This is a genomic window from Pseudomonas sp. S9, from assembly GCF_000222125.1.
GTDB classification, from domain to species: domain Bacteria; phylum Pseudomonadota; class Gammaproteobacteria; order Pseudomonadales; family Pseudomonadaceae; genus Aquipseudomonas; species Aquipseudomonas segetis.
On the sequence record NZ_AFFX01000009.1, the window covers coordinates 172,414 to 229,394 of the forward strand.

General features: G+C 57.0%; 56 protein-coding genes and 3 pseudogenes (2 of these 59 only partly in view). 26 read left to right on the forward strand and 33 right to left on the reverse strand.

Annotated elements, in window-relative coordinates; translation table 11 throughout:
* The 8 genes and pseudogenes from PSES9_RS0117060 to hpaC form a co-directional block, all read right to left on the reverse strand.
* Positions 1-270, reverse strand: the start of a protein-coding gene (locus tag PSES9_RS0117060) for an AraC family transcriptional regulator (protein ID WP_010488988.1). Its footprint begins 567 nt before the window's first position; the window shows 270 of its 837 coding nt (coding positions 1-270); the start codon lies at positions 268-270; the stop codon falls past the left edge of the window.
* A gap of 147 nt (positions 271-417) precedes the next feature.
* A complete protein-coding gene (locus PSES9_RS0117065) occupies positions 418-597 on the reverse strand; it encodes a hypothetical protein (RefSeq protein WP_029529619.1) in 180 nt (59 codons plus the stop codon).
* Positions 594-1,782: pseudogene (locus PSES9_RS23830) on the reverse strand (PepSY-associated TM helix domain-containing protein). Before PSES9_RS23830 ends, PSES9_RS0117065 begins: the two are co-directional and overlap by 4 nt.
* A gap of 674 nt (positions 1,783-2,456) precedes the next feature.
* The gene (locus PSES9_RS0117080) at positions 2,457-3,167 is read right to left on the reverse strand and encodes a ferric reductase-like transmembrane domain-containing protein (protein WP_010488991.1); all 711 of its coding nucleotides are present in this window, start codon (positions 3,165-3,167) and stop codon (positions 2,457-2,459) included.
* A 184-nt stretch (positions 3,168-3,351) separates the two neighbouring features.
* Positions 3,352-4,284: a catechol 1,2-dioxygenase gene (gene catA / locus PSES9_RS0117085; protein ID WP_010488992.1), complete on the reverse strand. Its 933-nt coding sequence runs from the start codon at positions 4,282-4,284 to the stop codon at positions 3,352-3,354.
* 40 nt (positions 4,285-4,324) lie between these two features.
* Positions 4,325-4,615: a muconolactone Delta-isomerase gene (catC, locus tag PSES9_RS0117090; protein WP_010488993.1), complete on the reverse strand. Its 291-nt coding sequence runs from the start codon at positions 4,613-4,615 to the stop codon at positions 4,325-4,327.
* 17 nt (positions 4,616-4,632) lie between these two features.
* Positions 4,633-5,754 (reverse strand): muconate cycloisomerase family protein, encoded by a 1,122-nt coding sequence (locus PSES9_RS0117095; protein ID WP_010488994.1) that lies wholly within the window; start codon positions 5,752-5,754, stop codon positions 4,633-4,635.
* Between the two features lie 20 nt (positions 5,755-5,774).
* On the reverse strand, positions 5,775-6,296 hold the full coding sequence (gene hpaC, locus PSES9_RS0117100; RefSeq protein ID WP_010488995.1) for a 4-hydroxyphenylacetate 3-monooxygenase, reductase component: 522 nt from the start codon (positions 6,294-6,296) through the stop codon (positions 5,775-5,777).
* Between the two features lie 282 nt (positions 6,297-6,578).
* On the opposite strand from hpaC, the gene PSES9_RS0117105 reads away from it, so the two are divergent.
* Complete coding sequence (locus PSES9_RS0117105; RefSeq protein WP_010488996.1) at positions 6,579-7,223, forward strand: response regulator transcription factor; 645 nt, start codon at positions 6,579-6,581, stop codon at positions 7,221-7,223.
* 64 nt (positions 7,224-7,287) lie between these two features.
* On the opposite strand, the gene PSES9_RS0117110 is transcribed toward PSES9_RS0117105, so the two are convergent.
* The 8 genes and pseudogenes from PSES9_RS0117110 to PSES9_RS23835 form a co-directional block, all read right to left on the reverse strand.
* Entirely contained in the window at positions 7,288-8,241 is a 954-nt protein-coding gene (locus tag PSES9_RS0117110) for a PDR/VanB family oxidoreductase (RefSeq protein ID WP_029529620.1), read from the reverse strand.
* A 70-nt stretch (positions 8,242-8,311) separates the two neighbouring features.
* Complete coding sequence (locus PSES9_RS0117115; RefSeq protein WP_010488998.1) at positions 8,312-9,052, reverse strand: SDR family NAD(P)-dependent oxidoreductase; 741 nt, start codon at positions 9,050-9,052, stop codon at positions 8,312-8,314.
* 10 nt (positions 9,053-9,062) lie between these two features.
* On the reverse strand, positions 9,063-9,563 hold the full coding sequence (locus PSES9_RS0117120) for an aromatic-ring-hydroxylating dioxygenase subunit beta (protein WP_010488999.1): 501 nt from the start codon (positions 9,561-9,563) through the stop codon (positions 9,063-9,065).
* A complete protein-coding gene (locus PSES9_RS0117125) occupies positions 9,556-10,842 on the reverse strand; it encodes an aromatic ring-hydroxylating oxygenase subunit alpha (RefSeq protein ID WP_010489000.1) in 1,287 nt (428 codons plus the stop codon). The genes PSES9_RS0117120 and PSES9_RS0117125 overlap by 8 nt, the downstream gene beginning before the upstream one ends.
* A gap of 10 nt (positions 10,843-10,852) precedes the next feature.
* Positions 10,853-11,995: an amidase gene (locus tag PSES9_RS0117130; RefSeq protein WP_010489001.1), complete on the reverse strand. Its 1,143-nt coding sequence runs from the start codon at positions 11,993-11,995 to the stop codon at positions 10,853-10,855.
* Positions 11,992-12,486 carry a nuclear transport factor 2 family protein gene (locus PSES9_RS0117135; RefSeq protein WP_010489002.1) on the reverse strand — a complete coding sequence of 165 codons (495 nt, stop codon included), beginning with the start codon at positions 12,484-12,486 and terminating at the stop codon, positions 11,992-11,994. The genes PSES9_RS0117130 and PSES9_RS0117135 overlap by 4 nt, the downstream gene beginning before the upstream one ends.
* A 3-nt stretch (positions 12,487-12,489) precedes the next feature.
* Entirely contained in the window at positions 12,490-12,858 is a 369-nt protein-coding gene (locus PSES9_RS0117140; protein ID WP_010489003.1) for a hypothetical protein, read from the reverse strand.
* A gap of 44 nt (positions 12,859-12,902) precedes the next feature.
* Positions 12,903-14,121, reverse strand: a pseudogene (locus PSES9_RS23835) (acyl-CoA dehydrogenase family protein).
* Positions 14,122-14,361: 240 nt separating this feature from the next.
* Between PSES9_RS23835 and PSES9_RS0117150 the strand changes: the two are divergent.
* The 7 genes from PSES9_RS0117150 to PSES9_RS0117180 all read left to right on the forward strand — a co-directional run bounded on the left by PSES9_RS0117150 (position 14,362) and on the right by PSES9_RS0117180 (position 20,937).
* Complete coding sequence (locus tag PSES9_RS0117150) at positions 14,362-15,840, forward strand: ATP-binding protein (protein ID WP_010489007.1); 1,479 nt, start codon at positions 14,362-14,364, stop codon at positions 15,838-15,840.
* Positions 15,841-16,031: 191 nt separating this feature from the next.
* Positions 16,032-17,357, forward strand: coding sequence for a hypothetical protein (locus PSES9_RS0117155; protein ID WP_010489009.1), 1,326 nt, complete (start codon positions 16,032-16,034; stop codon positions 17,355-17,357).
* Between the two features lie 190 nt (positions 17,358-17,547).
* Complete coding sequence (locus PSES9_RS0117160) at positions 17,548-18,699, forward strand: amine dehydrogenase large subunit (RefSeq protein ID WP_010489011.1); 1,152 nt, start codon at positions 17,548-17,550, stop codon at positions 18,697-18,699.
* A gap of 11 nt (positions 18,700-18,710) precedes the next feature.
* Entirely contained in the window at positions 18,711-19,250 is a 540-nt protein-coding gene (locus tag PSES9_RS0117165; protein ID WP_010489013.1) for a MauE/DoxX family redox-associated membrane protein, read from the forward strand.
* A 3-nt stretch (positions 19,251-19,253) separates the two neighbouring features.
* Entirely contained in the window at positions 19,254-19,868 is a 615-nt protein-coding gene (mauD, locus tag PSES9_RS0117170; RefSeq protein ID WP_010489015.1) for a methylamine dehydrogenase accessory protein MauD, read from the forward strand.
* A gap of 18 nt (positions 19,869-19,886) precedes the next feature.
* The gene (locus PSES9_RS0117175; RefSeq protein WP_010489016.1) at positions 19,887-20,408 is read left to right on the forward strand and encodes a methylamine dehydrogenase light chain; all 522 of its coding nucleotides are present in this window, start codon (positions 19,887-19,889) and stop codon (positions 20,406-20,408) included.
* 7 nt (positions 20,409-20,415) lie between these two features.
* Positions 20,416-20,937: a c-type cytochrome gene (locus PSES9_RS0117180; protein WP_010489017.1), complete on the forward strand. Its 522-nt coding sequence runs from the start codon at positions 20,416-20,418 to the stop codon at positions 20,935-20,937.
* Positions 20,938-21,151: 214 nt separating this feature from the next.
* Here the strand turns inward: PSES9_RS0117180 and PSES9_RS25400 are convergent.
* The 6 genes and pseudogenes from PSES9_RS25400 to paaY form a co-directional block, all read right to left on the reverse strand.
* Positions 21,152-21,268: pseudogene (locus PSES9_RS25400) on the reverse strand (IS110 family transposase); the annotation flags it as partial.
* A 165-nt stretch (positions 21,269-21,433) separates the two neighbouring features.
* The gene (locus tag PSES9_RS0117190) at positions 21,434-22,921 is read right to left on the reverse strand and encodes an aldehyde dehydrogenase family protein (RefSeq protein ID WP_010489018.1); all 1,488 of its coding nucleotides are present in this window, start codon (positions 22,919-22,921) and stop codon (positions 21,434-21,436) included.
* Between the two features lie 103 nt (positions 22,922-23,024).
* Entirely contained in the window at positions 23,025-23,423 is a 399-nt protein-coding gene (locus tag PSES9_RS0117195; protein WP_036988315.1) for a c-type cytochrome, read from the reverse strand.
* A 305-nt stretch (positions 23,424-23,728) separates the two neighbouring features.
* Positions 23,729-24,646 (reverse strand): transcriptional regulator FeaR, encoded by a 918-nt coding sequence (gene feaR / locus PSES9_RS0117200; RefSeq protein WP_010489020.1) that lies wholly within the window; start codon positions 24,644-24,646, stop codon positions 23,729-23,731.
* 107 nt (positions 24,647-24,753) lie between these two features.
* Complete coding sequence (gene paaX / locus PSES9_RS0117205) at positions 24,754-25,677, reverse strand: phenylacetic acid degradation operon negative regulatory protein PaaX (protein ID WP_010489021.1); 924 nt, start codon at positions 25,675-25,677, stop codon at positions 24,754-24,756.
* Between the two features lie 79 nt (positions 25,678-25,756).
* The gene (paaY, locus tag PSES9_RS0117210) at positions 25,757-26,353 is read right to left on the reverse strand and encodes a phenylacetic acid degradation protein PaaY (protein WP_010489022.1); all 597 of its coding nucleotides are present in this window, start codon (positions 26,351-26,353) and stop codon (positions 25,757-25,759) included.
* 591 nt (positions 26,354-26,944) lie between these two features.
* Between paaY and paaF the strand changes: the two genes are divergently transcribed.
* The 12 genes from paaF to paaZ all read left to right on the forward strand — a co-directional run bounded on the left by paaF (position 26,945) and on the right by paaZ (position 39,226).
* Positions 26,945-27,718, forward strand: a complete 774-nt coding sequence (paaF, locus tag PSES9_RS0117220; RefSeq protein ID WP_010489025.1) for a 2,3-dehydroadipyl-CoA hydratase PaaF — start codon at positions 26,945-26,947, stop codon at positions 27,716-27,718.
* Between the two features lie 40 nt (positions 27,719-27,758).
* Positions 27,759-28,550 carry a 2-(1,2-epoxy-1,2-dihydrophenyl)acetyl-CoA isomerase PaaG gene (gene paaG, locus PSES9_RS0117225; RefSeq protein ID WP_010489027.1) on the forward strand — a complete coding sequence of 264 codons (792 nt, stop codon included), beginning with the start codon at positions 27,759-27,761 and terminating at the stop codon, positions 28,548-28,550.
* A 2-nt stretch (positions 28,551-28,552) separates the two neighbouring features.
* Positions 28,553-30,073 (forward strand): 3-hydroxyacyl-CoA dehydrogenase PaaH, encoded by a 1,521-nt coding sequence (paaH, locus tag PSES9_RS0117230; protein WP_010489029.1) that lies wholly within the window; start codon positions 28,553-28,555, stop codon positions 30,071-30,073.
* On the forward strand, positions 30,066-30,515 hold the full coding sequence (gene paaI / locus PSES9_RS0117235; protein WP_010489031.1) for a hydroxyphenylacetyl-CoA thioesterase PaaI: 450 nt from the start codon (positions 30,066-30,068) through the stop codon (positions 30,513-30,515). The genes paaH and paaI overlap by 8 nt, the downstream gene beginning before the upstream one ends.
* Positions 30,508-31,713, forward strand: a complete 1,206-nt coding sequence (gene pcaF / locus PSES9_RS0117240) for a 3-oxoadipyl-CoA thiolase (RefSeq protein WP_010489032.1) — start codon at positions 30,508-30,510, stop codon at positions 31,711-31,713. Before paaI ends, pcaF begins: the two co-directional genes overlap by 8 nt.
* Before the next feature lie 96 nt (positions 31,714-31,809).
* The gene (gene paaK / locus PSES9_RS0117245; protein ID WP_010489033.1) at positions 31,810-33,120 is read left to right on the forward strand and encodes a phenylacetate--CoA ligase PaaK; all 1,311 of its coding nucleotides are present in this window, start codon (positions 31,810-31,812) and stop codon (positions 33,118-33,120) included.
* Between the two features lie 212 nt (positions 33,121-33,332).
* Positions 33,333-34,325, forward strand: a complete 993-nt coding sequence (gene paaA / locus PSES9_RS0117250) for a 1,2-phenylacetyl-CoA epoxidase subunit PaaA (RefSeq protein WP_010489034.1) — start codon at positions 33,333-33,335, stop codon at positions 34,323-34,325.
* Between the two features lie 21 nt (positions 34,326-34,346).
* A complete protein-coding gene (paaB, locus tag PSES9_RS0117255) occupies positions 34,347-34,628 on the forward strand; it encodes a 1,2-phenylacetyl-CoA epoxidase subunit PaaB (RefSeq protein WP_010489035.1) in 282 nt (93 codons plus the stop codon).
* Between the two features lie 8 nt (positions 34,629-34,636).
* Complete coding sequence (gene paaC, locus PSES9_RS0117260; RefSeq protein ID WP_010489036.1) at positions 34,637-35,392, forward strand: 1,2-phenylacetyl-CoA epoxidase subunit PaaC; 756 nt, start codon at positions 34,637-34,639, stop codon at positions 35,390-35,392.
* Positions 35,379-35,912, forward strand: coding sequence for a 1,2-phenylacetyl-CoA epoxidase subunit PaaD (paaD, locus tag PSES9_RS0117265; protein WP_010489037.1), 534 nt, complete (start codon positions 35,379-35,381; stop codon positions 35,910-35,912). The genes paaC and paaD overlap by 14 nt, the downstream gene beginning before the upstream one ends.
* Positions 35,913-35,937: 25 nt before the next feature.
* On the forward strand, positions 35,938-37,014 hold the full coding sequence (paaE, locus tag PSES9_RS0117270; protein ID WP_010489038.1) for a 1,2-phenylacetyl-CoA epoxidase subunit PaaE: 1,077 nt from the start codon (positions 35,938-35,940) through the stop codon (positions 37,012-37,014).
* A 139-nt stretch (positions 37,015-37,153) separates the two neighbouring features.
* Complete coding sequence (paaZ, locus tag PSES9_RS0117275; RefSeq protein ID WP_010489039.1) at positions 37,154-39,226, forward strand: phenylacetic acid degradation bifunctional protein PaaZ; 2,073 nt, start codon at positions 37,154-37,156, stop codon at positions 39,224-39,226.
* Between the two features lie 134 nt (positions 39,227-39,360).
* Here paaZ and PSES9_RS23845 read toward each other — a convergent pair whose 3' ends face one another.
* The 5 genes from PSES9_RS23845 to PSES9_RS0117300 form a co-directional block, all read right to left on the reverse strand.
* Complete coding sequence (locus PSES9_RS23845; protein ID WP_010489040.1) at positions 39,361-39,942, reverse strand: hypothetical protein; 582 nt, start codon at positions 39,940-39,942, stop codon at positions 39,361-39,363.
* A 362-nt stretch (positions 39,943-40,304) separates the two neighbouring features.
* Positions 40,305-40,970, reverse strand: coding sequence for an N-acetyltransferase (locus PSES9_RS0117285; protein ID WP_010489041.1), 666 nt, complete (start codon positions 40,968-40,970; stop codon positions 40,305-40,307).
* 194 nt (positions 40,971-41,164) lie between these two features.
* Positions 41,165-42,583, reverse strand: a complete 1,419-nt coding sequence (locus tag PSES9_RS0117290; protein ID WP_010489042.1) for an aldehyde dehydrogenase family protein — start codon at positions 42,581-42,583, stop codon at positions 41,165-41,167.
* A 254-nt stretch (positions 42,584-42,837) separates the two neighbouring features.
* Positions 42,838-44,148 (reverse strand): ATP-binding protein, encoded by a 1,311-nt coding sequence (locus tag PSES9_RS0117295; protein ID WP_010489044.1) that lies wholly within the window; start codon positions 44,146-44,148, stop codon positions 42,838-42,840.
* Positions 44,145-44,885, reverse strand: coding sequence for a response regulator (locus tag PSES9_RS0117300; protein ID WP_010489045.1), 741 nt, complete (start codon positions 44,883-44,885; stop codon positions 44,145-44,147). The genes PSES9_RS0117295 and PSES9_RS0117300 overlap by 4 nt, the downstream gene beginning before the upstream one ends.
* 294 nt (positions 44,886-45,179) lie before the next feature.
* Between PSES9_RS0117300 and PSES9_RS0117305 the strand changes: the two genes are divergently transcribed.
* From PSES9_RS0117305 to PSES9_RS0117315, 3 genes are all read left to right on the forward strand, one after another.
* Positions 45,180-45,443 (forward strand): DUF2790 domain-containing protein, encoded by a 264-nt coding sequence (locus tag PSES9_RS0117305; protein ID WP_010489048.1) that lies wholly within the window; start codon positions 45,180-45,182, stop codon positions 45,441-45,443.
* A 38-nt stretch (positions 45,444-45,481) separates the two neighbouring features.
* Positions 45,482-45,736 carry a hypothetical protein gene (locus tag PSES9_RS0117310; RefSeq protein ID WP_010489050.1) on the forward strand — a complete coding sequence of 85 codons (255 nt, stop codon included), beginning with the start codon at positions 45,482-45,484 and terminating at the stop codon, positions 45,734-45,736.
* Between the two features lie 69 nt (positions 45,737-45,805).
* Entirely contained in the window at positions 45,806-47,020 is a 1,215-nt protein-coding gene (locus PSES9_RS0117315) for a cytochrome c biogenesis protein DipZ (protein WP_010489052.1), read from the forward strand.
* 143 nt (positions 47,021-47,163) lie between these two features.
* Here the strand turns inward: PSES9_RS0117315 and PSES9_RS0117320 are convergent, their stop codons facing one another.
* The 6 genes from PSES9_RS0117320 to PSES9_RS0117345 form a co-directional block, all read right to left on the reverse strand.
* On the reverse strand, positions 47,164-47,916 hold the full coding sequence (locus tag PSES9_RS0117320; RefSeq protein WP_010489055.1) for a creatininase family protein: 753 nt from the start codon (positions 47,914-47,916) through the stop codon (positions 47,164-47,166).
* A gap of 279 nt (positions 47,917-48,195) precedes the next feature.
* A complete protein-coding gene (locus PSES9_RS0117325; protein WP_010489057.1) occupies positions 48,196-48,948 on the reverse strand; it encodes a 3-oxoacyl-ACP reductase family protein in 753 nt (250 codons plus the stop codon).
* A 57-nt stretch (positions 48,949-49,005) separates the two neighbouring features.
* On the reverse strand, positions 49,006-49,782 hold the full coding sequence (locus tag PSES9_RS0117330) for an alpha/beta fold hydrolase (RefSeq protein ID WP_010489059.1): 777 nt from the start codon (positions 49,780-49,782) through the stop codon (positions 49,006-49,008).
* Positions 49,783-49,805: 23 nt separating this feature from the next.
* On the reverse strand, positions 49,806-50,315 hold the full coding sequence (locus PSES9_RS0117335) for a cytochrome P460 family protein (RefSeq protein ID WP_029529623.1): 510 nt from the start codon (positions 50,313-50,315) through the stop codon (positions 49,806-49,808).
* A 27-nt stretch (positions 50,316-50,342) separates the two neighbouring features.
* A complete protein-coding gene (locus PSES9_RS0117340) occupies positions 50,343-51,410 on the reverse strand; it encodes an alpha/beta fold hydrolase (RefSeq protein ID WP_010489060.1) in 1,068 nt (355 codons plus the stop codon).
* A gap of 56 nt (positions 51,411-51,466) precedes the next feature.
* Entirely contained in the window at positions 51,467-52,840 is a 1,374-nt protein-coding gene (locus PSES9_RS0117345; protein ID WP_010489062.1) for an epoxide hydrolase family protein, read from the reverse strand.
* A 477-nt stretch (positions 52,841-53,317) separates the two neighbouring features.
* Between PSES9_RS0117345 and PSES9_RS0117355 the strand changes: the two genes are divergently transcribed.
* The 3 genes from PSES9_RS0117355 to PSES9_RS0117365 form a co-directional block, all read left to right on the forward strand.
* Positions 53,318-56,128: a PAS domain-containing protein gene (locus tag PSES9_RS0117355; protein WP_010489067.1), complete on the forward strand. Its 2,811-nt coding sequence runs from the start codon at positions 53,318-53,320 to the stop codon at positions 56,126-56,128.
* Complete coding sequence (locus PSES9_RS0117360) at positions 56,128-56,499, forward strand: response regulator (RefSeq protein WP_010489069.1); 372 nt, start codon at positions 56,128-56,130, stop codon at positions 56,497-56,499. The genes PSES9_RS0117355 and PSES9_RS0117360 overlap by 1 nt, the downstream gene beginning before the upstream one ends.
* A 74-nt stretch (positions 56,500-56,573) precedes the next feature.
* Positions 56,574-56,981 carry the 5' portion of a response regulator gene (locus PSES9_RS0117365; protein ID WP_010489071.1) on the forward strand. 213 nt of this gene lie beyond the right edge of the window, so 408 of the gene's 621 nt are visible here — the first part of the coding sequence; it begins with the start codon at positions 56,574-56,576; its stop codon lies off the right edge, out of view.

A 56,981-nucleotide genomic window follows, 5' to 3' on the forward strand; every position in this document is an offset into this window, starting at 1 on the left:
CTCGAGGTAGAGCATGGAATAGGTAAACCCCTCCTCGGTCGGCGCATAGCCATCGTGGATGTCACCCGGTTCCAGCATGAATATCTTGCCAGGCGTGCTGAGATGACGAACCCGCCGGCAATTGAACTGCTGTACCCCCTGGCCCGTCACGCCGACCAGGAAGCTGTCATGCCAGTGCGGATCGTAGGCATGGCCCTGAAAATGAGCACGAATCGACTCGATCCCGGTATCGGCATCCTGGGACAGCTCGATCCAGTTGCGTTTATCCACCAAAGACTCCAGTGCCGGTCGTTGAGCATTAATCTGTGCGAAAGCCTAAATTACCTCGCCAGGGAAAACCCTGTTTAGAATATTTGTGCAGTTGGAAAGTCTGGAACAAGCTATGCGGCAGCGCCAGGCACAGGCGCCGCTGCATATTCATGCGCGCCGTGGCAGGCGCCAGCAGACCCAGGCAGTCACCACCAGTGGCACTCCCAGGCTAAGCCAGGAAAACAGATCGTACCCTTCATCACCGATCAATGCCGAGACCAGACCGAACAGGCTCAGTACAGCAAGCAGCAACGGCCAACGGAAGATCATCCACAATCCACGCCTCATGCCCTGCCCTCCGCGACCAATCCACCGGCATCCAACTCAGCCAAGCGTTTTTCCAGCGATGACTTGCGTCGGCCCAGCCAGAGATAGAGGCCACTGCCGAGAATCACAATGGAAATCACATCCAGCAATGCCCAGATAATCTTCAGCGGCATACCGCCGTAGTCACCGAAATGCAGCGGCTGCGAGAGCAACAGGGTTTTTACGTACCACGGCATTTCGCGCATGTCGGTCAACTCGCCGGTCTGGGCATCCACCAATGCGGGTTTGAGCAGGCGCTCGGTCACCGGCGTGGCGCCACGCATGAATACCGCGTAATGATGCTGGCTACTGAACTGGGTCCCGGGGAAAGCCACGATGCTGACCTCCATGTCCGGTGCAGCCTTGCGCGCGGTATCCAGCGCCGCTTGCAGCGAGCCCGGCGACTTGAGCGGCGGCTGGTCCTTGTAGGGTGCAGTCATTTCAGCCAGTTGCCCGGCCTGCCACAAGCCCAGAATAGGAATCGACAAGGTGTTGATCACTCCGGTCAAGCCGACCACCAGCACCCAGGCCAGCGTGACTATGCCCAGCACGTTGTGCAGGTCGAGCCACTTCAGCCGGTTACTGCGCTGGGTACGGGTGGAGCCACTTCAGCCGGTTACTGCGCTGGGTACGCACAGTGGCAAAGTCCAGTTTACGCATAAAGGGTGTGTAGACCACCGCCCCCGACACCAACGAAGCCACCAGGAGCAAACCCATGAACCCGAGGAACAGGTAGCCCGGCAAGCCCATGAACATGTCGGTGTGCAACTTGAGCATGATGTACATGAAGCCACCGGGCGGCGGCAGCGGATCAAAGAACTCGCCGGTACGCGCATCAAACGGCTGGATATGGCCATTATCTGGCGGTGGTATCAACGTCTGCGCGGTCTGCACAGCACCTATGGGCTCATCCTTTTCGAAGAATACGAAGCGCGCGACCTCGCCGGGCCGAGCTGCCAGGGCACGGGCCATCACGTCGTCATAATTGATAGCCGGTGTTTGCGCGGTGATTGGCTTGAGCTCTGGATGCGGCTCGAAGTAGTGCTCGATTTCCTCGTGGAAGATCAATGGCAATCCAGTCAGGCACAGCATCAACAGAAAGATCGTCGAGATCAGACTGGTCCACTTGTGCACCAGATACCAATTACGCAAGGTTCGGGGGGTCATGTTTTTCTTCTCGTCAGTCACGGCTTTCGGTGGTTCAGCAAAGGGCCCCCGCAAAATCAGCAACCCTCTCCGCACACCCGGGCTGCTCGCTGCCGCCAATGATTGCGCCGCTACAAAGAGCGGCGCAGGCTGACCAGTGATGACATCAAGCACCTGTGCCGGCTGACAACACCGAAACAATGATGCACATGAGAAGTATTCGCATAGTACCTATTCCCCACAGCTCTTCACAAGCGCAGGTTGGTTGCCGGGAAAACCGATTGCTCGCCTCCATACAGCGCCAACGAAGCTCAGTCGACGCGGTTCACCGCTGCGGCAAGGCTGTGGCAGGCTTTGCAAGATCGTATGGGGCCACTTTCATGAAAGCCTTGCAGCCGCTCAAGATGGCAGCTTACGCATAGCCTGTGGAAATCACGTTCGATATTGAGCGCAAGCGCTGGCGTCTCTTTGTGGCACAGCACGCAGGTGCGGCTGGCGGGCGCCGAGGCGGGTGGAGGCTTATTAACGGAATAATTCATGATGGCAAACAACACAGTTAACCGAGCCATGGTTACTGTGTTCGAAGTTTATCGGCAGCACGGGATGCTTGAGCGCCAGCTGATTGTGCCCGGCGCGAATTGCAAAACCAAACGCAAATAACAACAGCGCCAGCAGTAACAGCCCCGGACGCCAACTCATAACGGCAAATCCACGCTGCCGAGCAGTGAATAAATACCTGCCAGTAACAGGCCTGAACACAAGACGCCAATACTCAGGTAACTCGCCAGCCGTGCCGTCTTGCGCCGTCTGCCGCCCGCCCCCAGGTTGGGCCTGGCAGGTTGGAACATACGCGCTGACAAGGCCAGGACAGTGAGCGCGACCCAGAAAACCGTTTTACTGATGGCACCGGTGTAATAACCAATGCCAATCATATGCACGGCGGTAAGCAACAGGATGACGACACTGGCAGCGTAGTGCCAGCGCCTGAAATGCCGATGCGTCGACCACAGGCGACGGCGCACGGACGCCAGGCTGAGCGGCACAACCAACAACAGAATCAGGGTTGCGACATTGCCCGCCACCATGGGCCAAGGCGCACCGAGCGATAACTGGTCGGCAACCAGGGGCTCATCGACCAGCATCACCGCAACATGCACGACCAGCATTGCCAAGGCAACCAAGCCCAAATCCCGGTGCAGCACCATGAAAAATTTACCATCGTGGCGAGGCTGGGCCAGGGGCTGACCGGTGTAGGCAAACAATAAAAAAAACAGCACCCCGGCAATAAAACCGCTGGCATTGGAGAAATCCCAGGCGAGATTGACACCGGGCATTGCGCCCAACAGAAATATTGCGCCAAACGGGACGATCAGACACAGCGCAATGCGCAAGGTCAGTACAAACATAGGGCAGTACCCAAAGACTATTACCTGACCAAGCGCTTAACGATAGGCATGGCAGGTCAGCGCTCGCAAAAGGCAAGCCTCAACCTACCTCATCCGGCCTGGATCAGGTCTTGGCCTGCCTGCCAACTCTATTGCTGTGCTTGCCATTGCCCATCACACAAGCCCGCGGATGGGCAATACTGGGTCAGGCCGACAGCTGCGCACGAGGACGCTGGCTTGGCTGCTCGGCCTGCGGCGCATGGGCATGCTGCAACTGAAAGTCGAATTCGATTTCAGCGAAACCAGGCTCGACCTGCAGGCGCTTTGCCACTTCCAGGTCATTGTTGAAACGCACTTCGGCGACCAGGCCGTCGCGGGTCGCAAAGGCAAAGTCATCCCACAGGTATTTATCGCCTGCCAGGTTGATCTGGGTGGTCAAATGCCGATAGCCGGGCGCGCTGATAAAGAAGTGGATATGCGCCGGTCGATTACCATGGCGACCCAACTGGTCGAGCACTTCCTGGGTCGTACCCGTTGGCGGGCAGCCATAACCGCTCGGTACGATACTGCGCGCACGGTAGCGGCCTTCGCTGTCGGTAACAATGCGCCGCCGCAGGTTGAACGCCGACTGACTGCTGTCGAAATAAGAATAGGTGCCCATGGTGTTTGCATGCCACAGATCGACGATTGCACCTGCTACGGGCTGGCCTTGAGCATCAAGTACGCGCCCCTGCAAGAACATTGCAGCGCCCGGGTCACTGCCATCATCCATTCGCGCCTCGCCATGACTCAGCGGCGCACCGGCTACATACAAGGGGCCTTCAATGGTCCGAGGCGTACCGCCGGTGAGGCCGGCCTGCTGGTCACGGGCGTCTTGCAGCAAGTCGAGGAAATGCTCAAGCCCCAAACCTGCAATCAACAACCCCGCTTCCTGGTTGCTGCCCATGCGATTGAGGTAGTCGACAGCCTTCCAGAACTCGTCATCGGTGATATTGAGGTCTTCAATGACCTTGGCGCTGTCCTGCAGGATACGCAGGATAATGGACTTGAGACGCGAACTGCCGGCATCGTTGCCAAAGCCACTGGCCTGCTTGAAGGACGCCTGAAGCTCGGCAGTTTGGGGAATGCTTGTGTTCATGCTCAGCTACCTCTACTTATTATTGTTACAGGAAGGTCTATCAACGGTCGTCGTCATGGATCGATGAAGGATGACGGCACAGGCCGTTCACCTCGATATCCATGTAGGGAAACAGAGGCAATTGCATCAGCGTGTCATGCAGGGCCTCGATACTCGGCAGATCAAATACGCTGTAGTTGGCATAGTGACCGGCGATACGCCATAAATGCCGCCAAACACCACTGTGTTGCAGGCGCTGGGCCAGGGCCTTTTCATCTGCCTTGAGCTGGCTTGCTTGTTCCGGGTCCATGTCCCGGGGCAGCTTCACGGTCATTTTTACGTGGAACAACATAGGCATATCTCCTTCGATCAATGGCGACTGAAGAACGCCAGGCGATCTTCATCAAGGGTTAATCCAAGGCCAGGACTGCGCGGTACGTGCAGCGCGAAATCACGGTATTGCGGCGCCTCGGTGACGATTTCCTCGGTGAGCAGTAACGGGCCAAACAGTTCGGTGTGCCAGGTCAACTCTTTCAAGGTGACGAAAGCATGTGCCGAGGCCAGCGTGCCAATGGCGCCTTCAAGCATGGTGCCGCCATACAGCGAGATACCTGCGGCCTGAGCAATCTGAGCGGTGCGCAATACCGCACGAGGGCCACCGTTCTTGGCAATTTTCAAGGCAAAAACGCTGGCGGCACCGTCAGCGGCAAGGCTGAAGGCATCCTCGACACTTTCAATTGATTCATCGGCCATGATCGCCGCCGGGCTGCGTTGGTTGAGGCGGATCTGACCACTGCGATTGATCCGTGAAATAGGCTGCTCGATCAGGTCGACGCCGTTTTCTCCCAGTACCTGGCATGCATGCAGCGCAACAGATTCGGGCCAGTATTGGTTAACATCGACGCGCACGCTGGCGCGCTCGCCCAAAGCCTTTTTGATAGCAACCACATGGGCCAGGTCCTGCGCCACGGGGTTGGCCCCGATCTTCAACTTGAACAACCGATGGCGACGCTGATCGAGCATTTGCTCGGCTTCGGCGATATCCCGCGCTGTATCGCCGCTGGCCAGCGTCCATGCAACCTCGAGGCTGTCGCGCACCCGACCACCAAGCAGCTCGCTGACAGGAAGGCCAAGACGCTTGCCCTGGGCGTCGAGCAACGCTGACTCGATACCGGACTTGGCAAAGGTATTGCCAGTGATGTGCTTGTCCAGGCGCAACATGGCCGCATTGATATTGCCTGCGTCCTGTCCCAGCAGTAACGCGCTGAAATGCGCATCGATGTTGCACTTGATGCTTTCCGGGCTTTCATTGCCATAGGCAAGGCCACCAATGGTGGTGGATTCGCCGATCCCTTCGATACCGTCGCTGCAACGAATGCGGATGATCACCAGCGTTTGCTTGCGCATGGTATGCATGGCCAGTTGATGCGGGCGAATGGTTGGCAGATCGACGATAGTGGCGCTGACACGCTCGATTACAGGCTGATTCATGGGCAATCCCTAAACAAGATTTAACCGGCGCACGCCGCGGCAGCGTTACGTTCAACGCGGTGGAACAAACGGTTGAAATAGACCAGGCTAGCGCCTTCATCGCGGGTCGAGACTTTATCCAGCTCGACAAACAGCACCGAATGCGAGCCCACCGATTTACAGTCGCTGATGCGCCCTTCCAGGCTGACCAGCGCACTGCGCAATACCGGCAGGTCGTGGTGCCCGGCATTCCAGATATCCCAGCTGAAACGCTCTTCCATCGACACCTGGGTCATGCCGGCAAAGTGCTTGGCAAGGTCTTCCTGGTCACTGCACAGAACGTTGATACACAGCTTGCCGTTGCCCTGGAATACGTCATGCATGGCGCTATTGCGATTAATGCAGACCAATACGGTGGGAGGTGAATCGGTGACCGAGCAAACCGCGCTGGCCGTTATCCCGCAGCGGCCAGCAGGCCCGTTACTGGTGATGATGTTGACTGCCGCCGGCAGTTGCGCCATGGCATTGCGAAAGTCGATCTGGGTCTGCTCGAGAGTGCTCATGCTGTCGCCCTTTTATTAGAGTGGGCTGCCCGCCTGTATCGCCAGCGCTAACGCCGGCTCACCAGGAGCAACAGCCGGTGACTTGATGAACACAGATTAGGGGGCGGCAAACGCCGGGTATATCCAGACGGTCCCCATCCCGTGAAGGGCTTTCCGCTAGTCGACTACGTAGTTTCTTTATCGTCACGGCGGCCAGCAGTGAGTATGCTGCAGGGAACGCCGCATGCACATGATGCTCAGCAATCAAGACCTGATAGACGGCCGCCGTACGAGAACAACAATATGCAAGCCTTGCAAACAGACAAAACCAAACCCATTGTGTACATCGTTGACGATGACCAGGCCCTGCGTACGTCGCTGGCCTGGTTGCTGGAGTCGGTGAGCATCGCCTCGCAATGCTATGCCGGGGCCGATGAGTTCCTGCGGCACTACGATGCCTCGTTACCCGCCTGCCTGGTACTGGATGTACGAATGCCCGAGACGAGTGGCTTCCAGCTGCAAGAAATGCTCAACGCGCGCAACATTCAGATGCCGACTTTTTTTGTCTCCGCCCATGGCGACATTCCAATGACGGTCAAGGCCATGCAGAACGGAGCCATCGACTTTGTCGAGAAGCCCTACAACCCGCAGCAGATGCTCGACCGCATCCAGAACGCCCTGAAATCGGCAGTGCACAGCCACGCTCAGCAACAGCAACGCCAGCAGCTCAAAGACAAACTGGCACTATTGACTGACCGCGAACGGGAAGTGCTGATGATGGTGATCGACGGCAAGGCCAGCAAAGTGATCGCCCGCGAACTTAATATCAGCGTCAAGACGGTGGATGTTCACCGCACCAAGATCAAGGACAAGATGGAAGTCGGCAGCATTGCGATGCTGGTCAGAGAAGTATTGAGCCTCAATAGCGAGCAGGTGCTGGCCGACTGACGTGCAGGGCGGGATGAGCATGCGCCCACCCCGCCCGAGTCACTGACGCCAGAACGACCGAAGTCTAGAGATCAAGTACCAGCCGCGAACTTTTGGCCCGCGAGACGCAGGCGCAAATCTGCTTGTTGGAAGCCTTCTCCTTGCTCGACAAGCAATTGTCCCTGTGCTCGGGCTCTCCTTCCAGTACGTCGATAATGCAGGTACCGCAGATCCCCTCGCGGCATTCGGTGTCGATATCACATCCGTGAGCCTGCAACACATCAACCAGTGAGCTGTCCTGCGGCACCTGCAACACCACGCCGGAGCTTGCAAGTTCGACCTCGAAGCCCCCAGAGGCAGCGCCAAGGACCGCCGGATCAGCCTGGAAGTGCTCGAGATGAATGGCCTCCTCACTGCGCGTGCGCAAGGCAACCTCGACCACTTTGCTCATAAAGGGTGCCGGGCCGCAGGTGTACACATGGGCCTGGTCATCTGCCTGTTGCAGGCAGGCGCTGAGCGAAGCTTCCAGGGCTTGCGGCTCCACACCAAAATGAAACTCGACATGATCGGCAAAGGGTGGTTTCTGCAACAAGCTGGCAAATGCCGCGAACTCCGGGCCACGGGCAAAGTAATGCAGGCGGTAGGGCTGGCCAGTGGCTTGCAGTCGATAAGCCATGCTCAGCATGGGCGTAACGCCGATACCAGCCGCCACCAATACATGCGAAGGGGCACCAGCGTCGAGCCGGAACAAACAACGTGGCATCCCGATTTCCAGCTCGGCGCCCTCTTCCACCAAATCATGCAGTGCCTGAGAACCGCCGCGCGATTGCACCTCGCGCTTGACCGCAACCAGGTAGGCCGAACCGTCATCGGGAGGGCTGCACAGCGAGTATTGGCGGGTCACGCCAGTGGGCCCGGTAATGTCGACATGCGCACCCGGCTCGTAGGCGTCAAAGGGTTGCCCGTCGACTCGCACCAGCCGCAATGAACGTATATCCCGTGCTTCCTCGGCAATCTTTTCTATTCTGACTTTCATCATCGCATCACCCACCGAAAAACTGCGCGCAGGGCGCGACCCGCCCTGCGCAAGTGGCGACTGTCCAGGCGCCCTAGCGCATGAACAAGCCGCCGTTGATGTCCCAACAAGCCCCGGTCACCGAGCTGGCATTGTCCGCCGCCAGAAGCAACACGGTATCGGCGATATAATCGGCCGAACCCAGGGCGCCCACGGGGATCATCTGCTTCATTTGCTCGATGCGTTCCGGCGCCACGATTTCATACACCACCGGCAAGTCCAGCGGCCCCGGGGAGATGCTGTTAACCGTCACGCCCTTGCTTGCTAACTCTCGGGCAAACACCTTGGTCAGCGTCGCCACACCGCCCTTGGCCGCGGCGTAGTGAGCCCCGGTGGAGGCACCGCCGTTTTGTCCGGCCAGGGAGGCAATGTTGATGATGCGACCGAACCCACGATCGGCAAAATGCTGGCCAAAGACCTGGCAACCGACAAAGGTGCCGCGCAGATTGATGGCCATCGACTCATCAAACTCCTGCACGGTAATATCCATCAGCGCGGCAACCTTGGACTTGCCAGCATTGTTGACCAATACATCGGTACCGCCCCAGCGTTCGGCCAGTAAAACGCAGGCTTTCTGAAAGTCGCCTTTCTGGCGCACATCCAACTGCACGGCAAGCGCACGCTCACCGGATGGATCAAGCTGGTCAGCCAGGGCCTGTACCGCTTCGAGCTGCACATCTGCCAATGCCACCCGATACCCTGCCCCATGCATACGCTGGGCGATGCTTGCTCCCAAGCCGCGAGCCGCACCGGTAATCAACGCTACTCGGTTCATTCGATTGTCCTCAGAGCAAAAAGCCCAGTGCACTCAAGCTGTCAGTGGAGTTGATCAGGCGTACCACTTTCTGCTCAAGCCTGGGCCCGCCCTGGCCGAAGCGGATACGGTGGGTCAGTTCGGCCGCCATTGGCGTATGCACGCCGCGCTTGTAGGCAAAGAGCAACTGCGCCGAGGTCACCTCAACCACATCACCACTGCTCTCGAGCAGGTTGAAACGCGACACCGTGCGCAAGGTGCGGGCCGCGTCTACCGCCGAAGGCGAATGCCCAGCGCTCAGGCGTTCTATACGCAAGGCCCGCATGCGCGCATCGTCGTATACGTAATTGAGGCTGCTGGCAAAGTCGCGGGTGTCCGGGTCGATCGGAATGACATAAACCCCGTCCTCGCTCCACAGTTGGGCCCAGGCGGCATAGTCTTTATTGTCGAGCAGCGCAGCTTCGTGCCAGATAAATTCAATGGCCTTGGCCAGCGGCGCATTCAGAGCTGCAAGGGTGTTGTGTTCAGTCATTGCTCATCATCCTTTTCCACATGGCATAGGCTTCGCGCATACCGGTCTCATCGGTGGCATGCGAAACCTTGTCGCCGTTGTCTGCCAGTACTTCGCGATTAAGGCCACGGTTGACCAGAATCGGCACCTGAGGGCCAGCTTCAGCGCCCCGCTGGACGCGCTCCCAGGCTTCGGCATCATCGGGGCTGCCGAAACCGAATGGCCCCTGGAAGTGTTCGTGAATACGAAGGCGCTCACGGTTGGCAATTTCCGGGCCGCCATCCATGCCCAGTGCCACGTGACGAATTTCGGTTTGCTTGACCGACAGCGGGTTGAGCACCCGAAAGAACGACATCGACATGGCCACGTTGGGGAACAGGTTCAGGTTGAAACCTGCGCCGTGCAGCGATCGCACGATGCGGCGCACCTGGGCTGGCTCCATGGTTTTCGACAGCTCCTCGGTAACGTGGGCAAAACGTTCCTGCAATTGCTCGCTGCCGTCATCAAACTCCAGGTCGACATGCTCAGGCACCATCACCATTACACTGTGGCCATTGCCCAGCGCGTGGGTCACGGCCTGCGGGTCGGTCATGAACGAGAGCATTTCCGAGGTTTCTTCATCCACCGACGACATGAACGATTTATGCACGATCGGGAAGTGATAGCCGTCGGTGGTGTTTTCCAGCTGGATTTTCCAGTTACCGTTGAAGGTGAACTTGTGCTCGCCTTGGGTCTTGATCGGATAACCAGCGCCCTGCTTCATAAACAGGTCCATCCAGTGCTTGGCGCCACCGAGGAAGTCCGTCAGTGGCTCGACCTCATCATTGAAGCTCGCAAAAATCATTCCGGCGTAGCTGTCGACACGCAAGCTGTTGAGCGGCAATTCGCTCTTGTCGAGAATGTCTTCATAACCATCCGGATAAGGCAGTGCGCGCAGCTTGCCATCCAGTGCGTACGACCAACTGTGGTAAGGGCATGTGAAACCTGTGGCATTGCCTTTGTGCTTTTCACAGACGGTTGCGCCACGGTGTCGGCAGCGGTTTTCCAGGACATTGATGGCGCCCTTCTTGTCGCGCACCACAATGACCGGGCGACGGCCGATGGTGGTCGTACGGAAATCACCGGGATTACGCACTTCGCTTTCATGGCCGACCCAAACCCAGGTGCGGTAAAAAATCTTCTCCAGCTCCTGCTCATACAATTGCGGGTCGTGATACAGCGAAACATCAACGCGATCATCCTGTACCAGCTGGTCCAGGCTTGGGCTCTTGGCAATCAGCCCGAGTTCGTGGCTACTCATGGGGTTGTCCTCATACAAGGTTTTTATTGTCAGGCTGGGTATTCAAGGCGCGCTCAAGCTGCGCACCAAAGGCACAGACCTGGGCGTCGGCACCTTTGCGACCGACGATCTGCAGGCCAACGCTAAGGCTGCCATCGGCCAGTTTCACCGGAACCGATAGCGCCGGATGGCCGCTCAAGTTGAATGGCCTGGCCAGTGCAGTCATGCTGGCCACCGTCTCGCTGCTGCCCGCCTCGCTCAGCAATGGCGGCAGGCATGGCATGCTTGGCAGCACCAGCACATCTACCGAGTGCAAGGCCGAATCGATGGCCCGGCTGAATTTTTCACGCACTGCTTCGGCCTCAGCGACCTCGGCCTCAGTGGTCTTGCTGGCATTGAGCAGGCGCGCTTCAACGTCGGCGCCAAGTAGGCCGTTACCCGTCAAGTGACCGAAAGCGGCCCAGGTTTCCTGATTGATGACCGCAAGACCGGCCTTGAACGCATCGTTGAAATGCTCGACTGCCAAGGTCCTGCGCTGCCAGCCAACGGTGTCCAGCGCAGCTTCAAGCGTGGTTTTGATCAGCGCATCGCAAGCGACATCAAGCCACCCCACACGTATGCCCTGGGTGGTCACTTGCTCGGCAACAAAACCGGGACAAATGATCTCCATGGTGGCGATGATATTCGCCATGTTGGCGGCAAACGGCCCCACGCAATCGAGTGTGGTCAGTGCCGGATAGACCCCTTCACGGCTGACCATGGCAAATTTCGGCTTGAGGCCAAAGACTCCGCAACAAGCTGCCGGCACGCGTACCGAGCCGCCGGTATCCGTGCCCAGGGCAACATCGACCAAGCCAGCGCCAACAGCTGCTGCAGAGCCACTGGACGAGCCACCAGGCACTCTCGAAGGCGCCTGCGGGTTAAGCGCTGTGCCTGTCCAGCTATTGATTCCGGTTACGCCAAAAGCCAGCTCGTGCATATTGGTTTTACCGACGATATGCCAGCCGGCTGCCAGGATTGCCTCAACCACCGCTGCATGCCTGGTCGCCGGCGTGACATTTTCCAGCGCGCGGCTACCGGCCCGGGTAGGTTGACCTGCGATATCGATGGAATCCTTGATCGCAACCCGCAGCCCGCCTTGGCCAACCTTTATGGTATTGACGAATGCATTCATCGGCGGCTCTCCCCAAGAGGCGAATGGAACAGTCGACAGGTTCGGAAATGCGCGATCTGCCATTGCCCCTCGACGCGGCTGAACTCGATATTCAAACGTGCGCTTATCAGTTCACTGCCGCCCTCGGCGTAACTTGAAATCTGCTGCATGATCCATTGCCCGGTTGCGCTAGCGGCCTGCTCATCAACCTGCAACAACTCGCTGGTGAGCAAATGCAGGTTGAGTGAAAAGTGCTGCGCCGGCGGCAGGTAGCTGGCCACAAATTCGGCCACGGCCTGCCGTCCTTGCCGACGACCAAAGGTCTGCTCGGCATCAGTGCCAACGCCTTCCCAAATCGCATCCGGGGTGAAAAGTGCTGCCAGGTCAGCCACCTGGGTTGGAGCATGGGGCACGTCGCACAAATCCATATAACGCGCCAACAGGCTGCGAATATCATTGTGTGCCTCAAGTACGGCCACGCGCTGTTGCAGAGCCTGGATTGCACTGTCCATCGCCTAGCGCGCCGCTTCAGGAATGGTCAGCGGGCGACCGATACGCGCTTCGACCTTGGCGTACTTCCACAGGCTGTATTCACCAACCGGCGTAGTGCGGAACAGGTTGCAGGCATCAATCACGCTCTGGTGGCAATCAACGTCGGCCATGATGTAAACGGTCCAGGGCGAGGTGGTTGAAGGACCTACCATCAAGCGGTCATCATCCAGCGCGCCAAGCACATTGATGCCAGGCATCGCGCCCAGAGACCCCATCATCGCGCTGAAACCTTTCCACACCTCCAGCCCCTGGCCGGTTGGCAGATCAAAGAAATTCTGGGTGATGCCAATGCAAAACATAACGCGCAGTGGCTCTTGCGTGGTCTGAGTCATGATCAATCCTTAGCTGGTTAGGGGTTATGCGAGCGTCGTGGCTCTCACAGGAATCCTGGAAACGGATCGACACCGAGCATCACCGAGCCGGCGCCGTCGTAGATGCCTTCTCCGAGAAAGGCGTGCTGGGTCACGACCATCGAGTCGCGCAAATAGCGTTGCAACGGGTGACGCGAATAGATCGCCACGATGCCGGCCAGGGTATAGGCACGCTGCACCACGTTCGCAGCGACACGTGCCATCTGCGCAGCTGACAGGCGCAGCAATGAAACCTGCTCGTTGGTCACCGGATTGGCGGTAAGGATCGAATCCCACACCTGGGTGGTGGACTCATAGAAAAAGCCACGCGCCGAACGCAGGTCTGCTTCGATCTTGGCGGTCTCGACCCGGAAATAAGCGCGATCCGCCAGCTTGGGCGCGCCAGTGGCACCGGTGCGGCCCGAGGCCATGTCCTTGAGTTCATCCAGTGCGGCGCGGGCCAGGCCGAGGTTGACTACTGCCAGTACCTGCGCGGCATAGGCAATGGTCGGATAGCGATACAGCGGCTCGTTGATATTCGGCTTGCCGCCGCGGATAAAGGTCCATTCATCGCTGACGACCTCGCCGCTGATTCGCAGGTCATGGCTGCCCCTGCCCTTTAGCCCGACCACGTCCCAGTTCTCGACGATTTCGACTTGAGGTGCCCTTGAGCCCGACCACGTCCCAGTTCTCGACGATTTCGACTTGAGCCGCCGGAAACAAAGCCGTGCGGGGTTTGCCGCCCTGACCGCCACCTATGCCTACACCCAGCACGTCTGCACCTTTGCAGCCGCTGGCGAACTTCCAGTTGCCACTGACTTTCCAGCCGCCCTCGACTGCCTCGGCTGGCTGGATCGGAAACAGCCCCCCGGCAAAAACCAGATCGGGGCCATTGGCATAGAGCTTGGCCTGAGTCTCAAACGGCAATGCCGCCAGGTAAGTGCTGGCACTGCCAAAACTTGCGACCCAGCCAGCGGAGCCATCGGCCTGCGCGATCAGCTCGATCATCCGCAAGAACTCAGCCGGGGCAAGGGCATCGCCACCAAAACACTTCGGCGTGGCCGCGCGGTAGATACCAACATCCTTGAAACGCTCGATCATGTCGACTGGCACATGGCCCAGTGCATCAAACTCCTCGCGGCGCTGGCGCACCTCTTTAAGCACAGCCTGGAATGCGGGTGAATCGATCCCCCTGCTGACCTCGGTCAGAACAGTGCTCTGCTCGGCAACTGCTGAGTGCGACATGGCGTCTTCTCCATTTGTTGTTGTAGTGCTCGCGACACACGAGGGTGTGCTCGAGCCAGGAATGGAGCCAGTCTATGAACCCAGGTCACGGGTGCTCAATTGGGGCGTGCAGCCGTAAATTAGTGGCTAAACCGGGCCTCGATAAAGAAATCCCCTAGCGCGCAATGGGTTACTTCTAGGCGCGCCCAGGCTAGGCTGGAGGTATAACGCCTAGCACCTACATCGTTGAAGAGAACCGCCATGTTTACCCCAGGATCAGCAGATTTCCAGAAGTTGCTTGAGACGATGCCGATGTGCACCATCCTGCATGACGCCAAGACCAAGGAAATCCTCTGGGCCAATACTGCCGCGCTGACTGTGCTGGGTTTCACCCTTGAAGAACTGGTCCCGCTAAAGGCTCCAGACATGAGTGGCAGTCGCTACCGTCGCGCCGATGGCCTGCGCTGGCTCGAGGGCGCGGTCAACAGCGGCCAACAGGTTACCGAATGGGGGTATCGCTCCAAACAGGGCGTGGAAATCCTCTGCGAGGCCGTGGCAACCCTGGTGCATCTCAACCAGCGTGATGTGCTGATGGTGCAGTTCCGTGACATTTCCAAGGAGGAGCAGGTCAAACGCGACCTGCGGCGCTTTGAAAGCCGGCTCAATACCTTTATGCAGGATCTTGCCGAAGGCGTTGCGGTGCTCGACACAGGCGGCAACATCCGGTTTATCAGCGAGTCGGGCCAACGCTTGCTTGGCGACGAGCGCACCATGCAGGTCGGTGACTGCTTCATTGATGCCTGCGATGAAGCCTCCCGCTCCAGGCTCCTGGAAAACCTCGGCGACATACAACAGAGCCGCCAGCCCTATAGCGTTAAATATCGCATCCGGCACGCTGACCAGAGCTGGCACTGGCATCACGCAACGTGCCGGCTGATCGATATTGAAGACGACCTGAGTGGTCACCTGCTGTTGTTCCGCGACGTAACCGAGCAAGTCAACATCGAGGAGGCCAGGCGCCTGAGCGAGCGCAAGCTGGAGTACCTCGCGCGCCATAACGCCATGGGTGAGATGGCACTGGCAATCGCCCACGAACTGAGTCAACCGCTGGCCGCCACGCGTAATTTTATTGAAGGCACGCTGATCCGATTGAACCAGCAAGACCCCATCCAGCAGAGCGCGGCATGGGGGCTGGACAATGCCGTGCGGCAAATCGAGCACGCCTCGGTCATTATCAAAAGCGTGCGTGAATACGTGGTTAAACTCGACCAGGCCGAGCAAGTCGCGGATCTCAACGAGATTCTTGCCGAAAGCCAGTACTTCATAAGCCTCAGGGCCCAGCCCAGTGCTATCGACATAGAGTTCGCACCTTGCCAGCAGCCGTTGCTGATCAGTTGCGAGCGTGTATTGATCGGCCAGGTAATCCTTAACCTGGCGTTCAACGCGATCGAGGAGCTCGCCGGACTGCCACAAGGCCAGCGCAAGTTGCGCCTCTACACCTACAGCTACGAAGACAAGGTCATGCTCTGCGTTGAAGATCACGGACGCGGCATCGATGCCGGCCAACAAGAGAAACTCTTCGATGAGTTCTTCTCGACCAAGGTCAGCGGAAACGGGATTGGGCTGGCACTGTGTAAAAGCATTATTGCCCGCCATCGCGGCGACATCTGGGCCCAGAACATCAGCCCCAGCGGCGCGATGTTCTGTTTCACCCTGCCCCGCATTTCAGTAGACGCCTAGCCCGCTCAGGCATTTGCGCCGACAGCCGTTCGCAAGATCAACGACCCGCCCTGGCTGCCAGAAGCTGCAGTTTGGCAGGCACAAACACAACGATGGCAGAGCCACACAAAAGGGCTCCGTTTGCTTGGACTTAGTATCGGCAAGGTCTATGCGAGCCAACTCGCCAATACTAATAACAACGGAAGCCATCCATGAAACAGTCGAATGCATTTCGCTTGGGTCTGATCGCCTCGCTCGTAGCCTTCGCCAGCCAGGCCGGAGCCTACGAGCTTTACGCAGATGAAGACACACATCTCAACGCCAACCTGGAAGCCATGCTGGGCGCCTTCCATAGCCAGGAGAACTACGCGCTCTCGGGCCGGCTGCAGAAAGGCTCCTCCTCGTGGCAGGAAGGCTACATCAAGTACGGATTGAGCTTTGATCAGGGCCTTGCAACTGCTGGCACCCTGTATGGTGCGGCATCCCTGCTCAGCTCCGCCACCTGGGGCGACGGCGATGCTGCCGGTTTCAGCGACGGCTCCGAGCGCACAACAAAGTTCGAAGATGCCTACCTGGGATGGAAGTCCGCCAATCTCTTTCCCGTGCTGGGCGAGGACGGCGTGGACATCTCCTTTGGCCGGCAGAACCTGGTGGTCGGTGACGGTTTCCTGATCAATGGCGACGCCCTAAACCTGGGCAACGGCCTGGCTGATGGCAGCTTTAATCGCGGAGGTGCCTATTATCTGGCGGCGCGCAAAGCATTCGATGAAACCGCCGTGCTGCGCCTCGGTGGACAGCAAGGCTGGCGCAGCGACCTGATGTGGCTCAAGTCAGACAACCCGGGCCAGGCCAAGGCCGAAATGTACGTCGGCACACTTGAGCACGTTGCCGAGGCTGGCACCCTGGGCCTGACCTATATCGACGGCAAGGATGTGGATGAGGACTACGCCTCCCCGGTCCAGCTTGAACGCGATGGCATGCATACCTACAGCCTTCGTGGCCAAGGTAACGCCGGCGTCGAAAACCTGTTCCTGTCGGGTGAATACGCCAAGCAGGACAAACCGCACAGTGACAACGAAGATGCCTGGTACCTGGAGGCTGGCTGGACATTTGCCGACCTGCCGGCCAGCCCTTACCTGAGTTATCGCTACAGCCGATTCTCCGAGAACTTCGACCCATTGTTCTACGGGCTGGGTCGTGGTTTCGGGACCTGGTTCCAGGGAGAGGTTGCCGGTAACTATGCGGGGCCGTTCAACAGCAACTCGCGCATCCAGAATGTCAGCATGAAGATCACCCCCCTGGAGAACTTGAGCCTTGGTGCGCTCTGGTTCAACTTTGACACCATTGATCGCAACCTTGGCAACACCGATGGCAATGAGTTCGACCTCTATGCCGAATGGGCGGTTACCGACAACCTGGTGGTCATGCCTCTGGTTGGCCTGTACCAGCCGGACAAGAGTGCGGAACAAGGTGGAACGCAACTGGGTAGCAATGACAGCAATCTGTATAGCCAGTTGATGGTATTCACCACCTTCTGATGCATCCTGCGCGTTCTACTATGTCATTAAATGATTGCAGCTATAAGCGCGACGACGTGATCTGGCACAGCCACACAACAGCTTGGCAGCCACAACAATGTCTTTATCCATTTGGCAAGGCACACTCTGAATCCATGCGTGCCTTAATAATCCGCGATCCAGCAGACAATAATACAAAGGGAGTTCCCCTATGCGAATAACCAGGATCCTTGCACAGTCAACCCTGGCGCTCGGTGTAGCGCTTGCGGGCATCAACAGTGCATTGGCCGAGCTACCTGCAGATCCAGGCGTTGGCTCAACGGTATTGGACTTCCCACCCAGCCCACATCGCGCCTACATGGTCGATGTTGAGTTCGACAACTTCGTCACCGGCCGGGTAATGGTGATCGACCCCGATCAGAAAAAAATGCTTGGCATGGTCAGCACCGGCTTTGCAGCGCCTTCTACCCTGAGCAACGACCAGAAGTACCTGTACAGCGCAGATCTGTACTACTCACGTGGAGTCCGGGGAACACGAACCGACGTACTGACGGCATGGAACACCTCGACCCTGGCACCCGACTGGGAAGTGGTTATTCCATCGAAACGGTCCGAGGCATTGACCCAGCGTTACAGCATCGCACCAAGCGCCGATGACCGCTTCGTCTACGTTTACAACTTCACGCCTTCGACTTCGGTGACTGTAGTCAATACCCAAAGCAAGTCCGTGGCCGGGGAGATTTCGATACCGGGCTGCGTGTTGAACTACCCGGTTGGCAAGCGTGGCTTTGCCTCGTTGTGCGGCGACGGCAGCATACAGGTCGTCACCCTCGATGATGACGGCAAAGAAGCCAAGCGCACCCGCACCCCATTCTTCAACCCCAATGAAGTCAAGCTGGTCGAACGGGCAATCAACCTCGGCGAGACTTATTACTTCGTCACCACGCTGGGCACTGTTTATCCGGTCGACTTCTCCAGCGGCGAACCCAAGGTTCTCGAACATTGGTCACTGGTCAATGACGAAGAAAAGAAGGCTGGCTGGGCACCAGGTGGCTGGCAGATGATGGCCATCGCACCGAAACTCAACCGCCTGTATGTGCTGATGCATGATGCGCACGAGCCGCTCAAGTGGGAAGATCCAAGCCCGCTGGTATGGGTCTATGATCTCAAAACCAGGAAAAAAATCGGCACCATGGAATCTCCAAACCTGATTTGGAGCATGAAGGCAACCACCGATGACAAGCCTTTGCTCCTGGGTGCGAATATTGATGGCGGTTTGGATATCTTCGACCTCACCACCGGGAAATACAGCAGCACCATGGATAAGCTTGCCAAGACAACCACCCAAGTCTTGAGCCACTAAGAGGCACGACCATGCAACCCGATCCAATTTTTGTCATTGCCTGCGCGCTCACCATCGCGGTGATTCTCGCCAGTGCAGCGACTCATAAATTGCGAGCGCCCAGTACATTCGCCAATCAGGTCGAGGATTACCAGTTGCTGCCCAAAGTGCTGGTAAGCCCCCTTTCGCGCCTGATCCCGGTGCTTGAGCTGGTCATCGCCCTAGGCTTGTTGATCCCGGCCAGCCGAGCCCTTGCTGCACCTGCTGCGGCGGCATTGCTGATGGGGTATGCCGCAGCCATTGCAATCAACTTGTGGCGTGGCCGCAGTGACATTGACTGCGGCTGTTCCGGCCCCGATCAAGCCCAACCGCTGCGCCCGATTCTACTGGCCCGCAATGCTGTACTGGCCCTGTTGGCGATTATTGCCAGCCTTAGCGCGCACTCGCGTGACCTGGGGGCATTTGATGCCTTTGTCGTCATCGCCGCAGCCGCTGTTGCCCTGCTTATCTACTCTGCTGCCGAAGGCCTGCTGGCCAACGGACCTCGTCTCGCTAAACTTATTGGAAGGTGAATTATGGAAGGCCTGATAGTATCCAACATTCTGCTCTGGGCACTACTGATCGCCCTGGCTTTTGCAATCATGGGCCTGGTTCGCCAAATTGGCGTACTGCACTCGCGCCTGGCGCCCGCTGGCGCACTGATGGTCGACAAAGGCGTCTCGGTCAATGAACCCGCGCCACAGGTAACAGCCGCCGACCGCAAGGGTCGCCCGGTGAACTTCGGCTACGCTGGCGAGAAAGGTCAACTGCTGTTCTTCCTCTCCCCGACCTGCCCTATCTGCAAATCATTGTTGCCGGCAATCAAGTCAATCGCCAAAGACCAGTCTGATCGTCTCGACGTGGTGTTTATCAGCGATGGCGACATGGATGCCCAGCAAAAACTGATCAGCGAGCACAAGCTTGAAGATGCCACCTACGTCGTCGGGCCAGAAGTGGGCATGACCTACCAGATAGGCAAGCTCCCATACGCGGCGCTGATCGACAAGGCAGGCATCCTGCGCTCCAAAGGCCTGGTCAACTCCCGTGAGCATCTCGACAGCCTGTTCGAGGCCGAGCATCTGGGCAGCGCCACCTTGCAGCAATACCTGCATGGCCAGAACCAGACCCAACCTCACACTCACGCCCACTGATAAGGAAAGGAGATCCCCATGAAACTACTCGACCTCCTGTTCGAACGCTCCTCCCGACATGTAGCGGACACCACCTCGCGACGTAAACTGCTCGCGCGCATGGGTAACCTGCTTGTGGCTGGCGCCGCCCTGCCACTGCTGTTGCCTATTGACCGGACTGGCAAGGCCTTGGCTGCCGAAGCACCGAAAGCCGGTGACCCGGGTGATCCCAATAGCTGCGACTACTGGCGCTATTGCTCCGTAGATGGCTTCCTCTGCAGTTGCTGCGGCGGCAGCGTGACAAGCTGCCCTCCAGGCACAGAAGCATCGCAGGTAAGCTGGATAGGTACATGCCGCAACCCGGCGGATGGCAAGGACTACATCATCTCCTACAACGATTGCTGCGGTAAGCACAGCTGCAACCAGTGCGCCTGCACCCGCAACGACAGTGAAGAGCCTGCCTATCGTCCGTTTAACAAAAACGACGTCAACTGGTGCCTGGCTTCTAAGTCACACATCTATCACTGCACGGTCTCGGTAATCCGTGGTGTTGCGGTCTAGGTCGGCCATGCGTCGCCTGCTGGTTGTCGGCTTGGCCTGCGCCCTGGTTGTTCCGACAGCCATGGCGCGCACCATACCGAGCCCCAACCAACGTCCAGCGCCTGGCAATGAGGAGCCACAAACCCCCATTGCCGAAGCAGGCTACAGCAATCACGTCAACTACGAGCTGCAGTGTGCTGGCTGCCACCTGGGCGACGGCATGGGCTCAAAGGCCAACGATGTGCCCAGGATGAAAGACTTCGTCGGCAATTTTCTCAAGGTCGAAGGGGGCCGCGAATTTCTGATTCGCGTTCCGGGCATGTCCATGTCAGCGCTCAACGATGCACAACTTGCGAGCCTGGTTAACTGGTTGATGCGTCCAGACGGCATGGCAGGCGCAAGCGTACCGGAGCACTTCAAGCCCTTTACCCGCGAAGAAGTAGCTGCAGTGCGCCACAAAGCCATGCTCAACCTGCCCGGCACACGGGCGAAACTGATTGCACAAATGCGCACTCAAGGCATCGAGATAAACGACGGCATGGACGACTGAGCACGCACCCAACTGCTTCTTTTCAGCCCTGCAAGGCACCTCTTTGCAGGGCTTTTTTTGTTGGGCGCCAAGCTGACCATTCGAGTTCGACTTCCATGGAACAGGGCCTGTACCGCCGAGCGTCCTGCCTACCGCTTGGCAAAGGTTTGATCGCACCTATAAAGCACTTTATCCAGCACCTTGACCTGCTCGTCCAGATTGACTAAATGTGCGCCGCGCGTGCGTCCATCACCACGATGCACGCTGGCAGGTTGGCGAAGAAGCGCATCATTTGCTGTAGTGAGAACATCTTGCGAAACATCTCCCGACAGGGCTTATCCTGGCCGTGCAGATGAAACCTGTGTTAGCCGAGGTCCATACCGGCCAGTGCCAAATAGCTCATGATGATGGCTTCTGGAATGAAAACACCCTGCGAAAGCATAGCCCTCGCAGGGTGTCTGGGTGACCATCTCATTAACCGCCAAACACCAATGGTTTTGGCAGTTAATAGCAGCGCTTAGTGGGCGATACAGACTGACTTGAGTTCCGTGTAGGACTCGATCACGGCACGACCAAACTCACGACCCATACCCGATTGCTTGACGCCACCGAATGGCATGTTCGGATCAAGCAGCACATGGGCGTTGACCCAGACAGTACCGGCATGAATCTTCGGCACAAGGTTCATCGCCTTGGTAAGGTCATTGGTCCAGAGGCTGGCGGCAAGACCGTATTCGCTGTCGTTGGCCATGCCAATGGCTTCTTCCTCGGTATCAAAAGGAATGACCGATAGAACCGGTCCGAACACTTCTGCCTTGGACACCGCCATGGCCTGGGTCACATCAGCCAGGACTGTCGGACGCACGAAGAAACCTGCTCCTTCAACAGGAGTCCCGCCTGTTACAACTCGAGCGCCATCAACACGAGCTTGCTCGATATGTTTTAGTACGCTTTGCTGTTGCTTGTGCGACACCAGAGGATTGATTGCTGCATTCTGATCAAGACCTGCGCCAATCGGCATGCCTGAAACTGCTGCCGCCAGGCCTTGGACAAACTCGTCGTAACGCGAGCGGTGCACATAGAAGCGCGAAGCCGCCGCACACACCTGGCCATTATTGAGCAAGCCACCAAGCAAGGCGCCCTCAATGGCTTTGCCAATATCGGCATCCTGCAGGATAACCATCGGATTCTTGCCGCCCAGCTCAAGCGCAAAGCGGGTCATGTTTTGCACCGCGGCAACACCAACGCTCTTGCCAACCGCAGTGGAACCGGTGAACGAAACCTTGTCGATACCAGTGTGCGCGGCCAATGCAGCACCAATATTGCCGCCACCGGTTACCAGGTTGAATACACCAGCAGGAATACCCGCCTCATAAGCCAACTCAACCAAACGCAGTGCAGTGAGCGGGGTTTCTGTCGAAGGTTTGATCACCATGGTGCAGCCGCATGCCAGGGCTGGCATCAACTTCCATGAGGCAATCATCAGGGGGAAGTTCCAGGGCACTATGCCAGCGACCACGCCCACCGGCTCACGACGCGCAAATGCAGTGAACTTGGCGCCTTCGGGAATAGGAATGGAGACGTCAAGCGTCTGACCTTCGATCTTGGTCGCCCAGCCCGACATGTAGCGCATGAACTCAACTGTCGCGTTGACGTCGAGCATGCGCGCCATATTGATCGATTTGCCCTGGCTGATGGTTTCCAGTTGCGCCAACTCCTCTGCGTGCTGCTCAACCATGGCGGTGAAGTTGAGCAAGATACGCTCGCGGTCCGCAGGACGCAGGCCAGACCAGACGCCTGCTTCGTGCGCCTTGCGCGCGGCAGCAACTGCTTGATCCAGTACATCCTGGTTTGCATCGGCAACAGTGGCGATAGTTTCGCCGGTTGCTGGATTCAGGACGGCAGACGTTGCGCCATCTGGCACTACCCACTGACCGTTGATGAAACAACCGTGCTGGCGTGCGAGAAAGGCTTTTACTTGCGGCAGTAATTCAACATGACTCATGTTACGACCTCATTATTCTTGACGGATGGGATAAATGGCGCGCGACTCAATCACCACGCCAGCCCGTAATGCGAGTTGAAGCTGGATAACGGAAAAGTGACCATCACTTCTGCAGGCTCAGGTAGCAGGCAACAGCGGCCCGCCCCTCGGCACTGTCCATGCCCATGTAAGGCATGTAGGTGCCCGGCACATCGGCCTGCGGCTGGGCGATGAACGCCTGGATGCTGTCGTTATTCCAGGGCCGCGCCCGGTCTTTCATGGCCTTCGAATAACTGAAGCCCTGCAGGGTGCCGGAGGTTCGCCCCACAACACCAAACAGATTTGGCCCCATCATGCCTTCCACGCCTTTTTTCGCGGAGTGGCATACAGAGCAATCGGTATCAAACAAGGTGTTGCCCTGCTGTGCCTGTTCGGCGGAGCAATTATTCGCGGCATGCGCGCCCTGCATTGCCAGCAGAAACACAAGCCCCGCCAAATGCAGGCTCAATCCAGTTTTTTGCATAACCCCAACACCTCGAAACAGAGCGCTGGCGCCATTGGCCAGCGTGAAATTCAAATACATGCCTCAATCATGCGGACAGTCCGGCGGTCCATATGAAGTAAGCGCAATGACACTCTGATTTTCACTGCTGGCACAGGTGCAGGGTTTTTCCTGCCTGCCATTCATGTTGGCAAGTCTGCCAATCCTTGGAACGCAGGTACGCGAAGACCTAGCGCAAGCCTGGCTAAAGCAGGCTGACTAAGTGCTGGAGAGAGGGAGCAACCGGATACAACCTGCAATCGGTGATGGATTACAGGAGCGCTGCATCAGTGGTGATATCGCTTGCGGTATTCACCAGGCGAAACGCCAAAACGGTTTTTAAATGCGGTTGAGAAATAGCTCGAGTCGGAAAAGCCCCAGGCATATCCGAGCGCCGAAAGCTTCTGCTCGGCACTGGAATGGCGCAGCGACTCGGCACAAAAATCCAGCCGCCGATTCTTGATGTATTGCGCAACCACCAGACCCTTTTTAGAAAACAGGCGGTACAGGCCACGCACCGACACACCCACTTCACGGGCCAGGAGTTCAGGACACAAATCGTCGCGACAGATGTACTCGTCAATAAAGCCGATGCACTTGCGGAACATCCGTTCGTGTACATCGACATCTGTTTCATCGCCGCCGATAACCGGACGTAGCAAGCTGACAATGGCATCCAGAGTGGCTTCGCTTTCGCAAAGACTCAGGCCCTCTTGCTGCGAAGCATCAAGCACCAGGCGGTTTGCCAGGGTTGCGATAGGCGAGCTGCCCGAAATTTTTTGCGCGCATTGCACACGACCAAAGCGCATGTTCTGCTCAACCATGCGTCGCGGCAGGATCAACGAAAGCTGGCGCGAGTTGTGTTCGTAGGTAAATTCGCTGGGCAGGGTGGCATCAATCAGGGTGATATCGCCGGGGCGCATGACCAGGCGCTTGCCTTCCTGCTCCATGTTCGCCTGGCCGTGCAACTGGAATGCTGCGTAGAAGTGCGAACCTTCACTTTGTTCCACTTCATGCCCGGTGCGATAAAGCTTGGCCTGTGCGACATCGACAAAACTGAGCTTTATGGCGCCGGCTTTATGCTCGCGCACTGCACCAAAAAACTCGCCGCCCAATGTCTTGGCGCGAAAGTTCCCACACACCTGATTAATGTGGGTCAACCATTGATCAAAGCTGTCAGCTCTTTGTGCGTATGCAGTCGCCATCACGCAGGCCTCACGTTTTTATTCTTGTTAGAGCGATCTACGTCACCCTAAAAATGTACAACAACACTTGATGAATCAAGCGTCGATATTAATACCACATTCTGTAGCTATTTCAGCCCACCAAAGCGCTGGTAAAACCCTTCTCCGACCTCTGGTAGCGGGCCATCGGCCGTTTTCAAACTGGTGTTGAGCCATTGCTCGGCCTTGCTGTAGATCAGCCGGTAGATATTTCGGCACAACTGGCGCGCTGCTCGCCCTTCCCAATCCCCCGGGAGTAGTTCATGGGGAAGCTGGGGGTCACGCAGCAATAACTTGCGGTATTCATGAATAAGCAATGTTCGCGCCAGGAAACAGTCGGAAGGCTCAAGCACTTCCTGCTCGCGCAGCACCTGCCACAGCGGCCGGAACATCTTGATGAACTCACTGTAGTGCGCAGCCAGTTCATTCATGTCCCAACTCTCGCGCACCTGCTTGCGCAGTGCCTTCGAAGCCAGCACATCCTGGGCCTTGGTCTCGAACATGATGGTGTCTTCGAGCACACCCAGTTCCTGCAGGCTGGTGGCGACATCACTGCGATCGCTACTCGGGCATGCCAGCATCAACGGCGAGATTGCACCAAAACCCTGCCACTCGAATTCCTCGCGCACCTGCTTGCGCTTTTCCGGGTCAAGCTGGGTCAGCAAAAGCAGGCACCAAGAACCATCCCAGGCTGGCAAGCTCGCGCTGTAGACACGCTTGAAGGCTTTTTCGAACCGCCTGCGACCCGCTCCGGTGAGGCTGTAATAGCTGCGCCTGCCTACTTTTTCGGCGGACAACCAGCCATCTTTTGCAAGCCGGAAAATAGAAGTACGGATCAGACGCTCATTTATCCCCATTGGCTCCAGCAACTGAATCAGACTGCCGAGCCAGACCGTGCCACCGTGCGGCTCGATCGCATCACCATACAGGGTGATGATCAACGAACTGGCACGGATGGGCGTCTGCTCCTGGAAGCGCGTGATCAGTTGTTGCAGCGGGGGTAAAGACGTCATACAGAGCCGACCTCGAAAAATGATGCCGAATATACCCGCTTGGCAGATAACCTGACTATCTTCAGCGCCGGCCCGTCAGTCACAAACTGTCATCCTTGGGCCGATAGGCTCCCGGTTGCAGGCGCGGGCGATTGCTCTCGACCTCTGACAAGGGTTGGCACTCGACCATTTGCTCAAGGCACCTTTGTGCCAATTGCTGATACTCACGCGTTCCCGCCAACTTCCAGGCCACCTCCTCATCGCTCAGGCGTCTCCTGGTTACGGCAGGCGCCCCCATCACCAGCGACTGGGCTTCACAACTGAAGCCTGCCTTTACGAAGGCCGCTGCAGAAACGAATGAATTTGCCGCGATGACAGCACCATCCATTACCACTGCATTCATGCCGACCAGCACGTTTTCACCAATGCGGCAGCCATGGAGTACAGCGCCGTGTCCGACATGACCATTGCGCGCAATCACTGTGTCGCTATCCGGAAAGCCGTGCATCACGCAGGTGTCCTGAATATTGGCGCCCTGCTCCAGCAGTATCCTGCCGAAATCCCCCCGCAGACTGGCCAAGGGGCCGACATAACAACCGGGGCCAATGACCACATCACCAATGAGCACGGCCGTTGGGTGTACGTAGGCGGTGGGATCCACCACCGGCCTCAGCCCGTTAATGCTGTAGCACGGCATCGCTGCACTCCCTGATCCAGAAATGTCGGCGACTTTGCGCCGCCCCAAAGCACGGAATAACCAAAGCGTCCGACTGCTGCTGCACTGACGCAGGCTTGGCCGGCGCGCTACCTGACGAGGCATTAGCGGCTTCTGAAGGGCTGGCAGCCTGCAAGACCTGATCAAGCAAGCGGCGATGCCTGTCCAATTGAACCTCGGCGCTGGATGTAGCAGAGGAATGCATAAATGAAATCCTTGCGCAGTGAAAGCAACATGCCATTAGCTGCTTTTTTATATTTTTTGTATCAGATCAAAATTCAAGCACAAAAACAACAATTGTGTATCACTTAAAGCCTAATCAAGGCTTACACAGCTCCTTGACCCGATAAATCCTGGCCTATAGAGCCTGATAACAGCGGCTCTATACGAGTACCTGGATGGACCCATTCCAAATTTAAGACACAAAAAAAATATATTTTCATATTGTTTTGTATCGCTTCATACGTATACTCGACTCATTCTCATCGGTAGCGCGCCAGTTCCTGTACCTGCCCGAGAACCTATAAAACCAACAATCACCCGGCTACTGCCGTGCACCATGAGGACAGCTACATGCCTCAAATGTTGAAAGTCACTCCGACCGAACACGGCGTAAGACTTATCACCCTGCATCGTCCAGAAGCGATGAACGCCCTCAATACACAGTTGCTGGGTGAACTGGCAGCAGAACTTGCAGCCGTCGAACAAGACCCGGGCACCCGCGTAGTGGTACTGACCGGCAGTCGCAAGGCATTTGCTGCCGGGGCTGACATTAACGAGATGGCCGAGCGCGATCTTGTCGGCATCCTCAACGACCCACGCGTAAGCCACTGGCAAGCCATCAGTTCATTTAGCAAGCCGCTTATAGCCGCAGTAAATGGCTTTGCCCTTGGTGGTGGATGCGAGCTGGTGATGCATGCGGACATCGTTATCGCCGGCGAAGATGCGCGCTTCGGCCAGCCAGAAATCAATCTTGGAATCATGCCCGGAGCCGGTGGAACCCAGCGCCTGCTTCGGGCTGTCGGTAAGTCACTGGCAATGCAAATGGTGCTTTCCGGTATCGCCATTGATGCACGCCACGCGCAGCGCGCAGGCCTGGTCAGCGAAGTCACCCAACCCGAACTGACCATCGAGCGCGCTATCGAGCTTGCCCGCCTGATCGCCCAAAAGGCTCCACTGGCGGTACGCCTGGCCAAGGAAGCCCTTCTCAAGGCGCAAGACACAGACCTGGCCAGTGGCCTGCGCTTTGAACGCCACGCGTTCACGGTATTGGCTGGCACCCAGGATCGCGAAGAAGGCATTTGCGCCTTCCAGGAAAAACGCCGGGCGAACTTCACCGGCCAATAACTGCAGCCCTCCCCAAGGTTTTACAGAGAGCGTTACTGTAATGAGTTTCGAACATATCTTATTTTCAATCGACAATGGCGTTGCCACGCTGAGTCTCAATCGGCCGGGACAACTCAACAGCTTCAATACACAGATGCACCTTGAAGTACGTGAAGCGTTGAAACAGGTGCGCGCCAGCGATGAAGCCCGGGTGCTGCTGCTTACAGGCGAAGGCCGGGGCTTTTGTGCAGGCCAGGATCTGAGCGATCGCAACGTTGCACCAGGCAGCGCCATGCCGGACCTGGGCGAGTCGATCGAGAAATACTACAACCCTATGATTCGCACGCTGCGCGACCTGCCAATGCCGGTGATCTGCGCCGTTAACGGCGTAGCTGCAGGCGCGGGCGCCAATATCCCACTAGCCTGCGACCTGACCCTTGCAGCGCGCTCGGCCAGTTTCATCCAGGCTTTCTGCAAGATTGGCCTAGTGCCCGACTCTGGCGGTACCTGGAGCTTGCCGCGCCTGGTTGGCATGGCCAAGGCCAAGGCGCTGGCCTTGCTGGGTGAGCGTATCAGCGCAGAACAAGCCGAGCAGTTGGGCTTGATCTATCGGGTGGTCGAAGACAACGAACTGCGCGATGAAGCACTCAAGCTGGCACGCCACCTGGCCACCCAGCCAACCTATGGCCTGGCGCTGATCAAGCGCGCGCTCAATGCAAGCATGCACAACAGTTTCGACGAACAACTCGAACTGGAGCGCGACCTTCAACGCTTAGCAGGCCGCAGCGAGGACTACCGTGAAGGCGTGAGTGCCTTCATGAACAAGACCACGCCGCAGTTCAAGGGTAAATGAGCATGCAAGCACTCAACACCCAAGCCTTGATCGCTGTTATTGGTGCCGGTGCAATGGGCGCAGGCATTGCCCAGGTTGCGGCGCAGGCGGGCCATCAGGTCAGGCTGTTCGATATGCGCGATGGCGCGGCTGGCGAAGCAATTGCCAATATTGATCGACAACTGGGCAAGCGGGTTGCCAACGGCAAGCTCGATGCCCAAGACCGCGCCGACATTGTCGCCCGCCTGCGACCTGCCGACTCGATCGAAGCGCTGGCTGATTCGCATCTGGTCATCGAAGCGATTGTCGAAAACCTGGAGGTTAAACGCGGCCTGTTCACTCAGCTCGAAACCTTGTGCAGCGCCGACTGCATTCTGGCCAGCAACACCTCTTCCCTGTCGATAACCGCGCTGGCAGCCGGCATGCAGCATCCGCAACGGGTGGTCGGCATGCATTTTTTCAACCCGGCACCGGTAATGGCGCTGGTTGAAGTGGTTAGCGGACTGGCAACGGCCCCGGGTATAGCCCAGTGCGTACACAGCACAGCCGCCGCCTGGGGCAAAAAACCCGTGCACACACGCTCCACTCCCGGCTTTATTGTTAACCGCGTGGCGCGGCCGTTCTATGCCGAAAGCCTGCGCGCCCTGCAGGAAGGTGCTGCAAGCAGCGCAACGCTCGATGCACTGATGCGTGAAGCCGGAGCATTTCGCATGGGTGCATTCGAGTTGACCGACCTGATCGGCCACGATGTCAACTATGCGGTTACTTGCTCGGTGTTCAACGCCTATTACAACGACATGCGCTTTCAGCCCTCACTGGTACAGAAAGAGCTGGTCGACGCCGGTCACCTGGGCCGTAAAAGTGGCCAGGGCTTCTATAGCTACGCAGCCGATGCAGCAAAGCCTGCAGCAGATGAACTCAGCGCCGCCAGCCAGGTAGTAGAGAGCTGCGTTCTTGAAGGCTCGCTCGGCGCTGCACAAGGCTTGATCGGACGTATCAAGGCTGCCGGCGTCAAGGTCATCGAACGCGACGGCAGCGGCGTGTTACGTGTTGGCGACGCCGTTGTTGCCCTGTCAGACGGGCGCATGGCTTGCCAGCGCAGCCTACAGGATGGCCACCGCAACCTGGTGCTTCTTGACCTGGCCAAGGACTACAGCAAAGCGACTCGTATTGGCCTGGCTTGCGCCCAAAACACCAGCCGCGAAGCCCTGGACCAGGTGGTCAGCCTGTTGGCGCGGTGCTCAATCAAATCCAGCCTGCTGGCCGATATTCCCGGATTGGCGGTTATGCGCACTGTCGCCATGCTGGCCAACGAGGCTGCCGATGCCGCATTGCACAATGTAGGCACGCCCACCGATATCGACCTGGCCATGTGTGCAGGCGTCAATTACCCAATGGGGCCACTGGCCTGGGCTGATGAGATTGGCCTGCCTGCCGTGTTGCAGACACTCGACAACCTGCAGCGCGCCTATGGCGAAGAACGCTATCGCCCTTCCCTGTTACTGCGCCGCAAAGTTGCCGAAGGGAGCCGCTTCCATGACTGACCAGCCTGCTATCTCACTGGCCCAAGCCTGCACTGAAAGCCTGTTCAACCGCGATATAGCCAGCCAGCGCATGGGCATGCGCGTGGAGCAAAGCGGCCCCGGCACCGCCGTGGTCAGCATGGTTGTGCGTGAAGACATGATTCAAGGCGTCGGCACCTGCCATGGCGGCTACTTGTTTGCCCTGGCCGACTCGGCCTTTGCCATGGCTTGCAATACCTATAACGAAACCACAGTCGCGCTCGGCTGCAGCATTGACTACATCGCTCCTGGATTTGTCGGCGACACACTCAAAGCCCATGCCGTCGAGCAAAGCCGTGGTGGCCGCACCGGCAATTATGACGTGCGAATTGAAAACCAGCAGGGCGAGCTGATCGCCCTGTTCCACGGAAAATCCTACAAAGTGCGCGGCACGGTACTCGCGCAGGAGATTGCACATGACTGACGCCTTGATTATTGATGCAGTGCGAACCCCCATCGGACGCTATGCCGGCGCCCTGTCCAGCGTGCGCGCCGATGACCTGGGCGCCATCCCGATCCGCGCCCTGATAGAACGCAATCCGCAGGTCGATTGGTCGAGAATCGATGATGTGATCTATGGCTGCGCCAATCAGGCTGGCGAGGACAACCGCAACGTTGCCCGCATGTCAGCACTGCTCGCCGGCCTGGCGGTCACAGTGCCGGGCACCACTCTCAACCGTCTTTGCGGCTCGGGCATGGACGCTATCGGCAATGCGGCTCGTGCCCTGCGCTGCAACGAGGCTGGCCTGATGATCGCCGGTGGTGTCGAGTCCATGTCGCGCGCGCCCTTTGTCATGGGCAAATCCGACCAGGCTTTTGGCCGCTCTGCCGAACTCTTTGATACCACCATTGGCTGGCGCTTTATCAACCCGCAACTGCAAGCGCGGTTCGGCACTGACTCGATGCCCGAAACCGCCGAAAATGTTGCCCAGCAGTTCGCAATCACCCGCGAGGATCAGGACGCTTTTGCATTGCGCAGTCAACGACGTGCAGCCGCCGCACAAGCCAATGGCCGCCTGGCGCGGGAAATCGTCCCGGTGCGCATTGCCCAACGCAAAGGCCCGGAAAAGGTAATAGAGCAAGACGAACATCCGCGCGGCGATACCACAGCCGAACAACTGGCCAAACTGCGGGCGCCTTTTCGCGAAGGTGGCAGCATTACCGCCGGTAATGCTTCCGGGGTCAACGATGGCGCCTGTGCCCTGCTTCTCGCCAGCAGTACCGCCGCCCAGCGTCACGGTCTCAAGGCTCGCGGGCGAATTGTCGGCATGGCAACCGCGGGCGTCGAGCCACGCATCATGGGTATAGGCCCGGTACCCGCCACCCGCAAGGTACTGGAGCTCACCGGCCTGTCGCTAAACGATATGGACGTTATCGAGCTCAACGAAGCCTTTGCAGCACAGGGCTTGGCGGTGTTGCGCGAGCTCGGCCTGGACGATGATGACACCCGGGTCAACCCCAATGGGGGCGCCATTGCCCTTGGCCATCCACTGGGCATGAGCGGAGCTCGCCTGGTCACAACTGCCCTTAACGAACTGGAAGATCGCCAGGCTCGCTATGCGCTTTGCACCATGTGTATTGGTGTCGGCCAAGGCATCGCCATGATCATTGAACGCCTGTGATCTGGCAGGCCTAGCCCAAGTATCCCGATGCGGCTACGCTGCCTCAAGTTTCAGCAGCCTGGCTTGCTGTCACACAAAAATAAATAGAGTGATGTCATGAATATGAACGCCCAACATGCCTTGCTTGATCCGGTCGAAACCTACAGCATCGATGCCCTGCGCCAGCATCAGCTCGAGCGCATGCGCTGGAGCCTTAAACATGCCTACCAGAATGTTCCGCTCTATCGTCAGCGCTTCGATGAACTGGGCGTACACCCCGACGACCTGAAAACCCTGGATGACCTGGCCAAGTTTCCCTTTACCGGCAAAAGTGATCTGCGCGACAACTATCCATTCGGCATGTTTGCTGTACCTCAATCCGAAATAGTTCGGGTACACGCCTCCAGCGGCACCACCGGCAAACCAACAGTGGTTGGCTACACCCAGAACGATATCGACACCTGGGCCAATGTGGTTGCCCGCTCGATTCGTGCAGCAGGCGGCCGACGCGGCGACAAGGTGCACATCTCTTACGGTTATGGTCTTTTCACCGGTGGCCTGGGTGCACATTACGGTGCCGAGCGGCTGGGTTGCACCGTGATTCCGATGTCAGGCGGACAGACCGAGAAGCAAGTCCAGCTGATTCGTGATTTCCAGCCGGACATCATCATGGTCACGCCTTCATACATGCTCAACCTGGCCGACGAAATTGAACGCCAGGGCCTCGATCCGCACAAGCTCGCATTGCGCTTGGGAATTTTTGGCGCCGAGCCATGGACTGACGAACTGCGCCGCTCCATTGAACAGCGCCTGGGCATCACGGCGCTGGATATCTACGGCCTGTCTGAAATCATGGGGCCTGGCGTCGCCATGGAGTGCGCCGAAACCAAGGATGGCCCAACCATCTGGGAAGATCATTTCTACCCCGAAATCATCGACCCGGTAACAGGCCAGGTACTGCCAGATGGCCAACTGGGTGAGCTGGTGTTCACCTCCCTGAGCAAGGAAGCGCTGCCAATGATCCGCTACCGCACGCGCGATCTCACTCGCCTGTTGCCGGGCACAGCGCGCCCGATGCGCAGGATGGACAAGATCACCGGTCGCAGTGACGACATGCTGATTATCCGGGGCGTCAACGTATTCCCGACTCAAGTTGAAGAGCAGGTTCTAAAAATAAAACAACTTTCCGAGTTTTATGAGATGCATCTGTATCGCAATGGAAATCTTGATAGCGTTGATGTACTGGTCGAGCTGCGCCATGAGCTCGATGGCATGGATGAAGCCCAGCAGAAGCTGATCGGCACCGAACTGGCCAAGCAGATCAAGACCCATATTGGCATCAGCACGCGCGTCGTCATCAAGCCATTCAACAGCCTGAAACGCTCTGAAGGCAAGGCTTGCCACGTCATCGACAAGCGTAGCGCATAAGTTATCCAAGTATCCCTGCCCCGCTTATGCGGGGCTTTTTTTTGCCTGCGCAAAGCATTGGCCGCCCTCTCCTGCGCTCGCCATCGGTCGGATCACGCCTGCAGAAAGCAAAAAATCAATTACGACACATTAATTATTGTTTGATATTTATTTGTGTATCATTTAAAAATACACCCACGAACATAGCCCAAAGTCATAGCTGGAGGCACAGCATGTACGCACAACTCGTTGAGACCGGCGTCAAACGTCTCAAGTCATTGGACGAAATGGAGCCTCAGGAGCGCGCCTTCCAGGAACGCATCGACGCAGAGATCAAGATCGAAGCCAAGAACTGGATGCCTGAAGCCTACCGCCAAACCCTGATCCGCCAGATCTCCCAACATGCCCATTCTGAAATCGTCGGCATGCTTCCTGAAGGCAACTGGGTAACCCGGGCGCCAACCCTCAAGCGCAAACTGCAATTGATGGCAAAAATCCAGGACGAAGCCGGCCATGGCCTGTACCTGTACAGCGCCATGGAAACGCTGGGCGCGGACCGCGATGAAGAAATCGCCAAGATGCACAACGGCAAGGCCAAGTACTCCAGCATCTTCAATTACCCGACCTTGAGCTGGGCCGACATGGGTGCGGTTGGCTGGCTGGTAGACGGTGCAGCCATCGTTAACCAGGTGGTACTGCAGCGCACCTCATACGGCCCCTACTCGCGGGCCATGGTGCGTATCTGCAAGGAAGAGAGCTTCCACCAGCGCCAGGGCTATCAAATGCTCCTGACGATGATGCAAGAAGGCACCCAGGCACAGAAAGACATGGTCCAGGATGCAATCAACCGCCTGTGGTGGCCGTCGTTGATGATGTTTGGCCCAAGCGACGAGCATTCACCGAACAGCGCGCAGTCGATGGCCTGGAAAATCAAACGCCAGAGCAACGATGAACTGCGCCAGCGCTTTATCGACCAGACAGTACCGCAACTGGAATTGCTTGGCTGCACCGCACCTGACCCGGACCTGAAGTGGAACGCCGAACGCGGCCACTACGACTTCGGTGAGATCCAGTGGGATGAATTCTATGAAGTGCTCAAAGGCAACGGCCCTTGCAATCAGGAGCGCGTAAACCAACGCCGCAGCGCCATCGAGAATGGCGCCTGGGTTCGCGAAGCTGCTGTCGCCTACGCCCGCAAACAACAACTAAAACGCGACGTCGCCTGATCGCGCGAGGAGATTATTAGCATGTCTGACTGGACCCTTTTCGAAGTTTTCGTGCGCAGCAAGCACGGCCTCAACCACAAGCACGTCGGCAGCGTACACGCCGCTGATGCAGCCATGGCGCTGGAAAACGCCCGTGAGCTGTACACCCGCCGCAACGAAGGTGTAAGCCTGTGGGTTGTGCCCTCGGCAGCCATTACCGCCTCTGCGCCCGACGAGAAAGAACCGCTATTCGACCCCTCGAATGACAAAATCTATCGCCACGCCAGCTTCTACGAGTTGCCGGCTGAAGTCGGCCACATGTGAGGTTGCGGATGAACGATGATCTGATCCAATACTTGCTGCGCCTGGGTGACAGCGCACTGATCCAGGGCCAACGACTATGCGAGTGGTGCGGCAATGCACCGGCTCTCGAAGAAGAACTGGCCCTGATGAACGTCGGCCTGGACCTGATAGGCCAGGCGCGCAACTGGCTTGAGTACGCAGCCCAATTGCTGGACGACGGGCGCACCGCAGATGACTTGGCCTTCGGTCGGGATGAGCGGGCATTTCGCAACCTGCTGCTGGTTGAGCAACCCAATGGCGATTACGCCGTGACCATGACCAAACAGTTTCTCTACGATGCCTGGCACCTTGATGTCTTGCAGCAGTTGTGTGGCTCCAGTGACGAGCGCATTGCCGGTATAGCTGCCAAAGCCTTGAAGGAAGTGACCTATCACCTGCGCCGTTCGAGTGAGTGGGTACAGCGCCTGGGAGACGGCACTGAAGAGAGCCACAAGCGCATGCTGGCCGCCATCGAACAGGTCTGGCGCTTTACGGTAGAACTCAGCGCTGGCGACGAAATCGAGCAGCGCCTGGCTGAAGCAGGTATCGGCGCCGACCACAACAAGGTCGCGCAAGCCTGGCTGGCCCAGGTTAGCCAAACGTTCACGCTCGCCACCCTGCCGGTGCCCACGGCAGCCAAGCATTTCTACCTGAGCGGGCGCAAAGGCCTGCACACCGAGCATCTGGGTTTCATTCTGGCGGAAATGCAGTACCTACCGAGGACCTATCCAAATGCAACCTGGTGAGCTGATCACCAGTGACCAGGGCGCCCGCCCAGGCTCAAGCGCTGATATCGCCGAGGCCTGGGCAGTGCTGGCCGAGGTCATGGACCCGGAAGTACCGGTGGTCAGCGTGGTCGACCTGGGCATCGTCCGCGAGGTGGGTTGGCAGCAGGGCCATGTGCACCTGGTGGTGACGCCCACCTACTCCGGCTGCCCTGCTACCGAAGTGATCGAAGACGATATTCGCCAGGCCCTGGAACAGGCTGGCTTTGCCGCGCCCATGCTCGAGCGCCGCCTTGATCCGGCCTGGAACACCGACCTGATCACTGAACAGGGCCGCCAACGCTTGCGTGCCTACGGTATCGCCCCGCCGGTTGGCAGCAGCAATAAGCGCAGCTTGCTCGGCGAAACAGAAGCGATCTGCTGCCCACAGTGCAGCAGCCCCAACACAGAACTGCTCAGCCAGTTCGGCTCGACCGCCTGCAAGGCGTTGTACCGTTGCCGTGACTGCCTGGAACCTTTTGATTACTTCAAGTGCATCTGAGCGCAGCCATCGCCGGAGAACAATAATGAGCAAATTCCACAATCTGAAGATCAAAGACGTCCGCCCCGAGACGCGCGATGCAGTTTCGATCGCCTTCGATATTCCCAGCGAGCTGCGCGACGAGTTTCGCTTCACTCAAGGCCAGCACTTGGTGATGCGCACCCAGATCAATGGTGAGGAGGTGCGTCGCTCCTACTCCATTTGTACAGGCATTAACGATAACGACCTGCGCGTGGCGATCAAGCGTGTTGGTGGCGGGCTATTTTCTTGCTATGCCAACGAGACGTTAACAGTCGGGCAGAGCCTCGAAGTCATGCCGCCCAGTGGCTCATTTCATGTCGATCTGGACCCTGCGCGCCACGGCAACTACCTGGCCGTCGCAGCCGGCAGCGGCATCACGCCGATTCTATCGATAATCAAGAGCACCCTTGAAAGCGAGCCGCACAGCCACATCACCTTGCTCTACGGCAACCGTTCCAGTAACTCGACGCTGTTCCGCGACCAACTGAGTGACCTGAAGAACCTCTACCTGCAACGTTTGAACATCATCTATCTGTTCAGCCGTGAGCAACAGGATGTCGACCTCTACAACGGCCATATCGACGCCGAAAAATGCGCGCAGTTCTTTAAACAGTGGCTGGACGTCACCACACTCGACGCAGCCTTTATTTGCGGCCCGCAAGCCATGACTGAAACCGTGCGCGAGCAGCTCAAAGCCAATGGCATGCCAACCGAGCGCATCCACTTCGAGCTCTTTGCCGCCGCTGGCAGCGAGCAAAAGCGGCAACAGCGCCAGGCCGCAGCAGCCGTTGACAGCGCCCTGTGCCAAATCACTGTCACCAGCGATGGCCACAGCAAGTCCTTCGAATTGGCGCGCAACAGCCAGAGCATTCTCGACGCCGCCAACGCCCAGGGCGCGGAACTGCCTTACTCGTGCAAAGCCGGCGTGTGTTCGACCTGCAAATGCAAAGTCATCGAAGGCGAGGTCGAGATGGACAGCAACTTTGCCCTGGAAGACTACGAAGTCGCGGCAGGCTACGTACTCTCATGCCAAAGCTACCCACTCAGTGAAAAAGTCGTGCTCGACTTCGACGAACTTTAAGCGCCGTCGGCGGCACGCATCCAACGCCCCGCAGATGAATCCAGTCACCTGCTACTCATTCGCTGCAGCACTCGCGACTCATACTCGCAGTTGCACAACCGCCTGATTGATCGGGCAGTCATGTATTTGGAGAGCTCAAATGTCTCAGCAAAGCATCTTGCAAAGCTTTATCGGTGAACGCTGGATTGGCCAGCACGCAGCAAAATCCCTGCGTAGCGCCATTAACGGCCAGACCATCACCCACACTCACGAAGAGTCACTGGACTTCGCTGAAGCAATTGCATACGCACGCCAACGCGGCATCAACGAATTGATGGCGATGGACTTCCAACAACGCGCACAACGGCTCAAGGCGCTGGCCAAATACTTGCTCGAACGCAAAGAAGAGCTCTACGCCCTGTCCCACCACAGCGGCGCGACCCGTGCCGACAGCTGGATTGATATCGAAGGGGGTGCGGGAACCCTGTTCACCTACTCGGGTATCGGTGTGCGTGAAATGCCCTCGGGCAATGTTGTGCACGAAGGTCCGGCGATGCCGCTGGGCAAACTCAACACCTTTGCCGGCAGCCACATCCTGGTCCCGCGCGGCGGCGTTGCCTTGCATATCAACGCATTCAACTTTCCGATCTGGGGCATGCTGGAAAAATTTGCCCCAAGCTTCCTCGCCGGAATGCCATGCATTATCAAGCCAGCCACCGCCACCAGCTATCTGACCGAGGCAGCAGTGCGCATGATGCACGAATCCGGCCTGCTTCCAGCCGGAAGCTTGCAGCTTGTTATCGGCAGCACGGGCGACTTGCTTGACCGCATGGAAGGCCAGGATGTTGTGACCTTTACCGGCTCAGCCGACACAGCAGCCATGCTACGTGTAAACCCGAACCTGATTCGAAACTCGGTGCCATTCAACGCCGAGGCAGACTCATTGAACTGCGCAATCCTGGCTCCCGAAGTCACACCGGACGACCCGGAATTCGAGCTGTTCATCAAAGAAGTTGCCCGCGAAATGACAGTAAAAGCAGGGCAAAAATGCACCGCGATTCGCCGCGCCATCGTACCGGCCAAACACCTTGATGCAGTTGCCGAAGGCCTGCGCGCACGCCTGGCTAAGGTGGTTGCCGGCGACCCATCGGTTGAAGGCGTACGCATGGGCCCCCTGGCATCTCACGCACAACAGGCCGACGTTGCTGAACGTATACAGGCACTGCTTCAGAGCAGCGACATGCTACTGGGCGCCCAAGACGGATTTTCACCATTGGGTGAAGGTGTTGGTGAAGGTGCTTTCTGTGCACCAACGCTGCTGCTCCCCCGCGATCCAAACGCGGCAGGCGGCGCCCACGACATCGAGGCCTTCGGCCCGGTCAGCACGCTGATGACGTATGACGACATTGATGAAGCAATTGCTCTGGCCGCGCGCGGCAAAGGCAGCCTGGTGGCCAGCCTGGTGACCAAGGACCCACAGGTCGCTGCGCGTGTCGTTCCCGCTACTGCTGCGCTGCACGGCCGCCTGCATATACTTGATCGAGAGTCCGCTGCTGAATCTACTGGTCACGGCTCACCGCTCCCCATGCTCAAGCATGGCGGTCCAGGGCGTGCTGGCGGCGGCGAGGAGTTAGGCGGTCTACGCGCCGTCAAACACTATTTACAGCGCACCGCGGTGCAAGGTTCGCCAAGCATGCTGATGGCCGTTACCGGCGAGTATGTACGCGGCGCCAAGGTCTATGAAACAGAAGTCCATCCGTTTCGCCGCTACTTTGAAGAACTGAAGATCGGCGAGTCGCTGCTGACCCACCGCCGCACCGTCACAGAGGCTGACCTGGTCAACTTTGGTTGCTTGTCTGGCGACCATTTCTACATGCATTTCGACGATATTGCAGCCAAGGAGTCGCAGTTCGGCAAGCGTATTGCGCATGGCTACTTTGTACTGTCGGCGGCGGCTGGCTTGTTCGTATCGCCGGGTGTAGGCCCGGTTCTGGCCAACTATGGCCTGGATACATTGCGATTTATCAACCCGGTTGGCATTGGCGACACCATTCAAGCGCGACTGACCTGCAAGCGCAAAATCGACCAGGGCAAGACCAGCCCCAAAGGCGAGCCGCAGGGCGTAGTAGCCTGGGACGTAGAGGTGACGAACCAGGAAGGTGAACTGGTTGCCAGCTACGACATCCTGACCCTCGTGCTCAAGCGCAATGGAGCTCAAGCGGATAAAACCTGATATTGAGCCAGTAAAAAGCCCGCGAGCAGATAACTTGCGGGCTTTTATTGTCGAGCCAATAGTTTTCAGCAACGCTATGCAACAGCGCCCACGCCAGCACCTGACTGACACGCCCGGTGGCGGCTGCCACGCACTCAAACAAACTGACTGAACTGAGCAGAATCACCAGAACCTAATGCATTTTGTCCAGGCATCCTCTGCGTCTGCCAAGGGTTGGACATCTGGCTTTCACTGCCACCACTGATTGCCACCTGTGACCGCTCCTTGATGCGCTGCACTATCTTCTCTTCGATGGCCGACTGCTGCTCCGGCGGCATGGCATCCAGCTCTTCCTCGGTCAGCCCTAATTCTTTGAGAATGCTGTCGCGCATCTTCTCGGCAGGCGTCATCTCCATGTATTTCCTGAACTCTTCGCGCGCCACACTCCCGCTGTCAGCCAGGCTTTCAGCTAGGGAGCTGCCAACCACGCTACCTGAAACCATGCCATTGCCTGCGTCTTGCAAACCTAGTCTGAGCCTGGCGAATCCTTCGTCAATCGCTTGCGCAGCCTGAAATGACTGATCATTGATTTCACGCTGGCGCGTGGCGGGCTCTTGTGCGTTGGCCTTGGGCAGGGAAAACAGCGCCTCCTCGCGAAATGCGCTCCGACTTCTCGCACCAAGGGATGAAATATCGCTGTAGCCTCCCAGAGTACCTATGCCTTGGATCGTACTCATTACCTCCTCCTTAATCGTATGCGCAATATGCGCCCAGGCAAGAAAGCAAAATCTGCACCAAACAAATAAATCATAATACTTACAACTAATTAACTCAGAGCCCAGCCGTATAACCAAGAAAAAGCGGCAAAACAGCGCCGTTCAGAGGCAAAGCCTTGCCGCCACCAACTTGGAACATGGTGGACCTTGGTAGGCTATACAGAGTATTCAATATGCTTGAGCAGCAGTTCCAGTTGATTATCCAGTCGCGGAAGAACCGCAGATAAAATCGACGAAATGATGAAAGCTGCTCAAGCAGGCTAAGTCATGGGGGCAAAGCGCAACCACTTACTTTATACAGCCTGTTTATAGTTGCGCAGGGATTAGCGAGACGAGGTATCCTGAATCTTTCCGAACAGCTCATCCCATAACCGTCGAACAGACACCGTCATATTTTCATAGTGAACCGGTAAGAGTTCAGTTCTTTCGATGTAATGCTTCGCATATATAATTTCATTGATATGTTTAACGCTGCCTTCGATCATTTCCCTATCGGAAAAAGGCAGTATTCCAACAGCCCTGAACCCGTCACGTTCAAGCATTGCCTGCATACCCTTGGACTTAAGGGTGACAAATGAATAGGCCATGGCTGAGCCCAGATAATCGGCAAGTGCATCCATGATGTAACCCGCGAATAAAGAAGCGCCGGTTCTTCTATGTTCGGGCGCACAAACGCCATACCGGCCCAGCAACGTCAGGTTATCATCGTTTTTCTCAATGCAGATCGCCGCCATGATTCGTCCATTGTAGCGCCCTACATAGACAACAATATCCCGTTCAAGCTCTCCCTTCAGGTATACACGCTGCTCATAAAATGAAACATCACTGTAATACCTACCTGCGCCTACTGCCAAATCCGGGAACCACTGACGCATCCCATCAATTAACTCAGGCAGGTCGGCTCTCGCCAACTGATCATATGCATAATCGACCGGGGTAACCGTATCCGGTGGCAAGTCACTCAATAGTGGCCACTGTTTTTTACTCATGACTATTTCTCGCTCTAGATTGTGAACGCCTGTTGGTAATACACGAACTGAAACCAACCGCTTAACAATTAAAATCAGACGATGTGCTTAATATCTAATCGCAGCGGTGTATCTGATGTATTTCAGCAACCCAGTGCTGTGTAAGTTGTTGTATGCATCTGTGGTTTCACTAACAACTACTCAAGCCCTGCCCGCTAGCCGAATGCAACAGTTTTGGCTTCCAGGAAAGACTCCAGGCCAAATACGCCAAACTCCCTACCGACCCCGGATTGTTTAACGCCGCCGAAAGGCGCCAGCAGATCTGGCACTATCCTGTTGATCAACACCGTCCCGGCCTGGAGTTGGCCGGCGATGCACTGGGCACGTTCGAGATCCGCCGAGAACAGATATGCCTGCAATCCATAAGTGCTGGCGTTTGCGATAGCAATGGCTTGCTCCTCGCTGTCGTAGGTGAAAATGGATAAAACCGGCCCGAAGATTTCTTCACGGGCGATATCCATATCCATATTTACGTCGGCAAAGACAGTTGGCTGCACAAAGAAACCTTGGTCCAAACCCTGAGGTTTGCCTGTACCGCCCGCAATCAAGGTGGCGCCCTGCTCCAGGCCGCGGCAGATGAAGTGTTGCACCCGCTCGTATTGGGCCCGATTGACCAAAGGGCCAATAGTCGTGGCTGGATCTTGCGGATTACCAACGACCAGCGCATCAACCAACGCCTTGAGCCGCTCGCTCACTTCATTTAATCGTCGACGTGGCACCAGCAGGCGTGTGCCGGCAACACAGGCTTGCCCGTTGTTCATAAACGCAGCATTCAAGGCGAGTGGGATTGCCACGTCAAAGTCTGCATCCTCGAGCACGATCGCTGCCGACTTACCAGTTAAAGACAAACTCACCCGTTTCATGGTTTCTATACCAGCGTGAGCAATAAGCTTGCCGGTCGGCGTAGATCCAGTGAATGAGATTTTCGCCACATCAGGACTTGTACTCATTTCGTCGCCTACATCGCTGCCACGCCCAAGCACGATATTAAAGACCCCGTCAGACAGCCCCGCACGATCAAGGGCATGAGCCAGCACTTGCGTCTGGACCGCGCTCAACTCACTGGGCTTGATCACCGATGCGCAGCCAGCTGCGATGGCAGATGCCAATTTGCTGCAAATGGTGCCGGCGGCGCTGTTCCAGGGAGCAATCAAACCCACCACGCCAACAGGTTCCATGAAGACCCTCGCCCCACCGATTGAACGCACCAACTCGTACTCCTCAAGGGTTTGCGCAGCATTGGCGAAGGACTGCGAAGCATATTGACTCACCCATTGGGCCCGAGCCAAAGGTGCGCCGTACTCTTCGATCGCACTGTCTCGCAACTCATCGGTGCTGGCCAATACAGATGCCTGGAGAGACTTGAGCATGTCGATACGCTGTGCCTTCGTGGTACAGGCCAAAGCCCCTTGAGCACGCTTAGCCGCAGCGATGGCCTCAATTGCATCGTCACGATTGGCGAGCGTGGCTGTAGCGATATTCGACTCGGTTGCCGGATTGATGCACTCCACCACTTCAGATCCCTGCACAGTGACAAAGCGACCGTCTATGTAAGCCTGATTGATCTTGGACATACGGGTTACCTATGCTTGTCGGGGGATAAACACTGATCCACTTCAGCACCACCGAGGCTTGGATGTGTTGAAATATGGACGCGTTATTTCGGGAAACGCTGCTTGCTGCAATAGGTCTGACTGAGTTGGATATGCCTTTGCTTTCAGACCAAACTCCTGACCTGCAACCGCACGAAAACAGCCCCGCGCAATCAGGCAAGTGCTATTTACAATTGGGTTTGCCCGATCAAACGATGCTCGAGTACAAAACAGCCTCAGGCATTAAGCTTCAACTCGGCACACAAACCACCGCCTTCACGATTGCTTAGAATCAACTGACCGCCAAGAGCCATTGCCAATTGCTGGGCGATCGCCAACCCCAGGCCAGTACCGCCTGTGCTGCGATTGCGTGAATTCTCTACCCGGTAGAAAGGCTGCATTACCCGTTCCAGCTCTTGCTCAGAGATGCCCGGGCCGCGATCCATGACTTTTATAGACAGCCCACCATGGGTATCTTTTCCCACCCATAGCTCAGCGGCGCCGGCAAACTTCAAAGCGTTATCGGTCAGATTAACCACAACCCGCCGCAAAGCCTGGGGACGGGTATTGATGACGACACCGCACTTGCCGTTCAGGGCTACGCTCTTGCCCATGTCTTGATAATCGAACACCAGGCTGTCGAGAAATGAATCGAGATCAATGCGTCGGCTTTCTTCAGTCGCACCGTGGACGCTTCTGGCATAAGCCACCCCTTCACGTACCAAATGCTCCATTTCGCCTAAGTCATTGCAGAGTTTTTCTCTTTCACTGGAATCATGCATAAACTCGGCGCGCAATTTCATCCGGGTAATAGGTGTTTGCAAATCGTGGGAAATAGCAGCCAGCAGATGCATGCGTTCCTTGAGGTAGGCAGCGATGCGGGCTTGCATCGCATTGAACGCCCTGGCCGCATGGGCGACTTCGGTCGGCCCTTTCTCGCTCAGTAATACCGGATGGTTGTTGGGGTCAAGATCAGCGACAGCATTGGCCAAGCGCGTAAGTGGACCAACAGCCACTCGCACGGCCAGCAAGGTGCATACAAGCGTCAACGCCAATTGCCCCAACAGCACCGCTGGCAACCAGGGCGACAACGGCACCATCGATGGCCTGACGTCAATGGTCAAGGGACTGCCATCGGCCAGTTTGAGGTGCACCTGAAAATGCTTTACCAGTCCTGGAATGTCACTAAAGCTCAGCGGGTAATCCCTCCCAATAGCTTCCTTGATTGAAGCAATGGCAATGGGTGCATCAGCCCTGCTTACATCTATTGGAACCCCTGCTGTTCCCTCATCGAGCAGGTACCTGTAGTTTCGCCGCTCAAGCTGCCTGAGCCAACCGGCCCGCTCGTTTGCAGGCAGGCGATCAAGAATGGCAACCGAAGTCGAGACATCGGTTTGCAGATTGCCGAGCATGGTGTCTTTGGCCGACTGGTAGCGCTCGTAATACTGAGCACCGAATGAAAACGCATGGGCAAACAAAAAGCCGACAATAAATATCAGCGACAATCGCGACGCCAGGGTACGGGGCCAGCGCAGGGCGAAGCTCATACCGAGTCACCCAATATTTCCACTGGCAGGGAAAACACATAGCCCTCACTGCGCACGGTTTTGATATAGGCCGGCTCGCGAGCATCGTCCAAAAGGCGCTGGCGCAGACGGCTGACCAGTAAATCGATGGAACGATCGAACAGATCAGCATCTCGGCCCTGGGTCAGGTTGAGCAACTGATCGCGGCTTAGTACCCGCTGTGGATGATCCACAAACACTCGCAGCAGACGGTACTCAGCACCGCTCAAAGCAACCATTGTGCCGTCTTCGTCAAGCAGGTGCCGGGCTGAAGTGTCCAGGCGCCAGCGCCCAAACCCGAGCAGGCGTCCACTCTCGGTGACAATCAGGTTTGGCGGCAGCATTCGCGTACGACGCAACACAGCATTGATACGCGCCAGTAATTCACGAGCAGCGAAGGGTTTGACCAGGTAATCATCAGCGCCCATTTCCAGGCCGATGATACGATCGGTTTCATCATTGCGTGCGGTCAGCATCAGCACCGGCGTAGCTTTATGCTTGCCAGCACGCAGCTCACGACAAAGCATCAAGCCATCATCTCCCGGCATCATGATGTCGAGCACGATCAAATCCACCTTGGTGGTTTCCAGAAAGGCCCTCATCTGCCGCCCCTCAGCCACAACAGTGGTGCGCAGGCCATTCTTCTTCAAGTAATTGCCCACCAGCTCACGGATCTCGCGATCATCGTCAACGATAAGGATGTGATCGACGTGTTCCATTGCGCTTGCCTCAAGAATATGCAGATGTGGTTCAGTTTATCGGGCCGTTGCGGCCCCTGCCCTTATCTCTTTGTATTGCAGTGTATCTGGCCTCGTGCTGGATACATGCAGAAGCAAAACCCTGTATTTCTCAGCTTTCTTGTATCGCTGTGTATCTAGCCCGGTCTTGGATACCTGAAGATTTATCCGCGCTGTTTTACGACACATAAGCGATAAACCCAGCGTTTTAAATAGGCTCCATCGAGGCCAAGCCCAGCGCCCCGAGTTAATCAACCATTGATTCAAGGAGCAGTCATGAACCCTAAAGCCATCGCTACCGCCGGTCTGTTTGCAGCCCTGAACATCTGTACCTTGTCCGCGCATGCAGAGGCCAAAGTCACGCCGCAAACATACAGCTACGGCACACAGCTAGATATCAGCAAGGTGCTATCGCTGACCGAGGACAATGCTCCGCAGTGCGGCATCGTCAATGCCCAGATGACCTATCTCGATTCGCACAACCAAATCCATGTTCTGGACTACCGCAAGGTTGCCGAAAACTGCAGCTCGGAAAACTGAGCCCGTAACCCTTCATTAAATTGAAACAGGACAAACTCATGAACAAGTTAAGCCGTTATATCGCCGTTGTTGCCTTTGCCGTGGCAGGTTTTGCAAGCCATGCCAATGCCGCTGTCGAGCAAAATGTATGTGGCAGCGCCAGTTGCTTTCAATTGACGCCTGTAACCAAGCAGCCCACTCACAACTTGCTAGTCGAAGATGGGGCAAGCCTCACGCCACAGGGCAGGATGCTTGCCGAGAATGGCGCTAGCCGCACCCCTCAAGGAAAGCTACTGAAAGCCGAGACGGCCTGAAGTAAGCCTGCCGGCTTGGCCACAGCGCCAAGCCGGGGCAGTACAAACGTGCATATTCAAGGTGATCCCATGATACTTATCGCTTTCTTGGGCGGCATATTGACCGTCCTGAGTCCATGCATCCTGCCTGTCGTACCCTTCATGTTTGCCGGGGCCGATCGCAAGCGCTCATCAATCCTGTTAAGCCTCGCTGGCATGGCTTTTACATTTGCCCTGATTTCCAGCCTGGCCGTGGTCAGCAGTGCCTGGGTCATTCAGGCCAGCAATAGCGGGCGTTATATCGCACTTGTGGTAATGGCATTGTTCGCCGTTTCACTGATTTCATCACGGGTCGGTGAGTGGCTGACGCGACCATTCGTAAGACTGGGCAACCGTCTCGACCCGGCAACTCGCCAAATATCCGGCCCGCTGCCATCAATCATGCTCGGCGTGGCCACAGGGCTACTTTGGGCACCCTGCGCCGGGCCGATACTCGGGGTGATACTCAGCAGCGCCATGCTGCAAGGTGCCAACGCAAACACCAGTTTGTTACTGCTGGCTTATGGTTTGGGCAGCGCCTTTTCTCTCGGCATTTTGATTTTCGCCGGCCGTGGTTTGATCAATCGCCTCAAACCCTCGATTCCGGTTACCGCCTGGTTGCGCAGAGGCGTCGGCGGCGTCGTACTGGCCAGCGCTGCAGCGATCGCTACTGGCACCGATGACAACCTACTGGCGGGCACTTCTTCGGCAGGAATAGGTAAAGTTGAAACCAGTGTGCTGCAGAACGTGCCAAAGATTGTCGATTACCTGGTGAGCAAAGTCAGAGCAGATGGTCTCAGCGATCAACCCAAAGGTGCCATGCCGTCACTGGATGGCGCGGTGCAATGGCTCAATTCCCCACCACTGAGCAAGGATCAATTAAAAGGCAAAGTGGTGCTGGTGGACTTCTGGACTTTCGACTGTATCAACTGCCGTCACACCTTGCCCTATGTGAAGGACTGGGCACAGAAATACAGCAAGGACGGGCTGGTGGTAATTGGCGTACACACCCCGGAATACGGCTTTGAGCGCATCATCGATAACGTCAAGGCCAAGGTCAAGGAGTACGGCATCACCTATCCGGTCGCCATTGACAACAACTATGCGATTTGGCGCAACTTCGATAACCAGTACTGGCCTGCACATTACCTCATCGATGCAAATGGCCAGGTGCGTTACACCCATTTTGGTGAAGGCAGCTACGACACCCAGGAAAAAATGATCCAGCAACTGCTCAAGGAGGCCAAGGCAACACCTGCGGCGTGATTCAGACAAGCGTCCTCCCCCGACAGGCCGCAAGCCAAAGCTACAACACAGGACGTTTGCTTTGCGCCCATATTGTTTTCCCTGGTTAGAACAACAACGCCCGGATAAGCCGGGCGTTGAACATTCGGACTTGCCCCGATGCCCTATAAACCCGGCGCCGGCTCCTCGCTAAAAGCCTGTAGTTCCCGAACCAGACTGCGGGCTGCCATCATCACTAACTGCCCACCTTTTTCCGGAGTGGCCAGCGATGGATCCGAGCCCATGCGGCCATCTGGATGGCGGGCACGAAAATCAGCGGCTTCACGAATCGGCCCCCAATTAGCGATCTTTGGCGAGTACTCCGCGTGCTTGATTGCATCCGGGTACGCCCACTGGGTAACAGCGATCTCGGACGGCGTTGCGTGAATTCCATGGCCAACAGGAAATTGCTCATTAGCCAGCTCGGCCACACCTTGCAGATCCCACCAGTTACACAGCTTCAAGGCAAAGCCAGCTTTGCGCCGAGCAAAACTGGCTTCGGCATAAAGTTCAGAGAAAGCCGCTTCGATCGATGCGATATTGCCTCCATGACCATTGAGAAAAAAGATCTTCTCAAAGCCATGGGCTGCCAGTGAGCGCGTCCAGTCGCCGATCGCCGCGATAAAGGTTGAAGGACGTAGTGAAATAGTGCCGGGAAATCCGAGGTGGTGTTGAGCCATTCCGATATTGAAGGTCGGAGCGATCAGAATATCTCCTGCCTTATGTGCTTGGTATGCAATGATTTCCGGGCACATCCAGTCCGTTCCGAGAAGCCCGGTAGGCCCATGTTGTTCGTTCGAGCCGATGGGCACCACAATGCTCCGGCTGCGTTGTAGAAATTGTTCGATTTCCGCCCAGGTTGATAGATGCAATAGCATGTGAGTTCTCTCTTTACAGGGCTCCATCTGGAGCAAAATGGCTGGAAGTCTGGATAATTAGGCTAAATACGGATGCCTACGAACGCAGCGCACCACAAAAGCCAACAGCGAAATGCCTGGCTCACTCCTACGAGTAGGGCTTTCCAGCCGGTTTCGAGGAGCACAAGCCCCAGCTGGAAAAGCCAATAGCTTCAATAACGGTCGATACACTTGGCCCATATTGCATGGGCCAATAACGCACCACTCACCCAGCGCCTGCGCTTTGGCGAGCAGCAAGCTTCAGGCCAAATAGCCGCCATCGACAGTCAGGCTCGCTCCGGTCACAAATGATGCGTCATCGCTGGCAAGATAAACCGCCATGCCCGCGATCTCATCTGGTGTGCCGAGCCTACCCAGTGGTACCTGAGCAACAGCCTTGTCCAGATGGGGCGCGTCAGGTGGGTTCATATCGGTAGCCGTTGGGCCAGGTTGGACATTGTTGACTGTGATTCCGCGAGGGGCGAAATCCAGGGCAAGTCCACGGACCAGACCAATCAGAGCAGCCTTGCTCATTGAATATGCGCTTGACCCCGGGAAGCCGGAGCGCTCGCCCGCAACACTGCCGATCATGATGATCCGATCTCCGCGACTCATCACCTTCGAGGCCACCTGAGCGACGATGTAAGCGGCACGCACATTGACTGCGTACATATCGTCAAACTGCTCGACACTGAAATCATCGACCGAGCCAAGCCCGAGAATACCGGCATTGTTGACCAGGATATTCAAGCCACCAAACTGCTCTATGGTTGCGGCCACGGCGTGCTCTATATCCGAGGCAAGACGGCTATCGGCCTTGATCACCAGTGCCCTGCCACCCGCTGACTGGATGTAGCTTGCAAGCGCCTCGGCTTTTGCGCTGGAGGCAGAATAGGTAAAGGCTACCGCAGCGCCCTCCTTGGCCAGTCGACGGACAATGGCGGCACCGATGCCGCGTGATCCGCCGGTGACCAATGCAACTTTACCGGCGAACCGCTGATCATGAATTGACATAACTTCAACCCTCTGTTGATTTGCGTCTCAACTAAGCCCGTTACCAGGCAGTGAAAATCACTTGGCTTGTGCAGCCTTTTCAATCAGGCGAGCGACCGGTCCAGGATTGGAAACCATCACCACATGGGAAGCGCCCTTGACCACCACTTCTCCTTTGGCCTTGGCGCGCTTGGCCATAAACACCATGGCTTGTGGAGGAATGTTCTTGTCCTTGTCTCCGTAGATAAACCAGGACGGAATATGCTTCCAGGCCGCTTCACCAGACTTTTCGTTAAGCGCCGCTTCAGTGACTGGCCGCTGCTCCGCCGCCATCAGTGCTGCCTGCGCGGCGGGAACATCGGCGGCGAACTGATCACGGAATTTGGCCTGCTTTATGTACAAGTCCTTACCGCCACTGGCCAGCGCAACAGGCTCTGCCAAGGTTGGCCCAAGCGTGCTGCCCGGAAATTTTCCGGCCAGTTCTGCGGCGCTCTCACCCTTGTCTGGAGCAAATGCACTGACATAGACCAGCGCCTTGACATTCGCGTGGTCGTTGGCCGCTTCAGTGATGACATTACCGCCATAGGAATGCCCAACGAGAACCACCGGCGACTTGATGCTCGTCAGCAGCGCCGAAACCGAGGCACCGTCACTTTTCACGCTGCGCAATGGGTTAGCCGCGGCGATGACCGGGTAACCATCTTTCTCAAGTATTTTCACCACGCCGTTCCAACTGGACGAGTCGGCGAATGCGCCATGCACCAGCACCACGGTTGGCTTGCCAGTTTGGGCAAATGCACTGGCCGACAATACCAAGCTGGCAGCCAGGGCCAGCGCAACAGATAGTTTTTTCATTTCAGTGTCCTTCGATAGTGGAGTTACGGAGCAAAACGGGTGAATACAAAGTCGTGATCACGGACCAACGCCTGATGACAGGCGAAGCAAGTCTTGTGCTGTGCCTCATCAGCGGGCTGGCCGTTGATAAACCGGCCAAAGCCCCATCCGCCTGAAGATGCATATTTCTTGGCGTCCTTGACCATCACTTGAACGGTGGTGGCTGCACCTGGAATCGAAGCGGGTTCGAACTCCGGGGACTGAACGTGCTTCCAAGCCAACTTGACCAGCACGGTGCCGTCTGGAAACGGCAAGGTATTTTTTTCATAAGCCTTGATTGCCTGCTCATTACCAAGCACCGCGCGCAACTCGTTAAGCGGTGCAGCTTCCTGAGCAGGGGCAATCAGCGGCCATTGACGATAACCATCAGGCAGGGTCACACCGTAAATCGGTGATGCCTGACTCTTCGCCGACTGGCCATCGGCAAAACCAGCCTGGCCAAGTGCAGCGGCGGCTGCACCAGAAAGCAAAATCGCCAGATGCTTGAGTTTCATAACCTGCCTCCTGTACGGGCGACCTGATCAAAGATGATCAGCGTCTATAACCGCTTGGGCGAAAGCTTGTGGTGCTTCCTGCGGCAAATTGTGGCCAACACCATCCGTTATCAGGCGGTACTCATACTTGCCCGTATAGCGCTTGGCATAGGCTTCGGCAGGTGGATGGGGCGCGCCATTTGCGTCACCTTCCATGGTGATGGTCGGCACCTTTATCGAAGGGAAAGTCGCCAGTTTCTTCTCGATAGGGTCATACTTGGCTTCGCCCTTGACCAACCCTTGACGCCAGCGGTAGTTGAAAATCGTGATGGCCACATGGTCTGGATTATCCAGGGCCGCGGCGCTGCGTTCGAAGGTGGCATCGTCGAACGCCCATTTTGGCGAAGCCAATTTCCAGATCAGCTTGGCGAAGTCGTGGGTATTTTTTTGATAGCCCGCACGGCCGCGTTCGGTGGCAAAATAGAACTGGTACCACCACTGCAGCTCGGCAGCAGGCGGTAATGGCACCTTACCTGCTTCTTGACTACCAATCAGGTAACCACTCACAGCCACAAGCGCCTTGACCCGCTCCGGCCATAGCGCCGCGACAATATCAGCGGTGCGTGCGCCCCAGTCATAGCCGCCAAGCACTGCCCGTTTAACCTTCAGCGCATCCATGAAATCAATTACGTCAGTGGCAAGCGCCGCTGGTTGACCATTGCGCAAAGTCTTATCGGACAGGAAGCGGGTCTTGCCATAACCACGAGCTTCAGGAATCAACACCCGGTAGCCTTTTTCTGCCAGTGCCGGGGCCACATCGGCATAGCTATGAATATCGTATGGCCAGCCGTGCAGCAAAATCACCACTGGACCGTCGGCTGGCCCCACTTCGGCATAGGAAACATCCAGCAGGCCCGCCTTGATATGTTTGAGCTCACCCAGGGAGGTGTGGCTCCCTACAGTGATTGGGCCAACCGTTGTTTCCGGCGTCGCGGCCGTGGCCTGGTTCCAGCCATGGGTTAAGGCACCGAACTGCAAGAGGGCAAGAGCCAGCAGCGAAGGCGCGAGTAGGCGCCGATGCGGCCTGGTTTGCTGGTTGAGCAAAGTCATCTTCATGGCAATTCTCCAATGTACAGGTTGAGTTATGGTTATCGCGAGCCGTCGCGGACGACCTATTGGCTGCTCTTGTGGCTGGCGACATTTGCAGCCGCGCGTAACGGTCGGAATGCCTTGCGCAGCTCTTCAGAGAACAGTTGAGGCTGCTCCCAGGCGGCAAAGTGGCCACCCTTGCTGACTTCACTGAAATAACTAAGCGTCGGATAGGCGCGTTGCGCCCAGCTTTTGGGTGCACGGTAAATTTCATGAGGGAACACCGTGATTGCCACCGGAACCTTGATCTCCGAGGTCCGTTGCGCAGCCGCACTGAAGTTGTTGTTGTTATTTTCCCAATAGAAGCGGGACGAAGACGCCCCCGAATTGGTCAGCCAGTAAAGACTGATGTCGTCGAGCATTTCATCACGCGTCAATACACGCTCGGGCTTGCCGTTGCTGTCTGTCCAGGCAGCGAACTTCTCGTACATCCAAGCGGCTGTTCCAGCAGGTGAGTCGGCCAGCAAATAGCCAATTGTTTGCGGCCGGGTGACCATCATTGCGCCGTAGGCTGCGTTACGCGCAAAAAAGGTGCTCAGTGAGTCATATGCTACTCGTTCCGATGCTGTAAGCCCGGCAGGCGCGGGCTTAGCGCCATTGATCGAGGCAACCAACTCCGGTGGCACAGTGGCTGGCATGTTCAGGTGGATGCCCAGCAAGCCTGCAGGTGCCAAACGACCAAGGGCATCGGAGATCACCGAGCCATGATCCCCGCCCTGTGACACGTAATGGTCATAGCCCAGACGCTTCATCAAGACGTCCCAGGCTTTGGCAACACGCTCAGGGCCCCAGCCCAGCTCCGTCGGCTTGCCAGAGAATCCGTGGCCAGGAATCGACGGAATCACCAGGTCAAAGGCGTCTTCAGCACGCCCACCGAATGCAGTGGGATTGGTGAGCGGGCCAATCGTCTTGAGAAATTCAAACTGCGAACCTGGCCAGCCGTGCGTGAGGATCAAGGGCATGGCATTTGGGTTGGGGGAGCGGACATGAATGAACTGGATGTCGACACCGTCAATGGTGGTTACAAATTCCGGTAGCGCATTCAGCCTTGCCTCTGCCTTGCGCCAGTCATAACCCTTGCCCCAATACTCGACCAATGCCTGAATCGACTTCAGCTGCACACCTTGGGTGTTATCACTTACGGTTTCCTTATCTGGCCAGCGAGTCGCCGCCAGTCGCTGGCGAAGATCAATCAGCTGTGCTTCATCAACATGCACCTGATACGGACGTATTGCTTCCGAGCCTGCTCCCTGGTCGCTTACCCCTGGGTCACTTGCGGTACCGGTTACGGCCCATGCCCCACCACTGGCACCCAGCAATACACAACTGACGGTACTAATCCTGACGGTTGAAGTCAGCCAGCGCTGCCACGTGGTGGCGGACAAAACTGCAAACATTGTGCATCTCCTTGAACATGATTGCTGGCATGCACGACCTTTGTTATCGGGCTGGCCACTGACTGTTGGTGTGAATACGCGGTTACGGCTTTTTGGCGACACCCGATGATCAAACCATGTGACTTTTGCACCGGCGATTACACGATGGTGTCGGTCGATACCTAGGTATTAGCGGCTTTGCTCAGGTGATTTGCAGCCAAGCCAAGGTCGCACTGATACTGGCCAAGGCCTGTATCTGCATTGTGTCGTTTAGGGGGGTGATTGAATCTTTGTGTAGCTCGAGTTGGGCTGGATACACTGGCTTACAAAGCCTGGGGAAATGCCAGCCAAACTCAAGGATTCCGTTAACCGGCAGCCCTTGGCTACTCGACAGTGCCGCGTTTTTTTGCGCCCAAGCGACACCAAAGTATGATGGGCGAACGCAGCCAAAAAGGTGCATTCTCATAGAGAGACGCCTGCCGAAAAACGAGAACCGACATGTCCGATGAACTCGATCGCATCCTAGATGCGTTGCCGGGTGTGGCATTCACCGCACGAGCTGATGGCGGCGTCGACTTTGTTAATTCCGAGTGGTGCGCCTACACCGGCATAAGCCGCCAAGCTGCTTTGAATTCAGGTTGGCACAAATGCTTGCACCCTGATGACCTTAATCAATTACTCGAGAACTGGCAGGTTATTCTAAGCACCGGCGAACCATGCAGCATGCAGGCCCGCCTGCAACGATTCGATGGCCATTACCGCCGGTTTGTCCTGCAAATAAAACGACTGGACGCTAATCGCGACGGTGCAAACAACTGGTGCGCAGTCGGTACCGATATCGAAGATTATCTCGATGCCAGGCCCGAGCATCAGGTCGATGCCACCTCGATCATCGACAGCATTCCTGCGATGGTGTCGTTTATGACAGCCGACGGCGAGTTGGAGCGAGTCAACCGCCAGATCGAGGACTACCTCGGCTCAACTTACGAGGAGCTGCGGCACTGGGCAGCAACCGACAGCGTCCATTGCGACGACCTACCCATGGTGATCGCCGCCTGGACTCACTCGGTCCAAACGGGTGAACCCTATGACATTGAGCACCGCATTCGTCGCGCAGACGGTGTGTACCAATGGTTCCACGTTCGCGGCTTGCCCATTCGCGATCCTGAAGGCCGAATCACCCGCTGGTGCGTACTACAGGTCAACATCGATGAACGGAAACGCGACAAGATATTGATCGCCAACGCCCTGGCCGACGTCAGGGCCTCCGAAAACAACCTGAGCAAGACCATCAATGCCGTGCCCGGTTTTCTCTGGAGCGCAGCACCGGATGGTGGTGTCATCTTTATCAATCAACGCTGGTGCGATTACACCGGAATTTCCCTTGAGAATGCACGCGGCATCGGCTGGACCGCATCGATCCATCCGGATGATGCCGAAACGCTTGGCACCTATTGGCACGGGCTTCTGCAATCGGGCCAGCAAGGTGAGTTCGAGGCCCGCCTGAGACGTTTCGACGGGGTGTACCGCTGGTTTCTCATCAGGGCAATGCCGCAATATGACGAAGCCGGAACCTTGCTGCGCTGGTACGGTGAGAATACCGATATTGAGGACCGTAAACAGGCCGAGATGCTGCTGGCCGGAGAAAAGCACCTGCTCGCGATGATGGCCGCCAATTCACCGCTGGCCCCTATTCTCGACGCGCTTTGTGAGTTGGTTGAGAGCATGTTTGCAGGCAGTGTGTGTAGCATTGTATTGACCGACCCGAAACGTCCCTCGCCCTCCCATGAAGAGCCAATCCGGCTACAGCCGGGAGCAGGTCCCAAGGTACCCGCAAGCCTAATGCCCAGTGCCGAAGGCTCACTGGCGAGTCCGGATAGCTGCCCGATTGCCTGGGCGATTGCGGCTATTGAACCGGTCATCTCAGCCGACCTGAACCAGGAAAATCGTTGGCCTGAATGGTGCAATACCGCACTCCAGCATGACCTGAAAGCAAACTGGTCGATACCGATATATTCAACTGCCACCAAGGTAATCGGGGTGCTCTCGGTGCTGTACCCCGAGCCGAAACAGCCTTCCAGCGAGCAGGCAAACCTGCTCTCTCAGTTTACCCATCTTGCCAGCATCGCAATCAATCGCGCATGGAGCGACGCTGCGCTCAAGCAAAGCGAAGCGTTTCTGGCCAAGGGTCAGCAGCTGAGTGCAACAGGGACTTTTGCCTGGCGTGTCAGCACTGACACTATCACCTGGTCGGACGAGATTTACCGCATACTCGAGGTCGATCAAGGCGTGATACCAAGCTTCGACTTGATCTACAGCCGGACCCACCCGGACGATATTTCAATGCTCAAGGATGTGGTCAGGCGCCAGCGTGAGCACGACCGAGACTTCGAGCTTGAGCAACGCTTGCTACTGCCTAGCGGCATGGTGAAACACCTGCACCTGGTCGCACACGCCATCAAGGACGAGGATGGTGAACTTGAGTATATCGGCGCGCTTCAAGATATCACCCGACGCAAGCTTTATGAGGAAGCCCTGGGCAAAGTCCGCTCGGAACTAGCGCATCTGGCCCGAGTAGCGAGCCTGGGTACTGTGACGGCTTCGATTGCTCACGAAGTCAATCAACCGCTTGCGGGAATCATCACTAATGCGAGCACCTGCCTACGCATGCTTAGCGCAACCCCACCGAATGTTGCGGGCGCCCTGGAAACGGCACGGCGCACGATTCGTGATGGCAACCGTGCCTCCGACGTTATCAAGCGATTGCGCGCCTTGTTCACAAACCGAAATATCACTCTCGAGAACGTCAATCTCAGTGAGGCAGCGCGAGAAGTGGTTGCGATGTTAACCGGCGAGTTGAAACGCAACGGTGTAGTGCTGCAAACCAGGTTTGCGGAGCCTGTGCCGATAATCAAGGGGGATCGAGTGCAGCTGCAGCAAGTTATCCTCAACCTGATAATGAATGCCATTGAAGTACTGAGCAAGATCACTAGCCGCCCTCGGCATGTAGTGGTCAGTACCACAACGGATGAGGACAGGAGCGTCCACTTCGCTGTGCAGGACAATGGCAGTGGTTTCGAATCAGCGGATGCGGAGCGTATTTTCGATGCGTTCTACACGACTAAAAGCTCCGGCATGGGTATAGGTCTTGCGATCAGCCGCTCTATCATCGAGCAACATGGAGGACAGCTTTGGGCAACACTCAATGATGGCCCAGGGGCAACATTGCGCTTCTCGATTACGCAGCAAGCCGATAGCAGCACCCCGGACCTGGATGCCAACCCTGATCACACCAAGGAGGATTTGTGATGGTAAGGCCTTTACTTGTTTGCGTAGTCGATGACGACGAGTCTGTTCGTGAATCACTCCCCGACCTGCTCAAAGAATTTGGTTTCGAGGTCCAGGCCTTCCCTTCGGCACAGGACTTTCTGCAATCCATTTACCTCGACCTGACGCGCTGCCTGATTCTTGATGTCGCAATGCCCGGCATATCGGGGCCGGAGCTGGCTAAAACACTCAAGCAGCGCGGCTACAATATTCCAACGATCTTCATCACCGCCCATGATGACGAAGCGCAACGGCCCAGGTTGATAAGCCTGGGGGCGGTTGATTGCCTGCTCAAGCCCTTCAGTGAGGCGCAATTGCTCAAGGCTCTTAGCGCAGCCCTGCCCATCAGTTAAATGTGCGGCACAATTCAACAGGAGATGACAAGGTGGACCTAAACTGTGTGCCAACCCCTAGGCGAGGAGTTGCAATGAGGGATGCCATGCCTATCGTCTTCGTGGTGGATGACGATATTTCCGTTCGCGAGTCGCTGGAATTGTTGATCCGCTTCGCCAACTGCCAGCCGGAGCTGTTCGAATCTGCCCAGGACTTTCTCAGTTATCCTGCCCCAGAGGTACCGAGCTGCCTGGTGCTGGATATCAATCTGCCTGGGCTCAATGGTCTGGATCTTCAAACCGCCATTGCTAACGAGCGTCCGGATATGCCGATCATATTCATTACCGGCTACGGTGACATCCCGCGTACGGTTCGCGCAATGAAAGCCGGGGCGGTCGAATTCCTGACCAAACCTTTCGACGACAGCGTGCTGCTCAAGGCCATCGCAGATGCACATGAGAGCAGTCGCATCGCCATGGAGCGTGAACAGTGCCTGCGTTCG

Coding starts and splice junctions, on each gene's coding strand:
- PSES9_RS0117065 (WP_029529619.1), bottom strand. CDS start 597: ATGAGGCGTGGATTGTGGATGATCTTCCGTTGGCCGTTGCTGCTTGCT.
- PSES9_RS0117080 (WP_010488991.1), bottom strand. CDS start 3,167: ATGTTTGTACTGACCTTGCGCATTGCGCTGTGTCTGATCGTCCCGTTT.
- catA (WP_010488992.1), bottom strand. CDS start 4,284: ATGAACACAAGCATTCCCCAAACTGCCGAGCTTCAGGCGTCCTTCAAG.
- catC (WP_010488993.1), bottom strand. CDS start 4,615: ATGTTGTTCCACGTAAAAATGACCGTGAAGCTGCCCCGGGACATGGAC.
- PSES9_RS0117095 (WP_010488994.1), bottom strand. CDS start 5,754: ATGAATCAGCCTGTAATCGAGCGTGTCAGCGCCACTATCGTCGATCTG.
- hpaC (WP_010488995.1), bottom strand. CDS start 6,296: ATGAGCACTCTCGAGCAGACCCAGATCGACTTTCGCAATGCCATGGCG.
- PSES9_RS0117105 (WP_010488996.1), top strand. CDS start 6,579: ATGCAAGCCTTGCAAACAGACAAAACCAAACCCATTGTGTACATCGTT.
- PSES9_RS0117110 (WP_029529620.1), bottom strand. CDS start 8,241: ATGATGAAAGTCAGAATAGAAAAGATTGCCGAGGAAGCACGGGATATA.
- PSES9_RS0117115 (WP_010488998.1), bottom strand. CDS start 9,052: ATGAACCGAGTAGCGTTGATTACCGGTGCGGCTCGCGGCTTGGGAGCA.
- PSES9_RS0117120 (WP_010488999.1), bottom strand. CDS start 9,563: ATGACTGAACACAACACCCTTGCAGCTCTGAATGCGCCGCTGGCCAAG.
- PSES9_RS0117125 (WP_010489000.1), bottom strand. CDS start 10,842: ATGAGTAGCCACGAACTCGGGCTGATTGCCAAGAGCCCAAGCCTGGAC.
- PSES9_RS0117130 (WP_010489001.1), bottom strand. CDS start 11,995: ATGAATGCATTCGTCAATACCATAAAGGTTGGCCAAGGCGGGCTGCGG.
- PSES9_RS0117135 (WP_010489002.1), bottom strand. CDS start 12,486: ATGGACAGTGCAATCCAGGCTCTGCAACAGCGCGTGGCCGTACTTGAG.
- PSES9_RS0117140 (WP_010489003.1), bottom strand. CDS start 12,858: ATGACTCAGACCACGCAAGAGCCACTGCGCGTTATGTTTTGCATTGGC.
- PSES9_RS0117150 (WP_010489007.1), top strand. CDS start 14,362: ATGTTTACCCCAGGATCAGCAGATTTCCAGAAGTTGCTTGAGACGATG.
- PSES9_RS0117155 (WP_010489009.1), top strand. CDS start 16,032: ATGAAACAGTCGAATGCATTTCGCTTGGGTCTGATCGCCTCGCTCGTA.
- PSES9_RS0117160 (WP_010489011.1), top strand. CDS start 17,548: ATGCGAATAACCAGGATCCTTGCACAGTCAACCCTGGCGCTCGGTGTA.
- PSES9_RS0117165 (WP_010489013.1), top strand. CDS start 18,711: ATGCAACCCGATCCAATTTTTGTCATTGCCTGCGCGCTCACCATCGCG.
- mauD (WP_010489015.1), top strand. CDS start 19,254: ATGGAAGGCCTGATAGTATCCAACATTCTGCTCTGGGCACTACTGATC.
- PSES9_RS0117175 (WP_010489016.1), top strand. CDS start 19,887: ATGAAACTACTCGACCTCCTGTTCGAACGCTCCTCCCGACATGTAGCG.
- PSES9_RS0117180 (WP_010489017.1), top strand. CDS start 20,416: ATGCGTCGCCTGCTGGTTGTCGGCTTGGCCTGCGCCCTGGTTGTTCCG.
- PSES9_RS0117190 (WP_010489018.1), bottom strand. CDS start 22,921: ATGAGTCATGTTGAATTACTGCCGCAAGTAAAAGCCTTTCTCGCACGC.
- PSES9_RS0117195 (WP_036988315.1), bottom strand. CDS start 23,423: ATGCAAAAAACTGGATTGAGCCTGCATTTGGCGGGGCTTGTGTTTCTG.
- feaR (WP_010489020.1), bottom strand. CDS start 24,646: ATGGCGACTGCATACGCACAAAGAGCTGACAGCTTTGATCAATGGTTG.
- paaX (WP_010489021.1), bottom strand. CDS start 25,677: ATGACGTCTTTACCCCCGCTGCAACAACTGATCACGCGCTTCCAGGAG.
- paaY (WP_010489022.1), bottom strand. CDS start 26,353: ATGCCGTGCTACAGCATTAACGGGCTGAGGCCGGTGGTGGATCCCACC.
- paaF (WP_010489025.1), top strand. CDS start 26,945: ATGCCTCAAATGTTGAAAGTCACTCCGACCGAACACGGCGTAAGACTT.
- paaG (WP_010489027.1), top strand. CDS start 27,759: ATGAGTTTCGAACATATCTTATTTTCAATCGACAATGGCGTTGCCACG.
- paaH (WP_010489029.1), top strand. CDS start 28,553: ATGCAAGCACTCAACACCCAAGCCTTGATCGCTGTTATTGGTGCCGGT.
- paaI (WP_010489031.1), top strand. CDS start 30,066: ATGACTGACCAGCCTGCTATCTCACTGGCCCAAGCCTGCACTGAAAGC.
- pcaF (WP_010489032.1), top strand. CDS start 30,508: ATGACTGACGCCTTGATTATTGATGCAGTGCGAACCCCCATCGGACGC.
- paaK (WP_010489033.1), top strand. CDS start 31,810: ATGAATATGAACGCCCAACATGCCTTGCTTGATCCGGTCGAAACCTAC.
- paaA (WP_010489034.1), top strand. CDS start 33,333: ATGTACGCACAACTCGTTGAGACCGGCGTCAAACGTCTCAAGTCATTG.
- paaB (WP_010489035.1), top strand. CDS start 34,347: ATGTCTGACTGGACCCTTTTCGAAGTTTTCGTGCGCAGCAAGCACGGC.
- paaC (WP_010489036.1), top strand. CDS start 34,637: ATGAACGATGATCTGATCCAATACTTGCTGCGCCTGGGTGACAGCGCA.
- paaD (WP_010489037.1), top strand. CDS start 35,379: ATGCAACCTGGTGAGCTGATCACCAGTGACCAGGGCGCCCGCCCAGGC.
- paaE (WP_010489038.1), top strand. CDS start 35,938: ATGAGCAAATTCCACAATCTGAAGATCAAAGACGTCCGCCCCGAGACG.
- paaZ (WP_010489039.1), top strand. CDS start 37,154: ATGTCTCAGCAAAGCATCTTGCAAAGCTTTATCGGTGAACGCTGGATT.
- PSES9_RS23845 (WP_010489040.1), bottom strand. CDS start 39,942: ATGAGTACGATCCAAGGCATAGGTACTCTGGGAGGCTACAGCGATATT.
- PSES9_RS0117285 (WP_010489041.1), bottom strand. CDS start 40,970: ATGAGTAAAAAACAGTGGCCACTATTGAGTGACTTGCCACCGGATACG.
- PSES9_RS0117290 (WP_010489042.1), bottom strand. CDS start 42,583: ATGTCCAAGATCAATCAGGCTTACATAGACGGTCGCTTTGTCACTGTG.
- PSES9_RS0117295 (WP_010489044.1), bottom strand. CDS start 44,148: ATGAGCTTCGCCCTGCGCTGGCCCCGTACCCTGGCGTCGCGATTGTCG.
- PSES9_RS0117300 (WP_010489045.1), bottom strand. CDS start 44,885: ATGGAACACGTCGATCACATCCTTATCGTTGACGATGATCGCGAGATC.
- PSES9_RS0117305 (WP_010489048.1), top strand. CDS start 45,180: ATGAACCCTAAAGCCATCGCTACCGCCGGTCTGTTTGCAGCCCTGAAC.
- PSES9_RS0117310 (WP_010489050.1), top strand. CDS start 45,482: ATGAACAAGTTAAGCCGTTATATCGCCGTTGTTGCCTTTGCCGTGGCA.
- PSES9_RS0117315 (WP_010489052.1), top strand. CDS start 45,806: ATGATACTTATCGCTTTCTTGGGCGGCATATTGACCGTCCTGAGTCCA.
- PSES9_RS0117320 (WP_010489055.1), bottom strand. CDS start 47,916: ATGCTATTGCATCTATCAACCTGGGCGGAAATCGAACAATTTCTACAA.
- PSES9_RS0117325 (WP_010489057.1), bottom strand. CDS start 48,948: ATGTCAATTCATGATCAGCGGTTCGCCGGTAAAGTTGCATTGGTCACC.
- PSES9_RS0117330 (WP_010489059.1), bottom strand. CDS start 49,782: ATGAAAAAACTATCTGTTGCGCTGGCCCTGGCTGCCAGCTTGGTATTG.
- PSES9_RS0117335 (WP_029529623.1), bottom strand. CDS start 50,315: ATGAAACTCAAGCATCTGGCGATTTTGCTTTCTGGTGCAGCCGCCGCT.
- PSES9_RS0117340 (WP_010489060.1), bottom strand. CDS start 51,410: ATGAAGATGACTTTGCTCAACCAGCAAACCAGGCCGCATCGGCGCCTA.
- PSES9_RS0117345 (WP_010489062.1), bottom strand. CDS start 52,840: ATGTTTGCAGTTTTGTCCGCCACCACGTGGCAGCGCTGGCTGACTTCA.
- PSES9_RS0117355 (WP_010489067.1), top strand. CDS start 53,318: ATGTCCGATGAACTCGATCGCATCCTAGATGCGTTGCCGGGTGTGGCA.
- PSES9_RS0117360 (WP_010489069.1), top strand. CDS start 56,128: ATGGTAAGGCCTTTACTTGTTTGCGTAGTCGATGACGACGAGTCTGTT.